The 54065-nt window shown below is 69.9% G+C and carries 59 protein-coding genes and 2 pseudogenes (1 of these 61 cut by a window edge); 31 read left to right on the forward strand and 30 right to left on the reverse strand.

The genetic code is table 11. The features are described from left to right. The 4 genes and pseudogenes from AB0E78_RS21830 to AB0E78_RS21845 all read left to right on the forward strand — a co-directional run. On the forward strand, nt 1–56 hold the 3' end of the coding sequence (locus AB0E78_RS21830) for an SDR family oxidoreductase (protein WP_361834842.1). It extends 685 nt beyond the left edge of the window; the window shows 56 of its 741 coding nt (coding positions 686–741); its start codon lies off the left edge, out of view; it ends in the stop codon at nt 54–56. Nucleotides 57–274: 218 nt separating this feature from the next. Continuing rightward, nucleotides 275–514 (forward strand): annotated as a pseudogene (locus AB0E78_RS21835) (helix-turn-helix domain-containing protein); the annotation flags it as partial. A gap of 375 nt (nt 515–889) precedes the next feature. Further along, nucleotides 890–1399, forward strand: coding sequence for a transglycosylase SLT domain-containing protein (locus AB0E78_RS21840; protein WP_361834845.1), 510 nt, complete (start codon nt 890–892; stop codon nt 1397–1399). A gap of 58 nt (nt 1400–1457) precedes the next feature. After that, nucleotides 1458–2594: an LCP family protein gene (locus AB0E78_RS21845; RefSeq protein ID WP_361834847.1), complete on the forward strand. Its 1137-nt coding sequence runs from the start codon at nt 1458–1460 to the stop codon at nt 2592–2594. A 39-nt stretch (nt 2595–2633) separates the two neighbouring features. Here the strand turns inward: AB0E78_RS21845 and AB0E78_RS21850 are convergent, their stop codons facing one another. Both AB0E78_RS21850 and AB0E78_RS21855 read right to left on the reverse strand, forming a co-directional pair. Next, nucleotides 2634–4787, reverse strand: coding sequence for an MMPL family transporter (locus AB0E78_RS21850; RefSeq protein ID WP_361834851.1), 2154 nt, complete (start codon nt 4785–4787; stop codon nt 2634–2636). Between the two features lie 152 nt (nt 4788–4939). Then, nucleotides 4940–5437: a MarR family winged helix-turn-helix transcriptional regulator gene (locus AB0E78_RS21855; RefSeq protein ID WP_361834854.1), complete on the reverse strand. Its 498-nt coding sequence runs from the start codon at nt 5435–5437 to the stop codon at nt 4940–4942. 160 nt (nt 5438–5597) lie between these two features. Between AB0E78_RS21855 and AB0E78_RS21860 the strand changes: the two genes are divergently transcribed. Further along, nucleotides 5598–5801 (forward strand): hypothetical protein, encoded by a 204-nt coding sequence (locus AB0E78_RS21860; protein WP_361834857.1) that lies wholly within the window; start codon nt 5598–5600, stop codon nt 5799–5801. 36 nt (nt 5802–5837) lie between these two features. Here the strand turns inward: AB0E78_RS21860 and AB0E78_RS21865 are convergent, their stop codons facing one another. Then, on the reverse strand, nt 5838–6440 hold the full coding sequence (locus tag AB0E78_RS21865) for a HutD family protein (RefSeq protein WP_361834860.1): 603 nt from the start codon (nt 6438–6440) through the stop codon (nt 5838–5840). Between the two features lie 142 nt (nt 6441–6582). Here AB0E78_RS21865 and AB0E78_RS21870 point away from each other — a divergent pair, with 142 nt between their 5' ends. Then, nucleotides 6583–7116 (forward strand): GNAT family N-acetyltransferase, encoded by a 534-nt coding sequence (locus AB0E78_RS21870; protein WP_361834863.1) that lies wholly within the window; start codon nt 6583–6585, stop codon nt 7114–7116. A gap of 12 nt (nt 7117–7128) precedes the next feature. On the opposite strand, the gene AB0E78_RS21875 is transcribed toward AB0E78_RS21870, so the two are convergent. Together AB0E78_RS21875 and AB0E78_RS21880 are read right to left on the reverse strand one after the other, a co-directional pair. Further along, complete coding sequence (locus tag AB0E78_RS21875) at nt 7129–7599, reverse strand: DUF6417 family protein (protein WP_361834865.1); 471 nt, start codon at nt 7597–7599, stop codon at nt 7129–7131. 285 nt (nt 7600–7884) lie between these two features. Beyond that, complete coding sequence (locus AB0E78_RS21880; RefSeq protein ID WP_361834868.1) at nt 7885–8715, reverse strand: helix-turn-helix transcriptional regulator; 831 nt, start codon at nt 8713–8715, stop codon at nt 7885–7887. A 102-nt stretch (nt 8716–8817) separates the two neighbouring features. Here AB0E78_RS21880 and AB0E78_RS21885 point away from each other — a divergent pair, with 102 nt between their 5' ends. From AB0E78_RS21885 to AB0E78_RS21895, 3 genes are all read left to right on the forward strand, one after another. Then, nucleotides 8818–9588, forward strand: a complete 771-nt coding sequence (locus AB0E78_RS21885; RefSeq protein ID WP_361834870.1) for an SDR family oxidoreductase — start codon at nt 8818–8820, stop codon at nt 9586–9588. A gap of 76 nt (nt 9589–9664) precedes the next feature. Next, entirely contained in the window at nt 9665–11047 is a 1383-nt protein-coding gene (locus tag AB0E78_RS21890) for an SMI1/KNR4 family protein (RefSeq protein ID WP_361835855.1), read from the forward strand. A 293-nt stretch (nt 11048–11340) separates the two neighbouring features. Further along, a complete protein-coding gene (locus AB0E78_RS21895) occupies nt 11341–11715 on the forward strand; it encodes an ANTAR domain-containing protein (RefSeq protein ID WP_361834873.1) in 375 nt (124 codons plus the stop codon). 71 nt (nt 11716–11786) lie between these two features. Here the strand turns inward: AB0E78_RS21895 and AB0E78_RS21900 are convergent, their stop codons facing one another. Continuing rightward, on the reverse strand, nt 11787–12662 hold the full coding sequence (locus tag AB0E78_RS21900; RefSeq protein WP_361834876.1) for an oxidoreductase: 876 nt from the start codon (nt 12660–12662) through the stop codon (nt 11787–11789). 82 nt (nt 12663–12744) lie between these two features. On the opposite strand from AB0E78_RS21900, the gene AB0E78_RS21905 reads away from it, so the two are divergent. Next, entirely contained in the window at nt 12745–13416 is a 672-nt protein-coding gene (locus AB0E78_RS21905; RefSeq protein WP_361834878.1) for a DNA-binding response regulator, read from the forward strand. A gap of 54 nt (nt 13417–13470) precedes the next feature. Here AB0E78_RS21905 and AB0E78_RS21910 read toward each other — a convergent pair whose 3' ends face one another. After that, a complete protein-coding gene (locus tag AB0E78_RS21910; protein WP_361834881.1) occupies nt 13471–14490 on the reverse strand; it encodes an AsnC family transcriptional regulator in 1020 nt (339 codons plus the stop codon). A gap of 92 nt (nt 14491–14582) precedes the next feature. Here AB0E78_RS21910 and AB0E78_RS21915 point away from each other — a divergent pair, with 92 nt between their 5' ends. The 3 genes from AB0E78_RS21915 (at nt 14583) to AB0E78_RS21925 (ending at nt 18448) form a co-directional block, all read left to right on the forward strand. Then, complete coding sequence (locus AB0E78_RS21915; protein ID WP_361834883.1) at nt 14583–15875, forward strand: amidohydrolase family protein; 1293 nt, start codon at nt 14583–14585, stop codon at nt 15873–15875. Then, entirely contained in the window at nt 15872–17479 is a 1608-nt protein-coding gene (locus AB0E78_RS21920) for an AbgT family transporter (RefSeq protein ID WP_361834886.1), read from the forward strand. Before AB0E78_RS21915 ends, AB0E78_RS21920 begins: the two co-directional genes overlap by 4 nt. 102 nt (nt 17480–17581) lie before the next feature. Continuing rightward, complete coding sequence (locus AB0E78_RS21925) at nt 17582–18448, forward strand: LLM class flavin-dependent oxidoreductase (RefSeq protein WP_361835858.1); 867 nt, start codon at nt 17582–17584, stop codon at nt 18446–18448. An 18-nt stretch (nt 18449–18466) separates the two neighbouring features. On the opposite strand, the gene AB0E78_RS21930 is transcribed toward AB0E78_RS21925, so the two are convergent. Both AB0E78_RS21930 and AB0E78_RS21935 read right to left on the reverse strand, forming a co-directional pair. Beyond that, nucleotides 18467–18703: a hypothetical protein gene (locus AB0E78_RS21930; RefSeq protein WP_361834889.1), complete on the reverse strand. Its 237-nt coding sequence runs from the start codon at nt 18701–18703 to the stop codon at nt 18467–18469. Then, nucleotides 18704–19330, reverse strand: coding sequence for a maleylpyruvate isomerase family mycothiol-dependent enzyme (locus tag AB0E78_RS21935; RefSeq protein WP_361834892.1), 627 nt, complete (start codon nt 19328–19330; stop codon nt 18704–18706). 174 nt (nt 19331–19504) lie between these two features. Between AB0E78_RS21935 and AB0E78_RS21940 the strand changes: the two genes are divergently transcribed. Then, a complete protein-coding gene (locus AB0E78_RS21940; protein WP_361834895.1) occupies nt 19505–20449 on the forward strand; it encodes a TIGR01777 family oxidoreductase in 945 nt (314 codons plus the stop codon). Nucleotides 20450–20568: 119 nt separating this feature from the next. Here the strand turns inward: AB0E78_RS21940 and AB0E78_RS21945 are convergent, their stop codons facing one another. Both AB0E78_RS21945 and AB0E78_RS21950 read right to left on the reverse strand, forming a co-directional pair. After that, nucleotides 20569–21246, reverse strand: coding sequence for a hypothetical protein (locus AB0E78_RS21945; RefSeq protein ID WP_361834897.1), 678 nt, complete (start codon nt 21244–21246; stop codon nt 20569–20571). A 354-nt stretch (nt 21247–21600) separates the two neighbouring features. After that, nucleotides 21601–22785: a MalY/PatB family protein gene (locus AB0E78_RS21950; RefSeq protein ID WP_361834900.1), complete on the reverse strand. Its 1185-nt coding sequence runs from the start codon at nt 22783–22785 to the stop codon at nt 21601–21603. Between the two features lie 192 nt (nt 22786–22977). Here AB0E78_RS21950 and AB0E78_RS21955 point away from each other — a divergent pair, with 192 nt between their 5' ends. Further along, on the forward strand, nt 22978–23565 hold the full coding sequence (locus AB0E78_RS21955; RefSeq protein WP_361834903.1) for an MSMEG_1061 family FMN-dependent PPOX-type flavoprotein: 588 nt from the start codon (nt 22978–22980) through the stop codon (nt 23563–23565). Between the two features lie 142 nt (nt 23566–23707). On the opposite strand, the gene AB0E78_RS21960 is transcribed toward AB0E78_RS21955, so the two are convergent. Then, nucleotides 23708–24133 carry a peptidase inhibitor family I36 protein gene (locus AB0E78_RS21960; protein WP_361834905.1) on the reverse strand — a complete coding sequence of 142 codons (426 nt, stop codon included), beginning with the start codon at nt 24131–24133 and terminating at the stop codon, nt 23708–23710. A gap of 379 nt (nt 24134–24512) precedes the next feature. Between AB0E78_RS21960 and manD the strand changes: the two genes are divergently transcribed. The 3 genes and pseudogenes from manD to AB0E78_RS21975 all read left to right on the forward strand — a co-directional run. Next, a complete protein-coding gene (gene manD / locus AB0E78_RS21965; RefSeq protein ID WP_361834908.1) occupies nt 24513–25727 on the forward strand; it encodes a D-mannonate dehydratase ManD in 1215 nt (404 codons plus the stop codon). A 32-nt stretch (nt 25728–25759) separates the two neighbouring features. Then, complete coding sequence (locus tag AB0E78_RS21970; RefSeq protein WP_361834910.1) at nt 25760–26098, forward strand: hypothetical protein; 339 nt, start codon at nt 25760–25762, stop codon at nt 26096–26098. Nucleotides 26099–26129: 31 nt separating this feature from the next. After that, nucleotides 26130–26627: pseudogene (locus AB0E78_RS21975) on the forward strand (RICIN domain-containing protein); the annotation flags it as partial. A 135-nt stretch (nt 26628–26762) separates the two neighbouring features. Here the strand turns inward: AB0E78_RS21975 and AB0E78_RS21980 are convergent. After that, nucleotides 26763–26936, reverse strand: a complete 174-nt coding sequence (locus AB0E78_RS21980) for a CsbD family protein (RefSeq protein WP_361834912.1) — start codon at nt 26934–26936, stop codon at nt 26763–26765. A 215-nt stretch (nt 26937–27151) separates the two neighbouring features. Here AB0E78_RS21980 and AB0E78_RS21985 point away from each other — a divergent pair, with 215 nt between their 5' ends. Beyond that, complete coding sequence (locus tag AB0E78_RS21985) at nt 27152–27649, forward strand: pyridoxamine 5'-phosphate oxidase family protein (RefSeq protein ID WP_361834915.1); 498 nt, start codon at nt 27152–27154, stop codon at nt 27647–27649. Between the two features lie 73 nt (nt 27650–27722). Then, nucleotides 27723–27893: a hydrophobic protein gene (locus tag AB0E78_RS21990; protein WP_361834918.1), complete on the forward strand. Its 171-nt coding sequence runs from the start codon at nt 27723–27725 to the stop codon at nt 27891–27893. Between the two features lie 191 nt (nt 27894–28084). Here AB0E78_RS21990 and AB0E78_RS21995 read toward each other — a convergent pair whose 3' ends face one another. The 3 genes from AB0E78_RS21995 to AB0E78_RS22005 all read right to left on the reverse strand — a co-directional run bounded on the left by AB0E78_RS21995 (nt 28085) and on the right by AB0E78_RS22005 (nt 30435). Beyond that, nucleotides 28085–28831, reverse strand: coding sequence for a class I SAM-dependent methyltransferase (locus tag AB0E78_RS21995; RefSeq protein ID WP_361834921.1), 747 nt, complete (start codon nt 28829–28831; stop codon nt 28085–28087). Between the two features lie 190 nt (nt 28832–29021). Next, on the reverse strand, nt 29022–29693 hold the full coding sequence (locus AB0E78_RS22000; RefSeq protein WP_361834923.1) for an AIM24 family protein: 672 nt from the start codon (nt 29691–29693) through the stop codon (nt 29022–29024). Nucleotides 29694–29754: 61 nt separating this feature from the next. After that, a complete protein-coding gene (locus tag AB0E78_RS22005) occupies nt 29755–30435 on the reverse strand; it encodes a hypothetical protein (protein ID WP_361834926.1) in 681 nt (226 codons plus the stop codon). Nucleotides 30436–30615: 180 nt separating this feature from the next. On the opposite strand from AB0E78_RS22005, the gene AB0E78_RS22010 reads away from it, so the two are divergent. Beyond that, nucleotides 30616–30876, forward strand: coding sequence for a hypothetical protein (locus AB0E78_RS22010; RefSeq protein WP_361834929.1), 261 nt, complete (start codon nt 30616–30618; stop codon nt 30874–30876). 104 nt (nt 30877–30980) lie between these two features. After that, nucleotides 30981–31226: a hypothetical protein gene (locus AB0E78_RS22015; protein WP_361834931.1), complete on the forward strand. Its 246-nt coding sequence runs from the start codon at nt 30981–30983 to the stop codon at nt 31224–31226. Nucleotides 31227–31313: 87 nt separating this feature from the next. Here the strand turns inward: AB0E78_RS22015 and AB0E78_RS22020 are convergent, their stop codons facing one another. Both AB0E78_RS22020 and AB0E78_RS22025 read right to left on the reverse strand, forming a co-directional pair. Next, nucleotides 31314–31628, reverse strand: a complete 315-nt coding sequence (locus AB0E78_RS22020) for a hypothetical protein (protein ID WP_361834934.1) — start codon at nt 31626–31628, stop codon at nt 31314–31316. A gap of 184 nt (nt 31629–31812) precedes the next feature. Further along, complete coding sequence (locus tag AB0E78_RS22025) at nt 31813–32109, reverse strand: hypothetical protein (RefSeq protein WP_361834937.1); 297 nt, start codon at nt 32107–32109, stop codon at nt 31813–31815. Nucleotides 32110–32246: 137 nt separating this feature from the next. Here AB0E78_RS22025 and AB0E78_RS22030 point away from each other — a divergent pair, with 137 nt between their 5' ends. Next, on the forward strand, nt 32247–33395 hold the full coding sequence (locus tag AB0E78_RS22030) for a cupin domain-containing protein (protein WP_361835860.1): 1149 nt from the start codon (nt 32247–32249) through the stop codon (nt 33393–33395). Nucleotides 33396–33405: 10 nt separating this feature from the next. Beyond that, nucleotides 33406–34308 (forward strand): sucrase ferredoxin, encoded by a 903-nt coding sequence (locus AB0E78_RS22035; protein ID WP_361835863.1) that lies wholly within the window; start codon nt 33406–33408, stop codon nt 34306–34308. A 115-nt stretch (nt 34309–34423) separates the two neighbouring features. On the opposite strand, the gene AB0E78_RS22040 is transcribed toward AB0E78_RS22035, so the two are convergent. Beyond that, nucleotides 34424–34663 carry a chaplin gene (locus AB0E78_RS22040; protein ID WP_361834940.1) on the reverse strand — a complete coding sequence of 80 codons (240 nt, stop codon included), beginning with the start codon at nt 34661–34663 and terminating at the stop codon, nt 34424–34426. Between the two features lie 107 nt (nt 34664–34770). Next, nucleotides 34771–35619: an aminoglycoside phosphotransferase family protein gene (locus AB0E78_RS22045; protein WP_361834943.1), complete on the reverse strand. Its 849-nt coding sequence runs from the start codon at nt 35617–35619 to the stop codon at nt 34771–34773. A gap of 286 nt (nt 35620–35905) precedes the next feature. On the opposite strand from AB0E78_RS22045, the gene AB0E78_RS22050 reads away from it, so the two are divergent. After that, nucleotides 35906–36100, forward strand: coding sequence for a hypothetical protein (locus AB0E78_RS22050; protein ID WP_361834946.1), 195 nt, complete (start codon nt 35906–35908; stop codon nt 36098–36100). A gap of 114 nt (nt 36101–36214) precedes the next feature. On the opposite strand, the gene AB0E78_RS22055 is transcribed toward AB0E78_RS22050, so the two are convergent. Continuing rightward, complete coding sequence (locus AB0E78_RS22055; protein WP_361834948.1) at nt 36215–36940, reverse strand: alpha/beta hydrolase; 726 nt, start codon at nt 36938–36940, stop codon at nt 36215–36217. 172 nt (nt 36941–37112) lie between these two features. Here AB0E78_RS22055 and AB0E78_RS22060 point away from each other — a divergent pair, with 172 nt between their 5' ends. Then, a complete protein-coding gene (locus tag AB0E78_RS22060) occupies nt 37113–37502 on the forward strand; it encodes a helix-turn-helix domain-containing protein (protein WP_361834951.1) in 390 nt (129 codons plus the stop codon). Nucleotides 37503–37529: 27 nt separating this feature from the next. Here the strand turns inward: AB0E78_RS22060 and AB0E78_RS22065 are convergent, their stop codons facing one another. The 4 genes from AB0E78_RS22065 to AB0E78_RS22080 all read right to left on the reverse strand — a co-directional run bounded on the left by AB0E78_RS22065 (nt 37530) and on the right by AB0E78_RS22080 (nt 41065). Then, nucleotides 37530–38570, reverse strand: coding sequence for a sulfotransferase (locus AB0E78_RS22065; RefSeq protein WP_361834953.1), 1041 nt, complete (start codon nt 38568–38570; stop codon nt 37530–37532). Between the two features lie 127 nt (nt 38571–38697). Beyond that, nucleotides 38698–39486 (reverse strand): DUF4239 domain-containing protein, encoded by a 789-nt coding sequence (locus tag AB0E78_RS22070; protein WP_361834956.1) that lies wholly within the window; start codon nt 39484–39486, stop codon nt 38698–38700. Nucleotides 39487–39722: 236 nt separating this feature from the next. Continuing rightward, nucleotides 39723–40481: a hypothetical protein gene (locus AB0E78_RS22075; protein ID WP_361834958.1), complete on the reverse strand. Its 759-nt coding sequence runs from the start codon at nt 40479–40481 to the stop codon at nt 39723–39725. A gap of 128 nt (nt 40482–40609) precedes the next feature. After that, nucleotides 40610–41065 (reverse strand): MarR family transcriptional regulator, encoded by a 456-nt coding sequence (locus tag AB0E78_RS22080; protein ID WP_361834960.1) that lies wholly within the window; start codon nt 41063–41065, stop codon nt 40610–40612. A gap of 164 nt (nt 41066–41229) precedes the next feature. Here AB0E78_RS22080 and AB0E78_RS22085 point away from each other — a divergent pair, with 164 nt between their 5' ends. The 3 genes from AB0E78_RS22085 (at nt 41230) to AB0E78_RS22095 (ending at nt 44323) form a co-directional block, all read left to right on the forward strand. After that, nucleotides 41230–42684 carry an MFS transporter gene (locus AB0E78_RS22085; RefSeq protein WP_361834962.1) on the forward strand — a complete coding sequence of 485 codons (1455 nt, stop codon included), beginning with the start codon at nt 41230–41232 and terminating at the stop codon, nt 42682–42684. Nucleotides 42685–42983: 299 nt separating this feature from the next. Continuing rightward, nucleotides 42984–43166, forward strand: coding sequence for a hypothetical protein (locus AB0E78_RS22090; RefSeq protein WP_361834965.1), 183 nt, complete (start codon nt 42984–42986; stop codon nt 43164–43166). Nucleotides 43167–43642: 476 nt separating this feature from the next. Then, complete coding sequence (locus tag AB0E78_RS22095; protein WP_361834967.1) at nt 43643–44323, forward strand: hypothetical protein; 681 nt, start codon at nt 43643–43645, stop codon at nt 44321–44323. A gap of 87 nt (nt 44324–44410) precedes the next feature. On the opposite strand, the gene AB0E78_RS22100 is transcribed toward AB0E78_RS22095, so the two are convergent. Genes AB0E78_RS22100 through AB0E78_RS22110 form a run of 3 tightly spaced genes read right to left on the reverse strand, consistent with a single transcriptional unit; the run spans nt 44411 to nt 49220 of the window. Beyond that, on the reverse strand, nt 44411–45775 hold the full coding sequence (locus tag AB0E78_RS22100) for an MFS transporter (RefSeq protein ID WP_361834969.1): 1365 nt from the start codon (nt 45773–45775) through the stop codon (nt 44411–44413). Continuing rightward, nucleotides 45772–47790 (reverse strand): PEP/pyruvate-binding domain-containing protein, encoded by a 2019-nt coding sequence (locus AB0E78_RS22105; protein WP_361834972.1) that lies wholly within the window; start codon nt 47788–47790, stop codon nt 45772–45774. The genes AB0E78_RS22100 and AB0E78_RS22105 overlap by 4 nt, the downstream gene beginning before the upstream one ends. Next, on the reverse strand, nt 47787–49220 hold the full coding sequence (locus AB0E78_RS22110; RefSeq protein ID WP_361834975.1) for an ATP-grasp domain-containing protein: 1434 nt from the start codon (nt 49218–49220) through the stop codon (nt 47787–47789). Before AB0E78_RS22110 ends, AB0E78_RS22105 begins: the two co-directional genes overlap by 4 nt. A gap of 377 nt (nt 49221–49597) precedes the next feature. On the opposite strand from AB0E78_RS22110, the gene AB0E78_RS22115 reads away from it, so the two are divergent. Next, on the forward strand, nt 49598–50899 hold the full coding sequence (locus tag AB0E78_RS22115) for a PAS domain-containing protein (protein WP_361834978.1): 1302 nt from the start codon (nt 49598–49600) through the stop codon (nt 50897–50899). A 15-nt stretch (nt 50900–50914) separates the two neighbouring features. On the opposite strand, the gene AB0E78_RS22120 is transcribed toward AB0E78_RS22115, so the two are convergent. Beyond that, nucleotides 50915–52159 (reverse strand): cytochrome P450, encoded by a 1245-nt coding sequence (locus tag AB0E78_RS22120; RefSeq protein ID WP_361834981.1) that lies wholly within the window; start codon nt 52157–52159, stop codon nt 50915–50917. 541 nt (nt 52160–52700) lie between these two features. Between AB0E78_RS22120 and AB0E78_RS22125 the strand changes: the two genes are divergently transcribed. After that, the gene (locus AB0E78_RS22125) at nt 52701–52901 is read left to right on the forward strand and encodes a hypothetical protein (protein ID WP_361834984.1); all 201 of its coding nucleotides are present in this window, start codon (nt 52701–52703) and stop codon (nt 52899–52901) included. A gap of 22 nt (nt 52902–52923) precedes the next feature. Here AB0E78_RS22125 and AB0E78_RS22130 read toward each other — a convergent pair whose 3' ends face one another. Further along, nucleotides 52924–53841, reverse strand: a complete 918-nt coding sequence (locus tag AB0E78_RS22130; protein ID WP_361834987.1) for an NADP-dependent oxidoreductase — start codon at nt 53839–53841, stop codon at nt 52924–52926. Nucleotides 53842–54065 lie beyond the last annotated feature (224 nt).

The following is a 54065-nucleotide window of genomic DNA, read 5'->3' on the forward strand; positions in this document are numbered from 1 at the left end:
CCGGCGCCCGCGTGGCCCCCACCCACTACGAGGACTGGTTCGCCGCCAACCGATAGGCAGCCGACAGGCGGATCGGGCGGCCACCGGTGCCCCGCCTCGGTGGCCGCCTCCAGGCGCACGCCCGGCCAGGTCAGGCCATCAGCCCCATCGGACCCCCGCCACCGCCAGGGACGCCGCGGTGGCGGGGAGCGCGATGGCAAGCATGAGGGGGTGGGCCAGGGCGGTCGTCACCTGCATGCTGTGCCCGGCCCGCCGCATCGCGGGGACTGCCCTGGCCGTGAGCGAGCGTGCCTTCACCCGGTGGTTCCGCTCCGAGACCGGTGGGAGCCCCGCGGTCCGGCGGGGCCGGCCCCGCCTGCTCGCCGCCGTCCCGCTCCTGCGCACCGCCTCGGTCAGCGAGGTCAGCCGACGCGTCGGCTACGCCTCTCCTACGGCATTCACCGCCGCCTTCACCCGCGCCTTCGGCGTGCCCTCGTCCCGCTTCACCCCGAGCCGCCTGGGCAAGGCCGCCTGACCTGCGCCTTTGTAGAGAAAGCCGTCGGCAGCGGCGGGCACCGGTGCCGAGCCCGGTCGACTACCCAGGGGATGCCGATTCCACGCTCCACGTTCCGGCCAAACACCGCTCAGGCTGTGAGCCCACCCATAGGAGCCACGTCACATGCTAACGACGGTAGTAGACCCTTCGGGGCGCCGCCGGAGGGCCGTGGGTCACTTGCGAGGCGCCTGACCAGGGCGTCCTGCGTAGCGGGGTAGTACGTCACATGATTGCGCCCAGCTCCGGCCACCGCTAACCCTTGCTGAAGTTCCGGGGCAACCGGACCGCATCGGGTGAAACCGCCCGCTTCGACCGAGCCCCTCAACACACTTCGCATTGGAGAGTTACCCCCGCATGGCCATTACTCAGACGCAGACCAAGCCCGGCCGCACCATCCGACTGCGCAAGATCTCCGTCGCCGGTATCGCCACCGCAGGTGCCGCTGCCGCCGCCCTCACGCTGGTCCCCTCGCAGGCCCACGCCGCCGAGCCGGCCGCCGCGAGCAAGCAGGTCACCAAGGCCGCCGCGGCCGGCAAGGACTACGGCAACAACCTCGACGGGTGGATCCGCGAGTCCCTGGACATCATGAAGTCCAAGGGCATCCCCGGCTCCTACGAGGGCTTGCACCGCAACATCATGCGTGAGTCCGCCGGTAACCCGAACGCCCAGAACGGCTGGGACGTGAACGCGCAGAACGGCACGCCGTCCAAGGGTCTGCTCCAGGTCATCCAGCCCACCTTCGAGGCGTACCACGTCGCGGGCACCCCCAATAACCTGACCGACCCGGTCGCCAACATCACCGCGGCCGCCAACTACGCCGCCGACAAGTACGGCTCGATCGACAACGTCGACTCCGCCTACTGAGCCATCGGTCGTCCAACCCACTGAGCCACCAGCCACCGGTCGAAGAGAAGGGCAGCGCATGCCGCACGAGAGCAGCAACGAGCAGCAGGCGCACGCGGCCGAAGGCCCCGCAGTGCCCGGCTACGGGCCCCCGCGGGTACGGGGCTCCCGGCGCAAGCCGAAGAGGAAGGCCCTGCGGTACGTCGCGTGGGGCGCGCTGGGAGCAGTCCTGATCGGCGGAGGAGGTGCCGCCTACGCCTGGCAGCACCTCAACGGCAACATCCAGGGCACGGACATGAACGCTGCCCTCGGAAAGGACCGGCCCGGCGAGCAGAAGGACGGTTCGATGAACATCCTCCTGCTCGGGTCCGACTCCCGGGCGGGAACGCACGGCCACTACGGCAGCGGCATCAGCGGAGCCCGCGCCGACACGGCGATGGTCCTGCACGTCGACAAGACCCACAAGAAGGCTTCGGTCGTCAGCATCCCGCGCGACACGATGGTCGAGCGGCCCCAGTGCGCGAAGCCGCACGGCGGCGAGGCGGCCGGCGCGCAGCAGGCCATGTTCAACTCGTCCTACCAGGTGGGCGGACCGGCATGCACGGTGAAGACGGTCGAGAAGATGTCGGGCGTCCGCATGGACCACTACCTCGAGGTCGACTTCAAGGGATTCCAGAAGCTCATCGACGAGCTCGGCGGTGTGGACATCACCACCCGCAAGGCGATCCACGACCCCAACAGCGGTCTCGCTCTGAGCGCGGGCAAGCACACGCTCAAGGGCAAGCAGGCACTGCAGCTCGTCCGCACCCGGCACGGCGTGGGTGACGGAAGTGACCTGGGCCGCATCCAGCTCCAGCAGGCGTTCATCAAGGCCCTGATCCACCGTGCCGACACGGTCGATCCGCTGGGCAGCCCCGCCAAGTCCTACGACCTGGCGGACACCGCGACCAAGACCATCAGCGCCGACTCCGAGCTGGCGTCCGCGGACAAGCTCCTCGGCCTGGCCAAGGAGCTGAAGGGCATCAGTCCCGACCGCACCAACATGGTCACCATGCCGGTCACCTACGACGCCCAGGACGCGGGACGGGTCCTGCCGCTGGAGAAGGCCTCGCACCGGGTGTGGAGCGCCCTGCGGCACGACCGGCCCATCCCGAAGTCCGCGACGCAGGACTCGGTGGGCGACCGGACCGACTCGCCGGTCTCCGCGGGCACCTGACCCGCCCGAGCTCCTCGCCGCACGCCGGGCCGGCCCGGGTCACCGCACCCCGTCGCGCCCCGTGCGGCTGAGGGCTCCCGGCCACCACGCCGTCGGCCCGATGTCGCGGACCAGGGCCGGCACCAGGAGCGACCGTACGACCAGGGTGTCCAGCAGGACGCCGAAGGCGACGATGAACGCGATCTGGACGAGGAAGGCCAGCGGGATGATGCCGAGGGCCGCGAAGGTGGCGGCGAGCACGACGCCGGCCGATGTGATGACGCCGCCGGTCGCGGTCAGACCGCGCAGCACCCCCTCGCGCGCCCCGTGGCGCAGTGATTCCTCGCGGACCCGGGACATCAGGAAGATGTTGTAGTCCACGCCGAGAGCCACCAGGAAGACGAATCCGTAGAGCGGTACGGAGGAGTCGGTGCCGCTGAATCCCAGGACGTGCTGGAAGACGAGGGCCGAAACACCCAGCGTGGCAAGGAAGTTGAGTGCCACCGTCGCCACCAGCAGGACCGGCATGAGCAGCGACCGCAGCAGTCCGATCAGGACGACGAGGATGATCGCGAGGACCACCGGGACGATGAGCAGCCGGTCGTCCTCGGCGGTCTGCTGGGTGTCGTACTGCTGCGCGGTGTAACCCCCGACGAGTCCGTCGGCACCGTTCACCGCGTGGACAGCAGCACGCAGCCGCGCCACCGTGTCCTTCGCCGCGTCGCTGTCGGCGGCGTCCTCCAAGGTCGCGTCGATGCGTACGCGGCCGTCGACGACGAGTACGTCTGCGGCGGCGTCCTGCTTGTCGACCCCCTGCTTCGCAGCTTCCTGCTGTCCCGTGCCCGGCCTACCGGACGCGGTCACGGCGGCGGCCGATGACACCCCTTCGGTGCGTTCGGCCGCCGCCGTGACCTGTTCGACCCTGTCCGCATCCGCGATCACGACGGCCGGATTGCCCGAGCCGCCGGGGAAGTGCTTGGCGAGTGTCTTCTGCGCGGCCACCGAGGGCGCGTCATTGACGAAGATCTCGTCCAGGGGCACGCCCTTGGACTGCAGCGTGGGGGCGAAGGCGGTGCAGACGAGCAGACCGACGAGGGTGCAGGCCCACACCTTGCGCGGTGCCCGGTCGACGAGCGAGGCGATCCGCGTCCACACGCCCTGGCCCGCGGACTTCTCCGAGGCCGACTTCGGCTTGGCGGGCCAGTAGGCCACACGTCCGAGCAGGACCAGGGCCGCGGGCAGGAAGGTCAGCGTGCTGAGCACGGCGCAGGCGATGCCGATGGCCCCGACGGGCCCGAGCGCGCGGTTGTTGGTGAGGTCGCTCAACAGCAGGGCGAGCAGGCCGAGTGCGACGGTCGCCCCGCTCGCGACGATGGGGCCGAGCGACCGCCTCAGCGCCGAGCGCATGGCGGCGGTTCTGTCGCGGCTGACGGCCAGTTCCTCGCGGAAGCGCGCGGTCAGCAGCAGCGCGTAGTCGGTCGCGGCGCCGATGACCAGGATGGAGAGGATGCCCTGGACCTGCCCGTCGACCCGGACGACGTCGTGGTCGGCGAGCACGTAGACGATCCCGCAGGCGAGTCCCAGGGCGAAGACGGCCCCCAGGATGATCACCAGCGGGAGCAGCAGGCTGCGGTAGACGAGCAGCAGGATCACCAGGACGGTGATCAGGGCGACCCCGAGCAGGAGGCCGTCGATGCCCCCGAAGGCGTCGGACAGGTCGGCCTGACTGGCTGCGGGCCCGGCCACCCGGACCTCCGCCCCGGGTACCTGGTCCGCCGCCTTCCTGACCTGCTCCAGGGTGGCTTCCAGGTCCTCGCCGAGGTCGGGCCGCAGGGGCACGACCCCTTGCAGCGCTTGGCCGTCCTTGGACAGGACGGCCGGGGACGCCGGCCCGGCGAGGCCTGAGGCGCCCTTCAGGGAGGCGAGCGCCCGGGTGGCACCGGCCTGCTGAGCCTTGTCGATCCCATCGCCCCGAGCGGCTCCGTCCGCGGTCCAGACGACGATCGCGGGAAGGGTCTCCTCCTGGTGGAACGTCCGCTGGGCGTCGATGACTTGCGTGGACTCGGCGTTCTGCGGCAGGAACGCGGACTGGTCGTTCGTGGCGACCTCCCCGAGCTTTCCGGCGTAGGGCCCGAGCGTCCCGCCGATGCCGAGCCAGGCGACGAGCAGGACGACGGGCACCAGCCAGCGTGCCAGGCGCGTACCTGTGGACATGGGTCTCCTTGTGCACGTGATGCTTCAACGAGAAAGAATCTCAATGATTGAAGCATCTCGTCCGGCAGGGATGCCAGGCGGGTACACCACAGGAGCCGAACCACCCTGCCGCGGGCGCACGACAGCCCAGCGCGGCATGTCCGGCGGAGCGCTCAGCGCTGACGGCCGCGCAGCTCGGAGAGTTCCTCGTTCATCGCGCCCAAGAAGCGCACCACTACGGCGAGTTCGTCCTCGCTGAACCGCACGCGAGCGTTCTGCGTCGCCTCGGCCAGCGGCCGGAAGAAGGTGCGCGCAGCCGCCTTGGCCCCCGGGGCGTAGTGCAGATGGACGACCCGCCGGTCCGCGCTGTCCCGCGACCGGCGGATGTGTCCGGCCCGTTCAAGACGGTCCAGGCATGCGGTGACGGCGCCCGACGTCAGCCCCAGATGGTCTCGCAGCCGCCCCGGAGTGAGCGGTTCACTGGCGTCCAGGATCGCCGCGAGGGCCTGGACGTCCGTCGCGTGCAGATCGTGGCCGGCGGCGAAACCATGGATGAGCCGGTTGAGCTCACCGTTCATGCGCCGCAGCTGCACCGCGAACGACTGCAGATCCGTCGGCACCTGCTCCGATGCCGAACCGCCGCCTGACGCTGAACCCTCTGTACTGACCACGGGTGCAGCCTATAGATCCTGGGGCGGAGCCCGTGCTGTGCCCTGTCGGCCGCCCCCCTGACGGGAGTAACCTGCCGGCATAGTCCGTGGAACGACTGCTCGCCGTCAGCGCGGCAGCAGCGTTTCGGCGACCACTCGGGCCACCACCGCCGACGAGGGCGTGTGTCTCTTCGGAGAGGTCCTGGGTGAGCACGAGGGCGAGCTGGCCATGGCCCTGACCACACAGTGCCGCGGCCCTCCCCAGTATCTGCACATCCGCGCCGCCTCCGAACTGGCGCTGCGCGAAAGGCTCGCCGCACGCGGCTGGGACGGCATCGAAACGCTGCGCCTCACCGAAGGACAGGCACACGGCGATCGCGGGTGATGCCCGAGCCGGCCGACGGCGCGGGCCGGCTCCCTCTCACCGAGCCGCAGTGATCCTGATCTCGGCCACCGTGCCGTCGCCCCGCAGGGACAGGGCCGCCGGGCCTTCGTGACGTACGCAGTCGAGACGGCCGAGCACGGTCTCCCGCCCGCCCGGCCCGCCGACGGTGACGCCCTCGGAGGTGGCCATGACGAGCAGGGTCTCACCCGCGGCGCACGTCAACTCCGCACCCTGTGCGGCGGCGACGGTGACCATCTGGACCTGGCCGGTCGCGCGGCCCCTGCGGGTCATCACATTCATGTCGCGCACCGCTCCGGACTCAAGACGGCAGTCCGTCACCGCGTCACCGGAGAAGGCGAAGGGGTTCAGCGGCTCCACCCGTTGCGGGGTCCCGTCCACGGTCAGCACCATGCCGTCGCCCTCGACCAGGGTGATCACGCGGTCGATCCCGGGAAAGGAGGAGAAGGATCCTCCCGCGTCCACATCCGCGACGCTCACCCGCCAGTCGTAGCCGTCCGCGGGCCCCGCCGAGGCCGGAGGCGCTTGTACGGTGCCCGACGCGACCTCCCGGGTCATGCCGCCGCCGTTCTTCCACGGCATGCTGCGGTATGCGCTCCAGCGCAGAACATCGTCACCCATCCGACGCCGCCTCCTTCCTCTGCTGAATCCGGGGTCAGCCTACGCGCCGACCAGCCGCGGGTTCGCCCCGCTGGGCTGCGACGTGCCCTTGATCGATAGGGTTCGAGAACGTGTGCAGGCCGGTGATCCTGGAGGTGCCTTCATGGCCGTTGAGTGGGTTCGGCTCAAGCTCGACCTCGATGCGTTCGACGATGCCCGGTTCGAGCCGTGCCTCCGAAGCTGCCGGCAGAGCGGCATCGAGTTCACGACGATGGCGGCAGTCGGCGACACGGCCGAACACCGGCGTGCGCTGTACGACTTGAACAAGACGTGCTCCGCGGACATCCCGGGGCGGGGTGTGTTCTACACGTTCGACGAGTACGTGGCCCAGCGCATCGAGACTCCGATTTATGACCCGCACGGCGTCGTTCTGGCCCTGGAGGGCGGGTCGTGGATCGGCATGGCGACCACGTCGATCCGGCCCGAAGGCCATGCCTTCAGCGAGATGACCGGGCTGCTGGCCGGCCACCGGGGCAAGGGGATCTCGCTGGCCATGAAACTGCTGGCCATCGGCTTCGCACGCTCGCACGGCGTGCACTGGCTCCGGACCTTCCACCACCCCGACAACGCGGCGGCCATCGGCATGAACCGCCGACTCGGCTTCGTCGACGACGAGCCACGAGCCACCACCACGTGACGGTCTCGAACGTCACGCCCAGCCGACCTCGCCCCGCTCCGGATCAGGGACACGGAGGCCGGGAGAGGGCGTATGGCGCACGCCGTAGACGCGGGCGAAACGGTTGGCGGGGCCCGTTGATCCGCTGAGGCGCTCGAGGAAGAACGCGCGTGCCATCGACTGCATCTGCTCGCCGCTCACATAGACGACCCACCTGTTGGAGGCGGCGTTGAAGCGCGCCGCCTCCACCGCCGACCGCAGTCCGGACGCGGGCCCCTGGCGCAGTTGCCCGCTCAGATCGAGGAACCGCCTCACGGCGTCCAACTCCGAGCGCCGCAGGCCCACTTGCTGCAGCCCCGGAGCCGGTTCCTCTGCGGGCGGGGGAGTGGCCCGTACCTGCGCGTAGAGGAGTGTGTCCCACCCGTCGGCCGTCAGCTGCACCGCCCACGGGACCGGTCGGCCCGCCTTCGCGGAGAGCTCCGACTGTTCCTCGCGAGGTGCCACCCGAGCCAGTCCCCATTTCACCAGGGGGCCTGTGGTGCGTTCATCGAGTCCGGGCCCTGCAGTGGCCCACCCGTCGGTGGTGCGCTGCACGTCAGCCACCCGTTGCAGCAGCGCGAAATGTCCAGCCGAGCGCCGCATACCTGCCCCTCCCGCCGAACAGTGCGTTGCCGCGACGCTAGCGTGCATCCCGGCCCTAGGGGGCGTTGTTGGGAGGGTCTCCCTCCCAAGGCGGCGTGGGGTACGGAACGGTCGAACGGGCGATCGGGCCGGGCTCGGTGGTGCGGCTCAGGACTCCCGGCGTGCCGTCGCGGCCAGCGAGCCGAGGAGCGCGAGCGCCTCGCTGCTGGGGGAGCCGGCCTCCGCGTGGTAGACGACGAGTTCCTGGCCCGGCACCGCGCGCACGTCGAAGGTCTGCATGGTCAACGTCAGCGGCCCTACGTCGCGATGCTCGAAGTCCTTGCGCTCCAAGGCCTTGCCCCGGGCGTCGTGGCGGGCCCACAGTTCAGTGAACTCCGGGCTCTGCTCCAGAAGTTCGCCGAGCACCTGACGCACCCGCGGATCATCCGGCGCCGCGCCGTGGCCGAGCCGGAAACCGGCCACGGAGTTGCGCGCGACACCGTGCCAGTCGCGGTAGAAGGCGCGGGCGGCGGGGTCGGTGAACACGACGTGCATGAGGTTGCGCGAGTGCGCCCAGCCGTGGAAGAGCGCGTCGGCGATGGTGTTGGAGGCGAGGACGTCGTACGCGCGGTTGTAGACGACGGCCGGGTTGTGCGGCCAGGCGTCCATGAGGGAAAGCAGGCTCGGCTCGACCCGGTCCGCCACGGCGGCGGCCCTGACGCGCGGACCGATGCCGGCGAGGCGGAACAGGTGCAGCCGGCCGTCCTCGTCCAGTCGCAGGGCGGTGGCCAGGGCATCGAGCACCTGCCCGGAGGGCGCCCGCTCCCGGCCCTGCTCCAGGCGTACGTAGTAGTCGGCGCTGACCCCCGCGAGGATGGCCACCTCCTCGCGCCGCAGCCCCGGCACCCGGCGGTATCCCGTGACGGTGAGGTTCGCCTCGGCAGGGGTGACGAGGGCGCGCCGTGCGGTGAGGTAGGCGCCGAGCTCTGTGCGTGCCATGCCCCCATGCTAGGTCGCGGTCCGCCACGCTTCCTGGGTGCGCCGCACCCAGGAGAACGCCGCCTCTCCCACGGACGCTCCGGCCGGTCCAGCCTCAAGGACATGACCACACAGCACAGCGAAACCATCGCGCCGAGCGACCGCAAGGTCGTCCTCATCACCGGCGCCAGCAGCGGTATCGGCGCGGCCGTCGCCACCCGGCTCGTGACCGAGGGACACCTGGTGGTGGCCGGTGCACGCCGCACCGACCGCCTGCGGGAACTGGCGGACAGCACGGCCGATGCGGCAGCCCGCTCCGGTGGCGGCCTGCATCCGGTACGGGTGGACGTGACGGACCGTGCGGATGTAGCCGCCTTCGTCCGGACTGCCCACGACCGCCATGGCCGCGTCGACGTCCTCGTCGGCAATGCGGGTGTCATGCCGCTGTCGAGGCTGGACTCCCTGCTCGTCGACGAGTGGGACCGGATGATCGATGTGAACGTGCGCGGCCTGCTGTACGGGATCGCCGCGGCCCTGCCCGTGTTCGCCGCACAGGGCTCGGGGCACTTCGTCACGGTCGCGAGCATCGGCGCCCATGAGGTCGTTCCCACCGGAGCCGTCTATTGCGGCACGAAGTACGCGGCGTGGGCGATCACTGAGGGTCTGCGCCAGGAGCTGGATCCCTCGATCCGGGTCACGACCATCTCGCCGGGCGTGGTCGACTCCGAGCTCGCCGACACCATCACCGAGGCCGGTGCCGCCGAGGCCATGCGCGCCTACCGGGCTCACGCCATCGGGCCCGACGCCGTCGCGAGCGCTGTCTCCTACGCCCTCGCGCAGCCCTCCGACGTCGACGTCAACGAGATCGTCGTACGGCCCGTCCGCCAGCGCTGAGCCCACCGGGGCTCGGCTGCCTGCCGTTGTCAGAGGTGCCGCGTACGGTCGCCGCATGGTTGATCACAGCTTTCTCGTGCCTGCGGTGTGCCAATTCGCGACCTGGGAGCCCCTGTTGAGGCTCTTTCGGGACGGCGGGGCGCAGGAGCGGGCTGCTGCCCCTGCCATCCGGGTGGCGGGGCGGATCAGCCGGGAGAGCTGGAGTCTGCCCCTGCGGCGACGCCTGCAGGAGTCCGGCCGGGCCGCTCAAGTGGAGGACATGCCGCGGGACGAGACGGAGGCGGCGGAGCGGGTGCAGCGCGCGCTGGCGGATGCCGGTGTCGACACCGTCTCGTTCACGGGGAAGATAGCGCCGGACGGGAAGGCCGTGCTGCGCCTGCTCGGTCCCAGCCCCGCAGTGGAGCCCGGCAGCGGCCAGCCGGGAACGCTCCTCCTGGTCGAGGGCGCTCTTCCGCAGCCCTGGCGCCGTCTTCCCGACCCGATGCCCGCAGCGGTACCGGCCCCTTCGGCGGATGCGGCGTTGCTGGAGCGGACGCTCCGTGAGCGGTTGCCCGATGCCATCGGCGCGACCGAGGCGGAGAACGCCGCCGCCGAAGCGCGCCTCGGCGTTCCCCTGCCGGAGGAGCTCAAGGTGCTCTACCGGGTGGCACGGCCATGGCCGGAGGGCCCGGCCGCCGATGACGAGGCCTCGGAGCGTGCATGCGAGGCGGTCGGCTGTGAACTCTTCGCCTTGGACGACCTGTACGTGGCCGATGCGCCGTCCCGCCCATGCCCCTGGATGTTCGCGGCGAAGGAAGCGGCCGTCACTCCGCCCGACGCGGCTGTGCAGGGTTTGGTCGGTTCGCCGGGCTGGATCGCCTTCGGGGACAACGGGGGTGGCGACCGCCTGGCGGTCGATCTGACACCAGGGCCACGCGGACACGCAGGACAGATCATCCTTCTCAGCCACGAGGAGTACGTCGGGGCGTCCCTGGTCGCCGACTCGCTCACCGACCTCGTGAGGGGCCAGGACAGCACGCAACATCACGACGGGGACGGAGGCCGGCCACCGGCCGTGGCGCACGTCAACATCCGAAGCCTGCCGAGCGTCGAGGCCGCCGCGCACCCCGGCCTGGAGGTCCTGTCCATCGGCCTCTGGGACGCCGAGCCGCTGAGCCTCGCCCCGGTCGCCGCACTGTCCCGCCTGCGGACGCTCGCCGCCCACCCCGGCACGCTCGCCGACCCCCTGGAGATCGGCGAGCTCACCGCGCTGGAGTTCCTGGAGATCGGTCCCGTCGAATGGCGCGTCCTCCTCGACGCGGGAGCCGTCCCCCGCAGCCTGTCGGCCGCCGTCATCAAGGTGCGCGGCGACGAGGACCCGCTGCCCGTCGTGGCCGTCGCCAACGAAATCCTGTCCCTCTGGGACCGTCCCCACATCATCCAGCACCGCCTCGCGGGCACCCTTGGCCCCATGCGTTAGCCGGCGGGAAATTACCGCCTCGTGATGCCCGTGTCTGCCCGGATCTCGCACGATCGGCCGACGAGGCCAGAATTGCGTCCGTTTGAGATCAACGCAGGTGGCTACCCGATCGCTGCGGAAGCACAGCGCTGTGCGACGTAGGCGCCGGTTGGTTGGGACAGACAGCCACCGGCGCTGCCGCATGCGCGGAAACGCAAACTATGGCCATTGATGTGGGGAATCTGCGATGCTCGATTCATCAGCGGTTCTGCTGGCCCGACAGAGGCATTCCGAGTACACGAGAGGCACAGCGGGTGGCTTCCTCACCGGACTCTCTCAACACATCGGCACTGACCCCCCGTTGCGATCCCGAGCAGCAGGCCTCGAACGATGACTGCGCGGATGAGGTCGCCGAGATCAAGGCGCTGCGCACCGAGGTCAACGACCTGCATCGCGCCATGGAGTCCCATCCGTCCATAGACCAGGCCCGGGGCATGCTGATGACACTGGGGCCGTGTACCGCGGATGAGGCGTGGGAGATCCTGGTCGAGGTGTCGCAGCACTCCAACACCAAACTGCGCGCTGTGGCGGACGAGTTGATAGCGACCACCGAGGGCGAGCCGTTGCCCAGCCCGGTCCGCACGGCTCTTGCCAAGGCACTGAGCAAGCGCCAAGCGGCTACGGGCTGACGCGGGCATCACCGAAGGGAAGCTGCTCCTGGCCTGAGGGTCTGCGTGCGCCCTCAGGCCCTCGGACGCCCTCAGGCCCTCAGCTCGGCGAGGTCGGTGGCGTCCAGGTGCAGACCGGCCGCGGCGATGTTCTCGGTGAGGTGGGCGGGGGAGCCGGTGCCGGGGATGGCCAGCATGTTCGGCGAGCTCGCGAGCAGCCAGGCGAGGGCGACCTGCGCGGTCGTCGCCTCGTGCCGCTTGGCGACGTTCTCCAGGCGGCCGTGCTCGATCGGGTCGAAGCCGCCGCCGAGCGGAAAGAAGGGTACGTAGGCCATGCCCTGCTCCACGCAGCGTGCGAGCACGGCGGCGTCATCGGGACGGTGCACGTGATACTGGTTCTGCACCGCGACAACCGGCGCGATGCCCCGTGCCTCGTCGAGCTGCGTCACATCGACATTGCTGACCCCCAGGTGCCGGATCAGCCCCTCCTCCCGCAGCTGCGCCAGCGCCGCGAAGCGGTCGGCCACGCTCTCGCCACCGGGCTCGCGCATGCCGCCGACCCGCAGGTAGACGAGGTCGAAGCGGTCGAGACCCAGGGCGCGCAGGTCCTCGGTCACCAATTCGCGCAGCTGCTCGGGTCCTGCCTGGCCGGTGGGCATGCCGTCCGCTCCCGGCAGCGGTCCCACCTTGGTGGCGATCACCAGATCGGCCGGGTAGGGCGCCAGCGCCTTGCGGATCAGGTCGTTGGCGTACACGTCACCCCGAGCGTAGAAGCCGGCCGTGTCGATGTGGTCCACGCCCGCCTCGACCGCCTGCCGCAGCACCGCGATGCCGGTCTGCGGATCGCGTGCCGGCCCGGTGAACGTGCCGGCCGGAAGCCGCATCGCGCCGAAGCCGAGCCGGTTGACGTGGAGGTCGCCGCCGAGTGTGAACCGGCCGCTCGCAGCGGCCGTAATCTGTGTGGTCATGCCCCCAGCCTCAGGCCTCGAGGACCGTTGACGGACCGAATGGCAACCTGTTGCCACGCTCATCAGTAAGACTGGGAGGGTGATGACGACCGACCAGATGACGCTGACGGTGTACGGCGAGCAGGAGCTGGCCGCGCGGACCGCCCAGTTGTTCGGCGAGACGACGCGGGAGTTCTTCTGCGCCGCCAACGACCTGCACACCTGGTCGCGGCCCGAGGCCAGGGCGGCGATCGCGCGCCGCCTGCGCCCGCGGATCGCCGACGGCACGGTGGTGCGCAAGCTCTACACCCCCGCCGTACTGGCCGACGAGGAACAGCGCCTGCACCTGTTCGCCATCGAGGCGGCGGGCGGGCAGGTGCGGGTGCGCGCTGCGGCGCTGCCGCACGAGACGATCATCATCGACCACAGGGTGATGATCCTGGCCGGTCGCAGCGGCGCCCGCGGCCGTGAGTTCACGATCACCTCCGCGCCGGCTCTCGTCGGGGGTGTACTCGCGCTGATGCGGGCCACCTGGGATGCCGGCACCCCTCTCGCGGACTACCTGCAGAGCGAGACCGAGGGGCTGGATGCCGACTCGCTCGCCGTGTTGCGCGCACTGGCGGCCGGACTCACCGATGCCGTGGGTGCGCGCCGCGTCGGCATGTCGGTGCGGACCTACCGCAGGCGGGTCGCCGAGTTGATGACGGTGCTCGAAGCCGACTCACGCTTCCAGGCAGGCGTCAACGCGAGCCGACTTGGCCTCACCGGCAGCTGAGGGCGCCCGACAGCCGGTGACGCGGCCTCACCGGCAAGGTTTGCGTGCCGCGTCTCAGGTGTCCCAGTAGTTGAGCGGTGCGGAGCCCACGCTGTGTCCTCTGCGGTCCAGTACCCGCCCCACGTGCTTGACCGTGCGCAGCACCACCGCGCGCTCCGTGATGCGCAGATCCAGGTGCGCGAGGCGGCTGTTGAGGAGTGCCTCGGTGGTGTGGACCTCGGACAGGGCAGGCAGCCAGATGTCGAGCACCAGATTGTGCGCGCCCGCGGTGATGCTGCACATGCGCAGGCCGGGCAGGGTCCGCAGCGCGCTCACCGTCTCGTCGAGATGCTGGGCGGGCACCGAGCCGAAGTAGACGACCGAGACCGGGAAGCCGGTCAGCGGTCTGGCCAGCGCGCAGCGCAGTGAGAGCCGCCCGCTGCCGGTCAGGACGCGCAGCCGGCGCCGGACGGTCGCGGCGGAGGCGCCGACCGCTTCGGCAAGGTCCGTCAGGGGCATCCGGCCGTCCGCGCCGAGCGCGAGGGCGATCCTGCGGTCGAGGGGCCGCAGCGGTTCGTCGGGCACCGTGGGCCGTTCCACGGACAGGGCGTTCCGCTGCTGCCGGGTGAGGCTGCGCAGCCGCCAGGATGCCCCCTCGAAGGGCGCCGCGGTGATGACATGGCTGCGTACGGCGCGTACACCGGGCAGGTGCGACAACCGGTCGCCGGAGAGCCGGGCGAGGCCGTCGAGGTCGGCGGCGCCGACGATGGCGAGCAGATCGCGCCCGCCCGAGGTCTGCTTGAGGCTCAACACATGTGGGTCGCGGGCGAGTTGCGTGATGGTGCCCTCGCTCAGCCGTCCGTCCATGTCGATCTCGACCTGTGCGTAGACCCCCTCGTCATGCCCCGGCGAGAGGTAGCCGTCGACCCAGGCCATGCCCGCGCGCACCATGCGCTCCCAGCGGCGGGCGACCGTCACCGCGTCGACCTCCAGGACCTCACCCATTCGCACCCAGGGGATCCGGGGCTGGATCTGGAGCGCATGCACGATCGCCAGGTCCAGTTCGTCCAGGGCGTGCGCTCGCTGCGTGTCCATGGGGTGTGCCGAATCCTGCGTCGAGGGCCTCGTAGTGACGGATTCCGGCGATTTTACACAGCCGTGATCCCTGATACCGAGGATCGTCGGCCATGAGCCACGCACAGTTCTCCTCCTTGCGCATCATCCGAGCCCGCCTCGTCGACGGCACCGGCACGGCTCCCGTCACGGACGCCGTGATCGACATCGACGAGGACGGCACGATCGTCCACGCCGGACCTGCCGCCACGGCACCGGAGGCACCCGCCAGGGCCCGCACCGTGGACGCGGCGGGACGCACGGTCCTGCCGGGCTTCATCGACACCCATGTCCACCTCGCCATCGAATCGCCCCGGCAGATGGTCCGGCGCCACGAGACCGACCCGACCCTGGAGACCTTCCGCACCGCCGAGCGGCTGCGCATCACCCTGGAGGCGGGCATCACCACCGCCCGTGACCTGGGCGGCCTGCCGGCCGGCTACCGGGACGCCGTCGCCGCGGGCCTCACCTCCGGCCCCCGGCTGCACACGGCGGTACGCATCCTCAGCCACACCGGCGGCCACGCCGACTTCCGCTCGGAGTGCGGCTTCGACCCCAGCGCCGGGGTGGGTGAGATCGCCGACACCCCGGACGAGGTACGGGTCGCGGTGCGCCGCCTGCTCCGCTCCGGCGCCGACGTGATCAAGGTTTGTGCGACCGGCGGCATGAGCAGCCCCTACGACCAGCCCGACGACGAGGGCCTGACCGTCGAGGAGATCCGCACGGTCGTCGACGAGGTGACCCGGCACGGCGGCCGGCCCGTGGCGGCCCACGCCCAGGGCACCGCGGGCATCGTGAACGCGATCCGCGGCGGCGTCAGCAGCGTCGAGCACGGCTACGGCCTCACCGCGCAGGCGCGCGAACTGGCGGGCGAGCACGGCACGTTCGTGGTGCCGACCCTGTCGACGGTGTTCGACGGAATCGACCGTTCGACCATGGAGCCCTTCCACTACGAGAAGAAGGTCCGCTGGTCCGGCATCACCCGGGAGAACATCGCGGCGGCCATCTCCGACGGCGTACGGATCGCGATGGGAACCGACGCGGCGATGGTGCCGCACGGCCGCAACCTGCGCGAGCTCTCCCACCTCGTTTCCCTGGGCATGACCCCGGAACGGGCCATCGAGACGGGTACCCGCAGCGCCGCCGAACTCCTGGGCCTCTCCGCGGAGATCGGCACGCTCGAAGCGGGCAAACACGGCGACCTGGTGCTGTGCGACGGCGATCCGCTCGCGGACATCTCGGTGCTGTCCGACCCGGCCGGCATCGTGCTCGTCGCCCAGCGCGGCGCCGTACGCAAGGACACGCTCGGCCTGGCCCGGACCACCCCCGCGGCGAGCGGCACACCAGCGCAGGGAGACGCCGGATGAGCACCTCGGTCACCCCCGCGAAGCCACCGACCGGCGGGTCACCACGGCGGTCCGCACTCGACAAGGTCATGAACGGCATCGAGCGCGCGGGCAACAAACTGCCGCACCCGGTGCTGCTCTTCCTCGGCCTGTTCCTCATCATCGGCACGGTCTCGACGGTCCTGGCGGCCACCGGCACCACCGTCACGGTGCCGGGCGAGGACAAGACGCTCGCGGTCAAGGGCCTGTTCAGCGGCGAGGGCGTGCGCTGGCTGCTCGAGAACTTCATCCCGAACTTCACCGGCTTCCCCTCGCTCGGCACCGTCCTGCTGATGATGGCCGCGGTCGGCGTCGCCGAGAAGACGGGCCTGCTCGAGACCGCCGTACGCGCCTCCATCGCGCGGGCGCCCAAGAGGCTGCTGCCCTACCTGGTCGCCTTCGTGTCCTGCCAGGCGCACCTGATGAGCGACGTGGCGATCCTGGTGATCCCGCCGCTGGCCGCACTCGCCTTCAAGAACGCGGGCCGCAACCCGATCGCGGGCCTCATCGGCGGCTTCGCCTGCGTCTGCGCGGGCTACGCTGCGGGATTCTCCATCGGCGCGCTCGACGCCCTGTACACCGGCATCACCCACCAGGCCGCCGCCGTCGTGCCGGGCGGCGAGAGTGCCCCCACACACATCCTCATCAACTACTTCTTCACCGCAGCGGCCAGTTGCCTGCTCGCCCTGATCGGCGGGTTCCTCATCGCCCGTGTCCTGGAGCCCCGACTGCCCCAGCCGGACCCCGACGCCGACGCGGAGAGCGGCGCCGAGGCCGAGGAGGCATCGGAAGGGCCCACCGCTCCTCCCGCCGTCACGGTCACCGTCACCGCCAGAGAGCGCACCGGCCTGCTGCGCTCGGGCCTCGCCGTCCTGCTGTACGCGGCCGTCGTGGTCACCTGCTGGCTGCTGCCGGGCTCCCCGCTGCGCGGCGAGGGCGGTGCGCTGGTCCCCTCGCCGGTCCTCAACGGCATCGTGCCGCTGCTGTTCGTCGCGTTCGTCCTCGCGGGCGTCGTCTACGGCCGCACCGTCGGCACCCTCAAACGCGCCGATGACGCGCCCCGCATGATGGCCGAGTCCATCACCGGAATGTCCGGCTACATCGTGCTCATCCTGGTGATCTCACAGGTCATCGGCGTCTTCGACTGGTCGAACGTCGGCACCCTGCTCGCCGTGAACGGCGCGAACCTCCTTGAGTCCGCGGGCCTGACCGGCTTCACGGGACTGGTCCTGTTCGTGCTCCTGGTCTGCGTCCTGAACCTGTTCGTCACCTCGGGCTCGGCCCTGTGGTCCCTGGTCGCGCCGGTCTTCGTCCCGGCGTTCATGCTCATCGGCATGGAACCCGCCGTCACCCAGGCGGCGTTCCGGATCGGTGACTCCGCGACCCAGATGATCACGCCGCTCAACCCGTACGTCTTCCTGATGCTGACGATCCTGCGCCGCTACGAACCCGGGGCGCAGCTCGGCACGGTCCTGGCCCGGCTCTCGGTCTTCGTGGTCCCGTTCCTGGTCGCCTGGCTGGCCGTACTCGGTCTCTTCTACGGCCTGGGCCTGCCCCTGGGCCCGGGAGCGGACATCCACCGCTGAAGCTCTGAAGCTCTGTAGCGCTGACGTCGCGCGGTGCGCACGGTGCTGCGCCGAGGCGGAATTGCGGTTGCCGGCCTGGGCGGCATGCAGCAGGATGCGAAGATGCGCTTCTCGGTCAACGTCCCTAACTTCGGTGACTTCGCAGATCCCAGGACTGTGGCGAAGCTTGCCGTGGCGGCGGAACAGGCAGGGTGGGACGGGCTGTTCGTCTGGGATCACGTGCTGCACCGCAAGCATGCGGACAGGCCCTTCGGCGACCCCTGGATGCTGCTGACCGCCGCCGCGCTCGCGACCTCCCGGATCAGGCTGGGCACGCTGGTCACCCCGGTCGCCCGGCGGCGCCCGCAGCAGCTCGCGCGCCAGGTGGCGACCCTGGATGTCCTGAGCGGCGGCCGGGTCACCTTCGGCGCGGGCCTCGGCGGGCCCATCGAGGACGAGTACGGGAGCTTCGGCGACACCACTGATCCCAAGGTGCTGGCCGAGCGGCTGGACGAGGGCCTTGACCTGTTGCAGCGCTACTGGTCGGGCGAGCCGGTGAACCACGACGGACGGCACTACCAGGCACGCGACGTGACGCTGCGGCCGGCGACGGTGCAACAGCCCCGGCCGCCGATCTGGGTCGCGGGCTTCTGGCCGAACCGCCCGCCCATGCGCCGGGCCGCCCGCTGGGACGGCGCGGTCCCGCTCTTCGCGGACGCCAAGCACGGGCATGTGCCACCGATCGGCCAGGTCCACGACCTGGTGGCCTACGTGGAAAAGCAGCGCGAGGGCCGGTCCGGTACCCCCTTCGACATCGTCCTCGGAGGCGCGTCGCCGGGCGACGACGCCGCCAAGGCGCGCGACCTGATCGGCCCGCTGGCCGACGCCGGAGTCACCTGGTGGGACGAGCGACAGATCCAGACCAGCGAAGGACTCGACCAGCTCGAACCGGTCCTGCGCCGCGTCGAGCAGGGCCCGCCGGTGCTGTAGAGGGGGCAACGGCCAAGGTCACCCAGGCGGCTTCACCTGGTGGGCCCGAGCCTCGAGATGGCGCCGCTCGGCAATGCCGGCAGTCGCCTTGGCAGCACGCCGGTAGTGCATGTACGCCCCGGCCGTGTCGCCGGTCTTCGCCAGCAGATGCGCTCGTACGGACAGCAGCCGGTGCTGCCTGGCCATCCGCCCGTCACCGTCCAGGATGGACAGCAGGGCAAGACCGGCCGCCGGGCCCTTGGGCCCCGCGAGCAATTAGGCGGCTGCCCGCAGCGTGGCGACTCCCGGCCCGTCCAGCTCGCCCCACGCGTCGCGTCGACCAGAGATGGCCAGAAGCAGGGAGAGCGCGGTTCCGCGCACTTCCGGTCCGTCGCCGATCGACAGGCCGGCGTCCGTCGGGGCCAGTTGGACTCCGGCGATCTTCTCCTTGGCTCCGCCGAAGGACGCCGAAGTACGAGCCTGCAGGCGGAGCGATCTGACGACAGCCTCAGGGCGGTAGGAGTGGGTGATCCCCAAGGGCCGGCGAATGTCCTCGCCGTGGACGACCTCCTCGACGAGCCGGGTGTCGAGGGGCGCGGGAGGAGCCGACGTCCGCGAAGCCACCTGACGCAGACGCTCCAACGTCTCCTGCGGTGAGGCGCCGCGCTCGCGCCGCATCCCGCGTGCGTTCTGACGGTCGAAGTCGAAACGAGCCCGGATCATGGAGCTTACGAATCCGAGGCGCGTGGTGCGAGCGGTGTTGATCAGATGGGCGACCACGTCGTGCACGGTCCACCCCTCACACAGCGACGGGTGATCCCACTGCTTGTCATCGAGGTGCGCGAGATCCTCGATCAGCGCCGCACGCTCCGCATGGACCAGTGGCCAGACGTCATTCTTCACGGCTGTTCCTTTGCTCGAACCCCAGTGTCTGTCAGGGGAGACTCACGGCACGGCAGGAACTCATCGCGGGGTGACGAGCCATGCTCAAACCCTCCAGGGTGCCGGGCGAATCCCGCGACGGGGGAAGGTCTAGGCTCGGCTGGGGGAGTGCTCACCGACCGAGGGGGAAGCCCGATGAAGGTAGTGCTGGCCGGAGGCACCGGACAGGTCGGAGCCGTGCTGGAGCGGGCGCTGACCGCTGCCGGGCACGATGTCGTCGTCCTGACCAGGAACCCCGTACGCGCCCGCCAAGTGGCTTGGGACGGACGGACCGTGGGCCCCTGGGCCGCGGAGATCGACGGCAGCGATGTCGTGATCAACCTGGCGGGGCGCAGCGTGAGCTGCCGCTATACCGAGGCGAATCTGCGGGACATGATGGACTCGCGGGTCGAGTCGGCCGAGGCCGTCGGTAAGGCCATCGCCGCCTCGGCGAAACCGCCCGAGCTGTGGCTCCAGATGAGCACCGCCACCATTTACGCGCACCGATTCGACGCACCCCACGACGAGGCGACCGGTGTCATCGGCGGCACGGAGACCGGGGTCCCTGACTACTGGGAGTACAGCGTCCGGATCGCCAAGAACTGGGAACGCGCGCAGCAGGAGGCCGCCACCCCGCACACCCGCAAGGTCGCCCTGCGCGCCGCGATGGTGATGAGCCCCGACCGGGGCGGTGTCTTCGACGTCCTGCTGCGGATGGTCCGCCTTGGCCTCGGCGGCCCGGTCGCGGGCGGAGCCCAGTACCTGTCCTGGATTCACGACCGGGACTTCGTGCGCGCGGTGGAGTTCCTCATAGCCCGCGACGACATCGCGGGCCCGGTGAACCTGGCCGCGCCCGCCCCCCTCCCGCACCGCGCGTTCGTGCGCGACCTGCGGGCTGCGGCAGGCGTACGAGTGGGCCTCCCCGCCACCAAGTGGATGGCGGAGATCGGCGCCTTCGTGCTCCGCACCGACACCGAACTGCTCCTCAAGAGCCGCCGAGTCGTCCCGGGACGGCTGCTCGAAGAGGGCTTCGTCTTCGAGCACGGGACCTGGCCGGACGCGGCGACCGACCTCGTACGGCGCGCACGGGACCGCCGCTGAGCGGCCACACCCAAGAGGCTGGCTACACCCAAGAGCCCTTGCGGCGCACGGGAGCTGGGAGGTGGGCTGTCCACCGTGGTTGGTGGACAGCGTCCGGATCCACCTCTGGTGCGGCCGACTCAGCCGGTGGCGTTCTCCGACTGCGGCTCGGCGGCAGTGTCCGCCGGGGCGGCTGCTGCCGTGTAGAAGACCGAGGAACCCTGCTTGGTGCGCTGGGCCCGGCCCTTGGCGACCAAGCCCTCCACCGTGGTGCGCACGACGGTGGTCTTGATAGTGCGGTCCGGTCGGTCCTGCGCGAGCGCGGTGGTGATCTCGGCGGCGGAGCGCGGCTCGCTCTGCTTGCTGAGGTGGCTGTCGATCAGCTCGACGAGCGTCGGCCCCGTCGTCGGCTCGGCGGACTTCTTCGTCGCGGTCTTGGGCGCAGCCTTGACTGCCTTGTTCTTGGCTCCCTCCTTGGCCGCGTCCTTGGCCTTGGCCTTGGTGGCTGTGGGCTTCTTCGTTCGGGCCGCAGTGGAATTGTTCGTACTTGCCCGGGGGGCGGGTACGGCCTTCTTGCCGGTTGACGCGCGGGTCGACGCCTTCTTGGCGGTGGCTGCCGGCGTCCCGGAGGAGCCCAGCGCCTGCTGCATGCTCAGCAGCACCGCGTGGTCACTCTGCAGCGCGTGCAACTGCTCCTGCAGCGCTGTCATTTCCACTCCGAGGCGTTCCTGTTCCTTGCTGTTGGCCTCCAGGTCCGTGGCTACGCGGGCAGCGTATTCGGCCTGAACTCCGGCAGTTTCCGGCTGTACATCTGGCATGGCAGTGACCTTTTCGTGAGCGCACGCTGTCGTGCGGTTGGCGGATCGTGCTCACGACTGAGCACTCCTGATTGCGGGCACAGGTGGTGTGCCCTTGAGTGTTGGCTGCCCAACCTGCAACAGCAGTAACTCATGTGTGGGCAATGAAGGCTACGTTCTGACGTCCGTCGACGAATGCATGAGATGAAAAGTGACCCCCACTTCCATGTTAAGTCGATCTCCCGTTCGAAATTGACGGAGTTGGTGGGCCGAAAGGCAACGGACGGCTATTGAAGGCAGCGGTGGGCAGTGGAAGACATGTGTCATGGGGGAGTTGGGTTGGGAAGTTACTGAAGTCGGTCGTGGCGCCCGCCGTCAGTTGACCGCCGAAGCCATGCGTCGGACCGCCTCGGCGACTACCTCCGGGGAGGCGGCCAGGTTGAGGCGGACGAACCCCTCGCCGCCGGTTCCAAAGGTGCTCCCGGAGTTCAGGGCGACGCGACCGCGCCGCAGGAAGACCTCGGCCGGGTCGTCGCCCAGTCCCAGTTCCCGGCAGTCGAGCCAGGCCAAGAATGTTCCCTGCGCGGGTGTATAGCCGACGGCGGGCAACTGCTCGGCCAGCAGCGAGGCCAGTAGCCGGCGGTTGGCGTCGAGGCCTGAGAGCAGCGCGTCGAGCCAGTCACCGCCGTCACGCAGGGCGGCGGTGTGGGCGATGATGCCCAGATGGCTGGGTCCGTGGCTGACCTCTTCGGGGAGGCGGGCGAGGTCGGCGGCGGCGTCGGGTCCCGCGATGGCGAGGGCGGCTTTGATTCCTGCCAGGTTCCAGGCCTTGGACGCCGATATGAGCGACAGCCCGTTCTCCGCCCCTGGCACGCTCAGGAAGGGTACGAACGTCACGCCCGCCGCCACGATGGGGGCGTGGATCTCGTCCACCACGACGCGTACGCCGTGCTCCCGCGCCAAGCGCGCGACCTGCGTCAACTCGGCGGCGGTGTGCACGGTCCCGGTCGGGTTGTGCGGGCTGCACAGCAGATACACCGGCCTGCTCGTGTCCCGGGCCGCACGGCGGAACACGTCCTCCAGTACGGCGAAGTCGATCCGCAGGTCGGCTCCGAGCGGCGCCTCGACGACGGGGCGGTCCAGATTCCCGACGAACTGGTAGAAGGGCGGGTACACGGGCGAGTTGACGATGACGGGGTCGCCGGGCGCGGAGACCAGCTTGAGCATCTCCACGATGCCGAGCATCACATCGGGCACGATCGCCGTGCGCTCGACGGCAAAGCCGTCCCAGTCCCACCGTTCGTGGGCGAACCCGGCCAGCGCCTCGGCGTAGGCCGTCCCGGCGGGATAGCCGGTGTCACCGAGCGCCACGGCATCGGTGATCGCCTCGGCGACCGGCTCGGCCAGCGGGACGTCCATCTCCGCCACCCACAAGGGCAGCACGTCGTGCGGATACGTCCGCCACTTCATGCTCGTACGCCGACGCAGCTGCTCCAGCGTGAGCTGACACAGCGGATTCGTGCCGTTCGGCACGACGAGATCACGCGACACATTGTCCATACGTCAAAAGTAGGCAGACTCGCGCAGATGCCTGCCCCCTTCGACGGGATCAGACGTCGGCCCGGGGCGAATCCACTGACTCACGGTTCAAGAGGGGGGCACAGGCGGCTGCGCCTTTTCGGTCCAGTAAGGTGAGCCTAACTTGCCTGCTCGCCCGTATGGCCGCCTGCCTGCCGACCTTCGAGGAACACTGTGCCCGACGCCGCGACATCCGTAACCGTTCCGCCGTCGAGCGGTAGCGCCACGGCGCCGCACACCTGGCAGGAGCTCCACTCGGACGACGAGCTGACCGCGCTGCTCGGCGAGCCGCACCCGATCGTCATCGACAAGGTCCACGACGAACTGACCGCCGACGACCTGGGAATACTCTCTCGTTCCTCGTTCTGCCTCCTCTCCACCTCGGACGCGGAAGGCAACTGCGACACCTCCCCGCGAGGCGACGCGCCAGGCTTCATCCACATACTCGACGCACGCACCATCGCCCTTCCTGACCGCCCGGGCAACCGGCGTGGCGACAGCTTCCGCAACATCCTCGGAAACCCGCACGTAGGTCTGCTCCACTTGGTGCCGGGCAGCTCCGAGATCCTGCGCATCAACGGTCGGGCCCGTATCCTGACGGACGCGCCGTTCTTCGACGCGATGACCGTCAAGGGGCAGCGGCCCCGACTGGCCGTCCTCGTCGAGATAGATGAGATCTACCTGCACTGCTCACAGTCACTACGACGTGCCGGCCTCTGGCGCCCGGAGACCTGGCTGCGGCAGGAAGCTTCCCTTTCGTGAGGGTGTCAGTTCCCCGTCCGCGGCATGGAAGGCCGCATCGCGATCCACGAGGTAGGCCGCCGACCGTCCGGGCGGCGGCCTACCTCGTGCCGTCAGCCTCTGTCGAGACCCGGCAGGCGCTCAGTCGCGCTGATCCCCACGCTCAGTCACCCTCGCCGGGTGGCGTGCCGCAGCTCTGGCCGCCCGGCCCGTCGAATTGCACCGAACTCAAGAAGTCCCGATAGGCAGGGAAGAAGTTCCCCTTGCCCGTGGGCCCGGAAGACGTCACGACCGTACAGCCGGAGTAGTTCGCATCGGACCAGAGATAGATCGTAGAGGGCGTCCGGTTCCAGTCCGATTTGCCTCGGTCGTTCATGCCCAGCGCCGCGAGATCCGGGGTGCTTCCCTTGAGGGCGATCATGTCGCCGGTTCCGTCGAGGCCCGAGAACATGCAGTAGGAGCCGACGGGACACCGGTCGTACCCGTCGGCTGCGTGCGCCGTGGAGACCGGGAGACCGGTGGCGGCCGCCGCGGCCACCGTCACGAACAGCACGGCGAGCTTCTTCCTCATGGTGTTTGCCCTGCGCATACGGATCCGCCTTCGTCATCAGGCCCGCCTGTCCGCGAGATGCGGGCACCGCCACAGCGGTGCGCGGGCTGTTGCCACCCCAGGCTCACTGCCCTCTTCGGCGCTCGGCTATCCCCCGCAGGAGTGACACACGGGGGAGGGGAGCGGCGACGGCCCGGTAGGCGAGAGCAGCGGGGATGAAGTGTGAACAGGCTGCCCCGGGGCGGGAGTTCATGGTTGGTTGATCCGGTGACCAGGATGACGCCGCAGCAGGAGTTCGCCTCATCAAGGGCCCGCAGCCACGGGCGAGTTCACCCGACGCCTGAAACCTGACGGCCACTCCGGCCTCGGGCGCAACCACACGCCGAGCAAGCCCCACCGCACCGGAAAGAGCACACGCATGAAGATCGTCGACGCGAAGGTCGTCGTCACCAGCCCGGGCCGCAACTTCGTCACCCTGAAGCTGACGACCGACGACGGCCTCACCGGACTCGGTGACGCCACCCTCAACGGCAGGGAACTCGCCGTCGTCAGCTATCTCACCGCCCACGTCCTGCCCCTCCTGACCGGACGCGACCCGCACCGGATCGAGGACACGTGGCAGTACCTGTACCGCGGGGCGTACTGGCGGCGCGGTCCCGTCACCATGGCCGCGATCGCCGCCGTCGACGTCGCCCTGTGGGACATCAAGGCGAAGGCCGCGGGGCTGCCGCTCTACCAGCTCCTGGGCGGCGCGAGCCGGGAGCACATCCGCACCTACGGGCACGCGAACGGCCGTGACATCCCCGAACTCATCGACTCGGTACGCGCCCGGCTCGCCGAGGGCTACCCCGCGGTGCGCATCCAGTCGGGCATCCCCGGTCTGAAGGCCGTGTACGGAGTGCACAGCACCGACGACGACGGCGACCCCATCCCGCACCAGCAGGCCCGGCCCCTCGTGGAGGACTGGGACACCGACGCCTACTTGCGCCACACGCCCACCGTCTTCGAGGCGGTCCGCGCGGAGTTCGGCGCCGAGCTTCCGCTGCTCCACGACGCGCATCACCGGCTCACCCCGGTCCAGGCGGCCAGGCTCGGCAAGGACCTCGAACCGTATCGGCCGTTCTGGCTGGAGGACTGCACGCCGGCCGAGAACCAGGAGGCCCTGCGCCTGGTGCGCCGACGCACCTCGACACCGCTGGCCATCGGTGAGGTCTTCAACACCGTGTACGACTACCAGGCTTTGATCACCGAGCAGTTGATCGACTACGTGCGGTCCGCGGTCACCCACTTCGGGGGCGTCACGCCGCTGCGCAAGCTCTTCGACTTCGCCGCGCAGTATCAGATCAAGAGCGCGGTGCACGGACCCGAGGACATCTCCCCGGTGGGGATGGCGGCCGCCCTGCACCTGGACCTCGCCGTGCACAACTTCGGGATCCAGGAGTACTCGGGCCACACCCGTCTCACCGATGAGGTCTTCCGGCACGCCTACACGTTCAGGGACGGTCACCTGCATCCGGGTGAGGTCCCGGGCATCGGTGTGGAACTGGACGAGGAGCTGGCCGCCGCCCACCCCTACGAAGCGGCCTGTCTGCCGGTCAACCGACTGCGGGACGGGACTGTGCACGACTGGTGAGCCATTGGCGGCCAACGAACGGGACGGTACTCATGACGCAGCTCGACCGACGCCACCTCCTCCTGTACTCGGGCGCGATCACCCTCGGCGCGGCCGGCGGGGCGGTCGCCGTCACCGGCCCTGCCGCGCAGGCGGCGACCCCGGCGCGCGGCGGTCTGTACGGCCCGAACGCCGCGCCCCTGGCCCCCACCGCGTTCCAGAAGCTTCCGGTGGGCAGCGTCACCGCCCGCGGCTGGCTGCGCGGATACGTCGACCTCGCCGCCCTCACCGGAGCCGGCACCGCCCTGGCGGAGAGCCGCCGATGGATCGACGCGATGATCGCCACCCAGGAAGCGGACGGGTTCAGCGGCCCGAGAAAGCTGCGCACTTAGCTGAACGGCGGACCGGACTTCTGGCCCTAGCATCGGCGAGTCATACGAGCGGTATGCGGGCACGGACGCCTTCCCGTACAAGGCGGTGCACGCGACCACCCCGTGGAACTACGCGCTCGCCCCCCACCCGGCGGACGACCTCTCCTTCACCGCCGATCCCGGACCGCTGAAGGGCGACCCGTTCACGCACGAGGGTGTCCCGGTGCGGATCAGCACCCGCGCCCGGCGGCTGGAGGAGTGGGTCGCGGACGACGAGCACGTGGAGGCACCCCTCCAGCGAGGCCCGGCCCGCGCCACCGGAGCGCGGGAGAAGGTGACGCTCATTCCCATGGGCGCGGCCCGGCTGCGCGTCACCGCAGTCCCCACGGCGACCCCCGACGGCAGCCCCTGGACACCCGAACCGCCCTACCGCAGGATCCAGAACCAGCACAGCGGCAAGGTCCTCGGAGTGGACGGCATGTCGACGGCCAACAGCGCGCAGGTCGTGCGGTTCGAGGACAACGGCACGGCCGACCATAGGTGGCGGCTGACCTGATCCCATCCATGTCACGCGTCACCCGGGACGACGCATGCCGATGGGGCGGCCCCTGCAGGGAGGGGCCGCCCCACCGGCAACTGACGCGTGTATCGAGATCGTCAGTGCTCAGCGCGATGTGCTGAGCTCTCAGTGCTTGCCGACGTCCTTGGCCTTTTCCTTGGTCTCGCGCGCGTCGCCCTTCATCTGCTGGGCGCGGCCCTTGGCAGCCAGGCTCTCGTTGCCCACGGCGCGTCCGGCAGCTGCCGCGGCGGCGCCGGTCGCCTGCTCGAACTTTGCCTTGGCCTTCTCGTTGGCGGTCATGGTCCGCTCACGCTCCTTGGCATCGACGTCATGTGCTGTCAGTGCGCCTGGCCACTCAGCCGCCCGGCAAACATCATCACCACAGGAGATCGACCCCAGAAGATTCCCGAGAAATTCCGCGCCGCGGATGTCGAGAACGTCCGGGCGGCTCCGTCCCAGGGGCATGAGCGGCTACGGACAGGTCGCTCGACGACGCCGACGAAGGAGCGATCACCATGCAGCCGACGGAGATCACCGAGATCCTGAACCGACCGATCAGCCAGGAGCTGCTGGCCCGCGACCTGACCCGCCTGGCCTACGTCGCCAAGGACGGCACTCCCCGCAGCATCCCGATCGCGTTCGCCTGGAACGGCTCGGAGATCGTCCTGTGCACCGCGACGAACGCCCCGAAACTGCCCGCACTGCGTGAGAACCCGATGGTCGCCCTGACCATCGACACCGAGGTCCACCCGCCGAAGATCCTGCTCATCCGCGGGCGGGCCGAGCTGGACGTCGTCGACGGCATCCCGCACGAGTACCTCCAGATGAACGGCAGCTACCAGATGACACCCGAGCAGCGCGTCGAGTGGGAGGCCGAGGTCCGCTCGCTCTACGACGGCATGGTCCGGATCGTCGTCACCCCGACCTGGGCCAAACTCATCGACTTCGAGACCACCCTGCCCACCGCGGTCGAGGAGCTGATCCGGCAGAGGGCCGAGCGCCGGCAGACCTGAGATCACCCGGCCGGATCTTCGTGTGTTTGTGGGGCGGATCTGCGAGCACTTGGTGGTCTGGAGGTTGATAACAATGGTTCCCCTGATTCTGGTGCTTCTTCTGGCTCTGCTCCTCTTCGGCGCGGGTTTCGCCCTGAAGGCGTTGTGGTGGATCGCCGTCATCGTGCTGGTCGTGTGGCTGCTCGGCTTCGTGGTCCGACCCGCGGCGAGTGGCGGTCGCAAGGGCCGCTGGTACCGATGGTGATGCACACCGCGCGTACTTGAGAGCCGCACAGAGCGGCACGGAGCAGCACAGAGCGGCACGGCGCCACCGGCGGTGGCGAGCGTGCCTGAAGGGTGGGCCCGGCCTGGGACGGCCGGGCCCACCCTTCTCCGTCCCAGCCGGGCGTAACGGCCCTCAGGACGGGTGAAGCCGCCGGAATGTCCCGTCAGCCATCAGGCGCGGCAGCGCAGCATCTCCAGCGGCAGGTTGGCGTTGAAGTCGGCCCAGTGCTCCGCACCGAACTCGCGCACACCGGCTTCCGACACCGTCAGCGGCACCCAGGCCAGATCACTGAACCCGGCCGCCCCGAGGCACTTCTCGTAGACATCACGGCGCGGCAAGTTGGCGATGAACGACACAGGTGCCGGATCGAGAAATGCCGTGGTCCTCACCTGCGGCCCCGTCTCACCTTCCTTGCCGGTCAGCTCGCTGCGGAAGCCGTACTTGTCCGGGCCGGGACCGTCGAACCGGAAGTCGGGCGACTGATTCAGCATGAACAGTTCGCCGCCCGGCTTCATGTGCCGGCGGATGTTGCGACACATGCGCTCCGTCGTGGCGATGTCGGGTGCGTAGTTGAGCAACTGGACGGCCAGTACGACGTCGAAGCGCTCGCCGAGCGGCCGCAGTTCGGCCACGTCACCGACCTCGTAGCGCACACCCAGCGGATCTTTCCCCTCCAACTGCTGTGCCACGGCCACCATCTCACCGGAGATGTCGATGCCGAGGACATCGGCGGCGCCCCGCCGCTTGAACTCCCTGCTGTAGAAGCCGGTGCCGGATGCCAGGTCAAGGACAGACTTGCCGCGCACGTCCCCGACCATCGCCAGGAAGCTGGGCACTACCGCGTACTGCTCCAACGGCAGCGCCTTGAAGCCCTCGTACGCCTCACCGATCTCGTCGTACTGTTGCTGCGCGCTCATGGTGCTGTCCTCCTCGGCTTGCACTTGGCCAGGGCCCCCGTCGCCGGGGCACGCCGCGGCTCTTGGCTGGCAGTCTCTACGAGGCCCGGCGGGCGTCCGTATGGGCGGAAGACACGAAGATCCGGGCATCGTCCTGGCTCAGCGCACAAGGCCGTGGAGGCAGAGGGGCGTACGACACGTGCTCAGGGCGTCAGGATGCCGGGGCGGGCTTGGGTTCGCCGGGGTTGACGACCACGACGCCCTCTCCCTCGAGCTTCAGCTGCACTGCCTCGCCGGAGCCGCCCTTCACCATCGATCCGACGCTCTGGGAACGGTGCAGCGACGTGCGCAGCTGCGGGGTCCAGGCGACGACGGCGTCGGTGTCCACGTGGACGGGCGCGTCCGGGGTCACCGGCAGTACCAGCGGGATGCCCGCGCTGGTCAGCGCCAGCCGGCCGGTGCCGGTGAACGTGCAGTTGAAGAGGCCGCCGCCCGCCATTCCCGCGCCCTTGACGGTGGTGATGTCGTAGTCCAGCAAGGCGTCGAAGCACAGGATGTTCTTGCCGTTGACCGTGAGGCCGCGGTTCTCGTCCACGTCGACGAGGAAGCAGTGCGCCGCGTCCGACGCGAACCATGCCTCGCCCTCACCGCTGACCGTCATCAGGGCCAGGCCCTCACCGGTCACCGCCCGCTTCAGGAAGTTGCCCACGCCCTGACCCTGCCGCTCGAACTCCAGGGAGCCTCGCCAGGCGACCATTGTCCCCTGCCGTGCCCGTGCCTCGCCCTTGACGGTGTAGCGCACCGCCATGGCGTGTTCCTGCGTGAGCCCGGGGGCCGACGAGGGTTGGATGAGATTCTCGGGATCGAAGAGATTTCGCATCATGCATCTCCCAGTACCCCTTCAATTGGCCCTCAGGCAAGGCGAGTTGAGCCAGCCTGCGCTGCTAGGTCTCGAGCCCGGCCTTCGTGGCGTCCTCGATCCGCGTTCTACGGCCCCACCTCGTGAACGGTGGCCGCGCGTACAGCAGTTCGTGCCCGTCGGGACGTACGAGGACGCCCCGGCCTTTGGGCCCCGGACACCACCACAGCGTGCCCTCAGGCCCTTCGACGGCGCCCTGCTGGCGCTGCCGGGTCGCCAGGACGATCAGCGGGCACAGTGCGCCGGACGGGTCACGCAGGACGATGCCGACGCCCTTGAGGCGGTGGGGCGGGAACTGATGGGCGCGCCGGGTCAGCCACGGACCTGCCTTCAGGATCTGACGCATCCGCGCATTCGCGTACAGGCCGCACGCCCCAAGTCCCAGGGACACGACACCGGCAGCGGTCAGCCGAGCGCCCACGCCTTCCATCCACTCGATGCCTCTCACCGATCCCGTCCAGGTCGCGACGGCGAATACCGTGGTCGCGACGGCGCTGATCACCAGCCACCGCAGGGAGCGGTTGTGATGGCGGGCCAGGGCGCGGGCAGTACGCGGTGTGTGCAGAGCGGGTGGGCCCGAGCCGTCCTCCGGGGGGTCGGGAGCACGGTCGCTGTCGACGGCGTCCGGGGCACCAGTGACCGCTTTCGGCGAGTCGGGCGCCGGCCCCACATGCGATCTCGTCAGACCATCGTCGCGCTCGCTCATGGCTCTCCCAGCCTGTGACAGTGCGGGGGTGTTCGCGTGGCTCCCGGTTACCCGGGTGCGGGGGAGCTAGACACGGCAACGGTGACGACAACACGCACGTGGCCGCCGTCGTGACGTGTCGTCGCGCTGTTCACGGGTACCTGGTCGGGCCAAGAACCGAAGGACCAAGGAGGAGACATCGTGGGCGAGGAATGGATACCGTCTTCACCCGGCGAGGACGGCAGCACGCCCGTTCCCAGGGATCTCCCCGACCAGCAGGCGACGGGCGAACCGGACGCCTGGGATCTGGACGTGGGCAAGGCTGACGACGACAGCGGCGGCGACAGCGAGAAGGCGGCCGAGGTCCCCGCCACGGACGAGGGAGGCACCGCAAGGCGCGGTGAATCCCGGGCCATGGAAAGCCACCCGGAGAAGCCGGTTCCGGACGAGCCCTCAGGGTGAGTACAGGTGCCACCGCATTCTCTTCCGCTGCCAAAGGCAATCCGCCCCGGTCGCAGCTCCGAACTCCCTCTGATCGACAGCCCATCGACAGCAGGGAGTTGGCCATGCAGCGGAACAACAACAACAACACCACCACCACCACGCCGCGCCGCAGGCGGGTCAAGAGGCTCGCCATGGCCGCCGCGACCGTCGGTGTCCTCGTGGGCGGCGGGGTCGCCCTGGCGGGTCCGGCCAGCGCCTCCACCTTTTGCGGAGAGACAGGGGACGGCGGGTACGGGTGCGTGATCGACCAGGGGGACGGCACGTTCAAGATGGTCAACAGCTACGGGGACATCGTCTACGACTGGTGACGCCACCCACCTGAAACCTGGCGCCCGACCTGACGACGGGCGGACCGCGACCGACTTCCGTCGGCGTGCGTCCGCCCGTCTGTGTGGTCAGGAGTGGCCGCCCGCCTCCAGTTGCCGCAAGCAGTCCTCCCAGCGCTCGCGTCGTTCGGCCGGTGTCTGGTCCCACCAGGCCGTTCCGCGTTCCCCGAGCCCCGTCTTGGCGAGCTGCACGCGCGCCCGGGCCGCTTTCCGTGCGTCCTCGTCGTCGCCCGCGGCGGCGACGGCCCGGCGAGCCGCCATGAGGTGATGCGTCAGGCGCTTCGCCTCATCGTCGGGTACGAGGGGGTCGGTGGCCCTCCAGCGTCGGCCCTTGATGACGATGAAATGGCCGTCCTCGGTGTACTGCGAGTCATCTGTCGCCACGAAGCCATCATCACCGGCAATGACCCGCAGCCGGGTGACCGCGGACGTCATCGGTCACGTCATGCCCCCCGACCGGGCGCCCCGTCATTTTTTCAGGTTGCCGACCGGAATCGCGTGAGCGAGCTTGGTGACAGCGGAGAGGGCTCTGAAGAGCGCGCCCTGCCCCATCCCAGCCGTTCGATTCTCAGGAGGAACGATGAGCAACCCCGAGCAGGATCCGAACCAGCACGACGGCCCTGCGGACGGCGGTGCGGCGGGCACGCCGGGCGTGCATGACGGTGGCGCGGACGGTGGTGCCGAGGGTCCCGCGGACGGCGGTGCGGCCGGTACGCCGGGCGTGCATGACGGTGGCGCGGACGGTGGTGCCGAGGGTCCCGCGGACGGCGGTGCGGCCGGTACGCCGGGCGTTCACGACGGTGGCGCGGACGGTGGTGCCGAGGGTCCCGCGGACGGTGGCGCGGCCGGTACGCCGGGCGTGCATGACGGAGGTGCCGACGGCGGAGCCGGCGCGTCCGACAGCGGCTCTTGAGCATCCCCGCGACTGAGCTCCAGGACGTCGGCGCCGCCCAAGGCACCCGAGGCGCGAAAGGCACTGCGGGCGCCACGGATGCCGGCGTCCTGGAGACACGGCTGACCGGCCTGAGCCGGGACGAGTTCGCCCGCGACATCTGGGCGCGCACCGCGCTGCTCACGCGCCGCGCGAGCGACTTCTCCGACCTGTTCTCCGCCGACGCCGTGGACGAACTGACCTCGCGTCGCGGGCTGCGTACGCCCTTCCTCCGCGTGGCCAAGGACGGCTCCACCCTCCCCGAGTCGTCCTTCACCTCGCCCGCCGGTGTCGGTGCCACCATCGGCGACCAGTTGGACGACACCGCTCTGTGGCGTGCGTTCGCCGACGGTGCCACCCTGGTCCTGCAAGCCTTGCAGCGCACGTGGGGGCCGGTCGCGGACTTCACCGCCCGGCTGAGCACAGAGCTGGGGCATCCGGTGCAGGCCAACGCCTACGTCACTCCGCCGCAGAACCGCGGATTCGACGACCACTACGACGTCCACGACGTCTTCGTGCTCCAGATCGACGGCGCCAAGCGCTGGCTCGTCCACCAGCCCGTCCATCCCGATCCCCTGCGCGACCAGCCCTGGACCGACCGCCGCGGCGCCGTCGCCGAGGCCGCGAAGGGCGAGGCGTACATCGACACCGTTCTCGAGCCCGGTGACGTCCTCTACCTGCCGCGGGGCTGGCTGCACGCCGCCCAGGCGCAGGGCGAGGTCTCGATCCACCTGACGCTGGGAATCCACACCTGGACGCGCTACACACTGGCCGAACAGCTCACCCAGGCCGCACTCGCCGTGCTGCGCGACGACCCCCAGATGCGCGGCACCTTGCCCCTGGGCGTGGACGGACCGGACGGCGAGCTCGACCTCGTGCGCGAACGCCTCGTCGCCGCCCTCACCCAGGCCGATTCGGCGCCGCTCTTCCACCGCGCCCGGCGAAGCCAGGCACGCCCGGCGCCGCTGGGACCGCTGGCCCAGCTCAAGACCGTCGACGGTCTCGGCCCCCACTCACGGGTGCGCCTGCGCGGGCAGCTGGAAGCGCGCCTGGAGGGCGCGCGCCTGTCCACGCGCGTGGGCTGGCTCGACTTCCCCGAGACCGAACTGCCGTCGGTGACCAGCGTGCTCGACGGCGCGGTCCGCACCGCAGGCGAACTCGGCGTCGACCTCGCCGCGAGACTGCTGCGCGCGGGCGTACTGGTGCCCGCAGAACAGTGACGTGCCCACGGTGACCGCGGCAGAACGCTTCTTCTGCGCCGACGCCGCGCGGACACGCGGCGACTCGCTCGCGGGCACGGCACCGTACGGCTCCGTCTGGGTACTCATCGAGCACCGAGGAGGCTGGCCGCCCAACGGCTTCGACGGCCTCGACCTTGAACCACACACCAAGGGACTCGTGTTCGCCGCCGCCCACGCGGTGCGGGCCCGCGTACTGCTGATCAGGAGACACGGACGCCGCAGCCCCGAAGGTCCGAGCAGCTGGGCCGTGCTGCGCCACGAGAACTCCGGTGCCCACCGCCAGCAATGGGGCACATGGAACCGTGATCAGGACCTGGCGGAGATCGCCGGCGCCCTTGATGACTCCGCCCCCGGAGAGCTGGGCGGCCCACCCGTCGTCCTGGTCTGCGCCCACGGCCAGCACGACACCTGCTGCGCCGTGCGCGGCCGGCCCGTGGGGCGTGCCCTCAGCGAGCGGTGGCCGAACCTGGTGTGGGAATGCACGCACGTCGGCGGTGACCGGTTCGCCGCCAACGTCGTCATCGCACCCGACGGCGTCTACTACGGCAATCTCGACGCCACGTCGGCGGTGACAGCAGTCGAAGAGCACCTGGCCGACCGGATTCACGCGGAGCATCTGCGCGGATACACCGATCTCTTCCCACCGCAGCAGACCGCTCTCGCAGCCGTGCTCAGACGCTTCGGCCCGGCAGGCAGGCACGATTACGCGGTCGTCGACACCTACCGCGAAGACAACTGCTGGCGCATCCGCATCACCGGCCGCCCGCCCCATCCGACGGCCCTCGACGTCGTGGTGCGGTCCCACCGCACACCGCCGAGTCAGCTGACCTGCCGAGGACTGTCGATGAGCTCCGCCGCCGTGTACGAGGTCACCGCGATCAGCGTCGGCTGAAGGCACCTGTACGAGCACACAACTGAGCGAGCGTGCCACCGAAAAGGAGGGTCGGCGGCACGCTCGCTCAGACCGTTTCGAGCCGACAGGCTCTTCTACGGTGTGATACGGCTGATCAGCGGTTGACGCAGGTGTTGCCGAAGGCCGGGTTGAGCAGGCCGATGACGTCGACGGTGTTGCCGCAGACGTTCACCGGGATGTGGACCGGGACCTGGGCCTGGTTGCCCGAGAGCACGCCCGGCGAGCCCACGGCAGCACCCTGGGCGCCGGCGTCGGCGGATGCGAGACCAGCTGCGCCCATCACGAGGCCACCGGTCGCCAGCACCACGCTCATCGTCTTCTTCATGGCAGACATACTTCTTTCTCCTTGGGTTCGTTCAGCCGGAAGGCGCCAAGCCAGCCTCAACAGACCTCGCGAGGCCGGAGCACCCCGCTTCGTTGGCGCCTGGGCTGATCAACGCCCTATCTGGTCTCCGGACACGCTGATTCCCCCAAATGCCGACCTCGGGGCTGAACAGGTCCCCCAGCGAGCAGCGCCATCAGCCGATCGGCCTGCCGCTCCACGGTGCCGGGCGGGTTCCTGACGTGCTCGTGATCGAAGGCCAGGAGGAACAGCCACACCAGGGCGAGGAGCCGACGGCACTCCCACAGCCGGGCCTCCTCGGCCGCTGTGAGCTCGAAGTGGCCCAGAAACGCAGGGACATCGAGCGGGTGCTCCACCCAACTGCCCACATGCTCCGTGATCTCCGCGAGTTCGAAGGCCCGATCGCTGCGGCCCGACTCCTCGAAGTCGACCACGCGGACCCGGGAGCCGTCCCACAGGTAGTTGGCGAGATTGCCGTCCCCCGGGCCGAAGACCGGCCCGACCTGCGACGCACCTTCAGTGCCAAGGCCCGCCTTGGCAAGCCATCGCAGCCCACGGCCCATGGCTCGACCCACCGGTCCACCGACCCGGGGATGGACGGCCACAGCCCACTTTTCGAGCTGGGCCACGAGATCGCCTTGCTGCCCGGGCCGGACGGGGAGGTGCCGCAGCGCGTCGGCGGGCACAGCGGCATGCAGCTCATTCACCGCTGCCGCCAGCGCCATGACCTGCTCATCGTCCAGGGAACAGCCCCGCAGGGGAGCACCGGCAAGACGGGACATCACCACCGTCGGCGCCCCGGCTGCAAGGTCCAGGCTCCTCGGATCGGGCGCCAGTCCGGGTGCGTGCTCGGCCAGCAGGGTCAGAGCGCGCCATTCACGCGCCGCACGCTCTTCGTCCCCGCGCGGAAACCGCTTGACCACTTGGTCAGCAGTTACCTCGACCACATGCGTGCCCCATACGCCCGACCCCATAAGCACCGATCATCGCAGGCAACTCTGTCGCCGACACCGGGCGCGCGCTGACCGGCCGCTGTGGCGTCGGGTTGCTCGAAGACCTCGCCGCCTCCCAGCTTCCGCAGGCTCTCGCCGACCTGGCCCGGGTGCACCCCGGTGCGACGCTGGAGGTGCTGAGCTGTTCCACCGCCGAGATGCGCGAGGCGTACGACGCGGGGCGCATCCAGCTCGTGCTCGACGAGGTGCCGGTGGCCCACGGAGCAACAGCCTGGTCGGCGTGCTCGCCGCGCTACGGGCCGGGCTCGGCGTCGCGGCGCTCATGCCCACCAACCTCGAACCCGCCATGGTCTGCCACGACGCGGACGCCCTGCCCGCCCTGCCGGACGTCGAGCTCGGCCTCGCACGGCACCCGCGCACCGAAGGCGATCCACTGATCGACGCGGTGGAGACGGTGCTACGACGCACCATCTGAGCAAACGCACCAACCTCAGCCCCTCCAGAGTCGCCTTGTTGGTCGACGCGTCCATGAGCCGCAGTTCCCACGGCCCTGAGTTGCCGCTCATCCACAGGGGCGACAGCCCCCTGGTTAGGAGAGTTTGAGAAGCAGTTCGCTGAGTTCGCCCGGCATGGTGATCATGCAGTCGTGTCCGGTCGGCAGCTCCCAGACCTGGGCGGCAGTGCCGTTGGGTTGGGTCGAGGGGACGGGGCGGCGGGTGATGCCCGCCGGCATGGCGCCGATATTGTGAATGTGCGTGCGCGGGATCGCGTCGAGGGCTGGGTTGCTCAGTCGCACCGGCTGCTGCAGACAGCGCACCGGCTGGTCCGAGAGCATCCCGCGCAGCCAGGCGACGTCGGCCGGGTCGGTGACGCCGAACAGGCCGAAGGGCGCTGGCTGCTCGGGCATCGGCGGCACGCGCCAGCCGCTCTCGGACTTTTCAGCGAGCTCGATCAGTTGCCGTGTCACGGGTTGGACGTCAACCGCGGACTCGCCGTCCTCCGGGACCATCGCATCGAGGTAGACCAGGTGCGCGATGCGTTCCGGAATCCTGTTGGCCGCGGAGGAGATCACCAGCCCTGCGTAGCTGTGGCCGACGAGTACGACGTCGCTGAGGTTCTCCTCGGTGATCAGTCCGACCACGTCGTCGACGTGCGTATCGAGACCCACCTCCGGCCCGAGCAGGTGCGCCTTGTCGCCATAGCCGGTCAGGGACGGCGCGAACACCCGGTGCCCGGCGGCCTCCAGCAGCGGTACCACCCGCTCCCAGCACCGTCCGTTGTGCCAAGCCCCGTGTACCAGCAGAAGTGTGGACATCGATCTTCCTTCGCGGGAGCGGAAGGGCACGGTCACGCGCATGCCGCTGGTTCGCGGCTAGCGGTTACCTTTCGTGCCTCGGTACTGTTTGAGTACCAAGAGCATGCTGGTGCACAGAACGCGCCGCAGGCAATAAGGCACTTTTCGGTGCCCCGGTTCTCTGGAGGTAACCATGGACGTGGCACAGGGCGCTCCTCAGTCGGCGGCGCGGCCCAGCGATGAGTGCCGGACCCGGGTGGTGCTCGACATCGTCGGAGACAAGTGGTCGCTGCTGGTCGTGCGCAATCTCAGGGACGGACCGCGCCGTTTCACCGAGCTCAAGAGGGCCATCGAGGGAATCAGCCAGCGCATGCTCACCGTGACGCTGCGCAGCCTGGAGCGCGACGGAATCCTGACCCGCACCGTCCAGGAGGTGATGCCGCCTCATGTCAGCTATGAGCTCACCGAGATGGGCATCACCCTGCGCGAGGCCACCGCGCCCCTGCTCGAATGGAGCGTCGCGCACCTCGCCCGGATCGACGATGCCCGCGCCGCCTACGACGCCCGCAAGGATCCCCGATGACCTGATTCGACCCGTGGGACTCCGTCGTCAGGCCGGCTCGCCCTCCAGCGCGCTGGTCCCAGGTGCGCAACTCCTGCGCAGCTCGTCGAACTCGGCGGCCGTCAGCTGTTTTCCGGCGGAGCCGCGGCGGCTGTCGTCGAGGTGGGCGCAGGCCCTGTCCAGCCACTTTGGGGATGGCTCGACCCCGACGAATGCCGCGAGGGAGGTGAGTTCCTCGCGAGGGGCGTCGAGGAGGTCCTCGTAGCCGAGTGTCATGCGCTGATCGGCAGGCAGGCCGTCGAGGAATTCTGTTCCCTGGATGACGAGTTCGGACCACAACGCGCCGAACCGCGACAGGGGAAAGTCTCGATCCCGGACGAGGGCGGGATCGAAACGCTCGGCGAGCAACGGCGCCAAGTCCGGTGGCAGGGAGCGCACCTGTTCCTCCGTCAGGTCGCTGAAGCTGCCGATGCCCGTTCGCTCCTTGATCTCGCGGATCAGGGTGATCGTGCGGTAGCCGGTGTGGCGGCTCATGGACAGGGCACAGTCCGGCCCGTCACGATAGAGGTGCACGAACTTCGCGTACGGGAAGGCAGCCCGCAGCCCGGGTGCCCAGCCCGTCGAATAACCGGAGCGTTCCACGACGGCGGTGCGCCCCAAGCGTGCGCCGAGGAACTCGAAGAGCGCTTCGTGGTGTGCGGCGGCGGGACGGTCGGGCCAGTCGACGACCGCTGCGCGGATCTCGTCGAGAAGACCGTCGGGGTCGTCGGTGAGGTGGGGCAACACCATGAGGGACAGTGCGGGGACGCCGGTGGTCTCCGCCGTGTAGCGCCCGGGACTGCGTGTGTAGAGGAACTCGGGCATCAGCAGTCCGCTGCGGATCATGTTCGCGAAGTACGGGGTGGGCCGGAAGAGGGCCTCCCAGAACCCCGGGCCTGACATGAGGCCTTCGGGGAAGGCCGCGTCACCGACCGAAGCCAGGTACTCGTTGAGGCTGAGCACGTCCGGGTGGGTGTTGAGGATGCGGGACAGCGCGGTGGAGCCGCTGCGGCCCGTGCCGATGACGAAGGTCAGGCTGCGCAAGGTCACTCTCCGGGGCACAGGACGTGTGTTCCAGGGCTTTGTGCACCTCAGCACACTCACGCCGAGGGCACCAGATGGCAGCGGCGCAGGGGGTGGGGCGCGCGGCGTCGTGCCGCGACCCACGCCATGGAGATCATCGCCAGAACTGCGCGAGTACGCCCTCCTTGAAGGGGGCCGGAGAAACGGCGAGGTCGCCGGCGAAGGGGTGATCCAACGTCAGGCACAGCAGCAGACTCACGCCGATCAGCGCGGCGACCGACACGACGAACATCAAGTTCGCGCGCAGGCTCTTGATGCCGTAGAGGAAGGTCAGGGGCAGCATGATGAGCGCGCCGCCGTAGACGAGGATGTTGAGGAGCGAGGGGAGGGACTGCTGGGCGTCGGAGAGCCGAGTACGGCGTGCGCCGGCGATCTCGCCCAGCGTCGAGACCGACTGCTCGTAGTAGGTCGTCTCGGCCTCGGTCTGCGGCTCGTAGTCCTGGAACACCTGGTACAGCTGGGTCACTTCGTGGTTGGTGACGCCGGGGTCGGGTCGTCCGTCGCGCATCAGCGGCCATTGCTTGTCGACGACGACATGGACGTACTCCTCAACGGCGCTGGTCACGCGGTGTTCCTGCGCGGGTGGGAACGCGGCGGCATCACGCACTACCTCCGCGGTCTGGCTGGCCTCGAGCGCGACGTTGGTCTCCGCCGCATTGAGGCCCTCCCATTCGGCCACGACGACGAAGGCCAGGATGATGCCGTAGATCGCGGCATACATGCCGAGCACAACGCCGATCATGTCGTTGTGCGTGCCGTTCGCGTGGTGGGGGAATCTGCGCCGCAGCAGCAGTATGCCGGCCGCGGCAGCCAGTACGGCGCCGCCGCCGAGCAGCCCGGCAAGCGCGAGAGTGCTGAAGTTGTTGAGCAGCCAGATACCCACGGCCTCATAACGCGGGAGGGCCGTCCGGGTTACACCTTTGCTGGGCCCTGGGCCCGCAGCCGCGCGCTCTCCGCGTGGTGGTCCTGCCCCGGGGGATCGAGACGGAAGAGGGGAGTGGTGCCCGGGCTCGTGCCGCTCACCGTAGTGCGGGTGGCGCGCCGGTCGTCGGGTCGGGCGAAGGCCGGCGCGGGGGCGGGTCGTTGAGCGTATGACGAGGGCAGTCCGCGGTCATGGATTCAACGTGAAACCGATTCGATGTCACCCATGGCGATCACGGGGTGCATTCGGGGATCGAGCCATTTCAAGAGATCAGACATCTTCTTGCGGGGGAGTGCGACGCATGCCTGAGTCGGGCCACCGTGGTCGATGTGGATGAAGATGCCTCCACCGCGTTCGGACCCCATGGGCCGAACGAGGTTTCTCGGCGGGGTGCCAGGATTTCGGTTGTAGTTGATGGCCACCACGTGGTCGAAGGCCCCTCTGAGGGATTGCCCCAGGGAGCCGACGCCGTCCTCCTCGTAGACGGGGGACTGGTCGTAGGGCAATTTGGAACCCGGGTCGGGCAAAAGCCCCCCGGCGTCGCTGAGCCCGAATACCCCTACGGGAGAACTCAAGTCGCCTGCAGTGTGCTGCGTGGTCCAGCCGCGTTGGCCGTTGCGGGCCGGCCATGGCTCGAAGGCTCTGCGCCACTCGCCCTTGGCCCCGCGCTCGTACAAGTGAACCGTGGAATAACTGGAGTCGGGTGCGTCTCCCGACACCAGGACGACTTGCTCGGCGCCGAGCCGCTCCACGGACCTTTGCATCCGTTGGCCGAGCTGGGGGATTGCGCTGCTTCGATTTCTGAAAGAAAGGCTGCCATGGGCCTTGGGTGCCGCCGCTTCGGCATGGTTGCCCGACCGGCTGTCGTCCCGGCCGCTTTCGTTGCCGCACGCGCTGAGGGAAACCGTGCAGAGGAGCAACGGAACGATCAGCCGGGGCAGCTTGATATTGAGCACTCCCGCATTATCTTCGGGTTCTACGATTTAGCGCGGAAGTGGACAGCGTGTCGACGCGAATGGCCACGGATCATTCATCCGTCCGACGGTCCCGAATGACATGGCGGAGGAGAGCGCGGAGGGCTGCCTCACGGGCGCGGCCACGGGCGTCCGTCGATACGTTCGAGGTCGGTGTTGAAGCGCCGTAGGTAGTGGGCGAACGCGGAGATGTCTTCCTTCGGCCAGTCGGTCATGACCCTGCCCAGAGAACGGATCATGCCCTCGCGCTCCTCGTCGAGCAGGCGGGCGCCCTCGTCCGTGATGCGGAATTTGCGGGCCATGCCCCCCGCCGGATCGGGAATCCGCTCCACGAGACCCGCGCGCGTCGCTGCGGAGGTCTGCCGCTGAAGGGTCGAGGCGTCGAGGTCGAAGGCGTCGCTCAGCTCGCCGATGGACATGGGGCCCTGGACGCGGATGCGGCTGAGGAGGACGTAGGCGCTGCGTTCCATCACGCCGTCCACACGGCGACCCTTTCTGCGGGTCAACAGCCCGTGACGGCTGAGCAGCATCTGCTCGTACTCGACCTCGCTCGTGGCCTTGTCCATGTGGTGGTGCCTCTCCTTGTAGCCGGGCCACCGCCCCGTCCCCGGGCCTGTTGCTCCGCCCTCACCCCCCACGGGACATGTATCGACCATAGCGTATGCATGATGCAAAAGGCATGTACGATGCACATTTGTCAGCCCCAACCAACCCCCTGAGGACTCGCGTCATGAACGCCTCTCAGCCTGCCGTCAGAACCGGCGGCGTGGTCACCACGCTGGCACTCGCCGGCACGGTGGCCGCAGTCATGCAGACCCTGGTCACCCCGCTCATCGCGGAACTGCCGCAGATCCTGGACACGTCGTCCTCCAATGCGGCCTGGGTGGTGACCGTCACGCTGCTCGTCGCGGGTGTCTGCGTACCCGTATCGGGCCGTCTGGGCGACCTGATCGGTAAACGCCGGATGCTGCTGATCTGCGCGCTGCCCCTCGTTGTCGGCTCGGTGGTGTGCGCCCTCTCCTCCACGATCGTGCCGATGATCGTCGGACGAGGGCTGCAGGGCATGGGCATGGGCATGGTGCCCCTGGGAATCGCCCTTCTGCGGGACGTGGTGCCCGCCGCGAAGCTCAGCGGCTCGATCGCGTTGGTCAGTGCTTCCATGGGTATCGGCGGAGCGCTCGGCCTGCCGATCTCCGCAGCGGTCGCCGAGTACGCCAGCTGGCGCGTGCTGTTCTGGGGCTCCGCGGTCCTCGCGCTGATGATCGCAGCCCTGATCTGGTGCTTCGTCCCGGATGTGCCGGCCGGGGCCAAGGGTCAGCGGTTCGACGCCCCTGGCGCGATCGGCCTCGCGATAGGCCTCGTGTCCCTCCTGCTCGCCATCTCCAAGGGCGCCGACTGGGGTTGGGGATCGGGCACCACGCTCGGCCTGTTCGCCGTCGCGGTCGTGGCGCTCGGCGTCTGGGGGTTCTACGAACTGCGTACCCGTGAACCGCTGGTCGACCTGCGGACCACCGCCCGTCCGCGCGTGCTGTTCACCAACATCGCCTCGATCCTGGTGGGCGTCGGCATGTACGCCTTCATGCTGATCGCCCCGCAGCTCCTGCAGTTCCCCGAGACCACCGGCTACGGCCTGGGACAGTCGATGCTGGCTGCCGGCCTCTGGATGGCGCCCGGTGGCGTCATGATGATGATCGTGTCCCCGCTGGGCGGAAAGCTCATCAACGCCCGTGGCCCGAAGCTCGCCCTGGTCCTCGGCGCACTCGTGATCGCCGCCGGATACGGCCTGTCGCTGATGCTGATGGGCACCGCCTGGGGCCTGATGATCGTCGGACTCGTCATCAACAGCGGTGTGGGCCTCGCCTACGGCGCGATGCCCGCCCTGATCATGAGTTCGGTCCCGCTCTCCGAGACCGCCGCCGCCAACGGGTTCAACACCCTCATGCGGTCGCTGGGCACGACCATCGGCTCGGCCGTGATCGGCGTGGTCCTCGCACAGATGACCATCAACCTCGGCGGTGGCCACACCATCGCCTCCGAAGACGGTTTCCGGGTCGGACTCGCGATCGGCTGCGGGGTCGCACTCCTTGCCGCCGCGGTCGCCGCCGTCATCCCGGGCCTCGCCCGGCCCACGGAGGACGAGACCGACCGTTCGACCGCGGTGGAAGAGGCCACCGCCCGGAGCTGAGTGCCACACGGCGAGGAGAGGCAACTGAGCGCCGCAGCAGACCCGTTCGGCCTGGCGCGGCGCTCAGCCTCCGCAGCGCGTTGAGTGGCGTGGCAGCCGCGTGAACAGTGCGGAGACCGCAGTCCGTTGGGCCAGTTGGTGCGCGCGCCGGGGATGAAGCCGACCAGGCCCACGGCCAGACGGAAAAGGGCTTGCGCGGCGTACGGCCGCCGTTGGATGGACGTTGCGGCTGGACCCCTCTCCGGCAGGGTGCGGGGTCCACGACAGCCAGAGGACGGGAGCCTTCAACGGAGCGTGCCGTGACCGTGAAACAGACCGACCCGACCGTGCGGCCGATCAGCGGGCGCGAAGAACTCGACCTGTTCTCCCGATTTCCGTACGTCCTCAACGACGAGTTGGCCGACGATCTCACCGTCGGCCGCCTGGTGGGGTCGGCCCGGGGACGACACGCCCAGCCACCTGGACACCCTCGATATCGGTGACGGTTCGACGGATCCCGATGGCGTGGACCACGCCGTGCGGTTGCTGAACACGGCCATGGCCGAGATCTTCCCCTCGGGTGCCCGCCCGCCTGAGTACAGCCGCTTCCCGGATGTCCGTGCGCGAAACAGCGGTCAGGCATGACGAGGACGAACTCGCTCGCTACACGAGCCCGAAGAGCTGGTGGCGCATGGCAACCCTCGCCTCCGGAGAGCCGGTGGGGTTCGTGATCCCGGCTCGCAACGACTACAACGCCATCATCGCCTGCCGGATACGTCAACTTCGGGCGCGAGATCAACATGACCTGGAACTGACCCACGCACGGATCTCCCCGGACGGTGGCAGCGGGACCGGAGTGGCGCGTGGTGTTCGGGGGTAGAGCGCGTTAGACCGGCGACAGTGACGAGACGACTGCCGGACACCTTGGCACCGCACGACCGCGGGGACCCTGGGGGCGGCCGTGTGTCATGAACTGGACATGCGCATCCTTGAGATGCGCCTGGAGAAGGGCGACGACGCCATGAACAGATCCGCCTTCAAGGGCTCGTTACGAATGAGCCTCGCGCTCGGTGCGGCCCTGGCGTCGACCGTGCTCTGCACCCCCGCGAGCGCCAGCGTGCCTCGGGAGGTGAGCGACGGTACGGCAACGGCCTCCGCCGCCCGCGTGAGCACCGAACGCGACTGCCCCGTCGTGTACTTCGACCTGGGTGAGACCCTTGTGCACACCGCCGACGACGGCAGCACCACCTATCAGCCCGGCGCGGCCCAGTACTTGCGCGCCCTGCGCGAACGCCACATCAGAATCGGCCTGATCACCAACGTTCCGCCCGCCTGGGGCGCGACGGATGCCGAGCGCGCCGCCAGGCTGAAGAAGGAGGTCGACGCCACGTGGCGGGGCGCCCGGCCTTTCGCCTGGAAGGACTTCGGCGACCGGATTCTCACTCCCCGCACGGAGGCGGAACGTAAACCGGCCCCCGCTCTCTGGGAGCGCGCGAAGGCGGGCTCGGGCGGCTGCCGGCTCGTCTACCAGGCGGAGACGGCCGAGGAGGTCCAGGTCGCGGCCTCGCTCGGTTATGTGCCGTACCACGTGGGCCAGCCGCACCGGCCCACGTTCCTCCCGGTCGGGCTGATCGAACTCCTCGGCCGCCGGTCCGGCTGATCGACGTCCGCGCGCATCACGCCGCCCGCTGAGGTGTGCTCCCTTTCCGGATGCGCACCTCAGCGGGTGGTAACCACTCCCCAGCTGTTACCTGTTGGCCCGCTGCCCGTCGCGCCCGCCTTCGGTCAGTCGGCCCGCGTCGTCGGTGTCCGCCGTGTCCGGAGCCGGCACCTCGGCCCGCTTGACCATCCCGCTGCGCAGGAGCAGTTGGAAGACCCCGAGCAGCACCGCCGTCGCGAGCGCGCTGTGCCACAGCAGGGCGTCCAGGTGCCCGGCGGAGAGGTAGGCGCCCGCGGCGACCGCGGCCAGTGCGCACACCCCACGGTCCACGATGCTCTCGATCGACAGGAGTGTGGCGCGCGGGGCGTGCGCGGGCACCGCGTCGTTCACCAGCTTGCGCTGGATGGGGTACGCGAAGCCGGTCGCGGCGGCGAACAGGCAGAGCAGGGCGACCACCGCCCACGGCCCGCCCAGCGTCATGGCCGCCAGGGTGCCCGCGAGCGCCAGGCTCAGGATCGAGACCCAGGCGACCGGTGGCAGGCGGCGGCTCAGCCACTGGGGGCGGGCCGAGGCCACTGCCTCCGCCACCGTCATCGCGGCCAGCACTCCGCCGTGCGAGGCCTCCGCGATGCCGTGGTCGAGCAGGATCGGCTGGAAGAGATTGACCTGGCAGATACGGGACAGCGTGAAGACCGCCACGCCCTGCACCATCACCAAGGTCAGCCACCGCGAGGAAGCGACACAGCGCAGCGCATAACCCGCGTCACGCAGGAACGCGCCGCCTCTGCGCCCGCCGCCGGCCTTCTTCGTCCCGCTGCCGCTCTCGCCGCCGCTGCCCGCACCCGCCAGCCGGGGCAGCGCGATGGCGCAGGCGAGGGAGCCCGCCGCGCTCGCGGCACTGAGCACGTAGGGCGCCGCGTGGGCGAGGGACATCAGGGGGCCGACCAGCGGCCAGCACACGACCTTCGCCGCGAGCCCCAGGGCCCGCGCGGTGCCCTCCGCCTTCAGGTAGTGCTCGTCGCACTTCTCGGCCCGCAGCCCGTCGTACAGATAGGCGCTCGCGGCACCCGACGTGAGGGAGCGGCCCGCGGCAATGGCGAGGAAGTGGACCAGGAAGCCGGTGTACGAGGCGCTGAGGACCGGCGCCAGATTCGCCGCCGTCATGACCACCGCCCCGGCACGCAGACAGTTGCGGGTGCCGATCCGGTCGGCGATCAGGCCGGTCGGGATCTCGAACAGGCAGAAGGCCACGTAGTAGATGCTCTGGATGCCGAAGATCTGCCCGTCCGTCAGCCCGGCCGCCTTCTGGTAGGCGTAGAACACCGGCATCCACCACAGCAGGTTGAACAGCAGCTGGAAGCCGTAGTTGAGCCGGATGATGCGGCGTGCGGTGTCCGTCAGGCCATGGCCCGGCTCGCTGCCGATGCGCGGTCGGCCCAGTCGCGGGCTCACAGCGCGTACGGGCGGATCTGGACCAGCCGGAAGTCGCCCTGCTCGGTCATCAGCCACTCGATGTCCAGCGGCTTGTCCACCTCGGCACCGCCGAGCACCGACCCGCTGAAGTGGGACTGCAGGAGCCGCCCGGCCAGGGAGAGGTCGGCGAGCCGGGCGCGGGTGGCGGCGGACAGCGCCTCGCCAAAGGAGCCCAGGGCCACGGTGCGGCCGCCGCCCTCCACCGTGTTGTAGAGGTATTGCTGCGGCAGGACCGATCCGTCGACCACCTGCTCCGGAGAGCCGGGGGAGCAGTTGAGGTAGACGTTGCGGAAGTCCTCGCGCCGGGTCGGGTTGCAGGTGACCAGGACACCGCCGAGGGAGGCGGGCACGTACTCCTGAATGATCACGCCCATGTAGGTGTCGTCCAGGGAGATGCCGACCTGGTGGCGCAGTCGCACGCTGCGGGGCGACACCAGGGAGGCCCACACCTGGCGTACCGCGTCCAGGAGTTCACCGGTGCCGTGCACGGTGGTCACGGAATCGTAGACGCCCGCGGCCGAGAACCCGGGCAGGTCCTCGGCGTTGGACGAGGAGCGCACCACCAGGCGTCCGCCCGGGGCGGCGGGGAAGGCCTGGCTGATCTGCCGGGTGACGGACTCGGGCAGGGGCGTGTGCCGGATCAGGTGCTGGAGCTGCAGGCACAGGGAGTCCAGGACGTCGGTGGCGTCGAGTTCGAGTGCCATCTTGAGCTTGCCGATGCCCTGCTGGAGGGCGGGGGAGGAGGCGAGGAAGTGCTGCTGGAGCGCGAAGGGGAGGGCCACGCCTTCGGGGGCGCCGACCGTCGTGGCCACGAAGTCGGCCGCACGGGAGCGTAGTTCGGCCGTGGAGGGCGCGTCGAGGCCGAGGCGTGCCGCGAGGTGGCCGTGGAGGTCCTCGCGCGGGGGGCGGGGCCGCCCGTAGAAGGCGATCAGGTCGGCGCTGCGGCTGTCGAGTACGTGGTGCAGTTCGCCGAGGTTGGCCGCCTTGGTGCCGTAGCGGTCCCGGTCGGCGCTGCGCAGCCGGTGCAGGGCCAGCACCGGGGTGTCCTCGAGCAGGGGCGGCTCAAGGCGTATGCGCTGCTGGTGCCAGGCCGGAGCCCGCAGGTCGGGCTCGTGGTCGAGTCGCTCGAGGAGGATCTCGTCCTCGCGCACCCGGTAGCGGACCCACGCGTCGTCCAGCTGGTCCCTGTCGACGAGCTGGTCCAGGTCGCGCACGATGGCGTTGGGTATGCCCCAGCCGGAGGCCAGCACGTTGGTGTGCGAAAGCGGCGTGATCGGGGCGGTGTTGAGGAATCCGGCCACCCGGGGCACGTCGTCCGGCAGGCACGGCATGGCCACGATGTCCGCCCAGCCGAGAGCGGCCTCGGCCACCGCGTACTCCTCATGCGTACGGAAGTACCGCAGGCGCCCGGTGGCGTCGCCGGGGTTCAGCGGTGTCCGGGTCCGGGAGCCGAAGAGCTCGTGGCTCAGGATGCGCGGCACGCGCAGTTCGCTGATCGCCGCCAGCTCCTCCTCCTGCCCGTGGTTGGCGGGCTTGAGGAGTACCGGCAGCCTGCTGTCGACCCGTTCGCGCGTGAACTCGTAGAAGAACGCGAGCAGCTCGCCGTGCATGGTGTCGGCCTCGGTCGTCTCCAGGACGAGGAAGGTGCGTTCGCGGCCCTCCGTGTCCTGTTCGGTGTGCAGGGAGAGCACGCCGAGCAGGAAGCGGCGCCCGGGGTCCATGTAGACGGAGGCGTTGAACGCGTCCAGGTCCGCGTCCAGGGCGGCGAGTTCCATGCCCAGGACACGGGTGGCGATGTAGTTGACGTGGAAGGGGTGCGCGGTCGTGTCGAGCAGGTGCCAGGTGTGCTCGGCGCGGTCGACGACGACCTTGAGGTACGGGTGCCCGGCCAGGACACCGGAGAGGGTGCGGAAGAGCGGCAGGGAGAGGTGCTCGCCGATGACGGTGCGGTCCGTGCCCGGTTCGGCGGCGCCGGTGAACAGCTGGGTGGTCATGGGGAAGCCTCCTCGGACGGTGCGGACTGCGTGGTCGTGGTTTGTTCGGATGGCGTGGCGTGTGCGGCCTGGGTGGACGATGCGGCGGGCAGGACCTGCGGCAGTGCGTCCACCAGCGTCCTGAAGTCGCGGAGCACCGTGCGCGGGTCGGTGGCGGACAGCAGGCACAGGGCCGCCATGGTGTTGGCGCCCGCGGCCGGGTCGTAGACCGGCACGACGCTGCCGTCGGCCAGTGAACTCTCCGCGACCACCGACAGCTCGCTGCCCCCGCTCAGGGGCACCTCCGCCTCGACCGCGGGAAAGTCCCAGAGCCTGCGGTCCGGCCAGGCCTCGCCCTTGCCGTCGACCGCGAGGACGACGAGGGAGCCCGCGGCGCCGTCGGCCTGTGCCGGGGTCAGGGCCTGCTCGGGCCACGCGACCGTGCGGCCCAGGAGGTGGTCGACGAGCATGCCGACGAGGTCGAGTCCGAAGACCTCCTCGACCTGCGGGACCGTCATCGCGCCGCCGAACCGGGCGGCCGTCTCGATCAGCCACATGCCGCCGTCCGCACCGAGCTTGATCTCGGTATGGATTCCGCAGTCGCGGAGGCCGAGGGCATCCACGGCCTCCCGGGCGAGGGCCACGATGCGGTCCTGGGCGTCCTGGGGCAACAGGGCGGGGGTGATGCCCGCGCGCTCGGTGAACGGCTCGACCGTGGGCATCCGGCCACTGAGGCAGACCGGGCGGAACACACCGTCCGCCACGACGCCCTCGACGCTGACGTAGTCACCCCAGCCGGGCTCGTCGAACCAGTGCGCGGCGGAACCGGTCACGATCTGCTCGACCACGAAGTCCGCGTCGGCCTCGGCGACATGCAGCTCGGAGTACCCCAACTGGGCGGATTCGGCCATGACTTCGCGCGAGCGTCGCCAGGCGGTAGACACCTCGTGCGGGGAGCGGATGATCTGGTGCGCGGTGGAGCCCGCGCTCCAGGCCGCCTTGAGGAGGAGCGGGAAGGGCAGGCGGTCGGCTGCCGCGTGCAGCTCGTCCTCCGTGGCGACGGGGCTGAACTCGGGCTGCGGCAGGCCGTTTTCCTGCCATGCGCGCCGCATCAGCCGCTTGTCCCGGGCGAGCGCGGCGGCGCTGCCCGCCCCGGCGAGACCGAGCTCCTCGCACGCCTCGGCGACGGCCACCACCGCGTACTCGGAGAAGGTGAGCACCGCTTCCGCGCCCACGGCCTTGGCCTGCGAGACGATCAGGGACACCAGGTCGGAGCGCTGCGCGTCGGTGGGCGTGACCATCGAGGCGCACAGTTGCCGGGCGGTGTTCGCCACGGCTGGAGGAAGAGCGCTGAGCGCCAGCAGGTGTATCTCCGCCCTCACGGCCGCCCTGGAGAGGACGTGACCGAGCGGCGGACCACCCTTGGCATGCACTAACAGCACCTTGCTCACTGAAGTTCGTCTCCATTCGTCCGGTTGGTACGGGTCCTCATACGGGTTGTCGTACGGGCTGGTGACGCGCGTAGAAGACGGGAGGTCACCAGGGGTACGTTGCGGGGCGTGTTCACCCGCACACTCAAGGGGACCAGGTGACAGGTGCCCGTGGGGCCACCGTGGGCACTCGCCGCTCAGGCAAATGCCTGAGTCGCAGGCCTTGTTGGGATGTCTGTGCGCTCCGTCGGGGTGCGCCGGCTTGCCGACGGGCGCGCGCGAGTGCGTCCCGGGCCGACCGCCACTTCGGCCGAGAACCGAGCATGCGCGAGATCGGGACGGGATACGCATCGCGGGTGACTGCGCGTCAAAACCCGAATACGGACGGAGAGAACCCTGTGGACGATTCCAGCCTCAAGGCACTGCTCGAGCACCTTCCCGTGTTCTGGTGGGAGGTCGAGGAGCCGTGGCAGGTGCTGGAGAGGGGAGGCGGCGCCTTCGCCGACACGGGGACGGCGCAGCGCTTCCTGGACCGCATGCACCAGGAACTCCCCGCCCCGGGAAGCCCGTTGGAGGACGGCCGCCACCAGGCCCGGTTCGACGGCCGCATCTTCGACGTGAGCTGGACCCTGGACGAGAACGTCGCCCACAGCCGTACGCGCGGCCTCGCGGTGGAGGTCGACGCGCACCCCGAGGCCCCGCGCCGGTATGCCGCCTTCGCCGACCTCGTGGACCTGGCCCCGGCCGCGGCCTTCATCCGCGACCGGCACGGACGCTACCTATGGGCCAACCACGCCTACGCGCACCTCTACGGCACCACGGTGGAGGAACTCGTCGGCAAGTACATCGAGGACTTCGACGCCCCCGCCGAGGCCGACCAGTTCCGCGCCCTCGACCAGGAGATCCTCACCCGGGGCACGCCGGTGCGCCACACCCTCGGCTACCGGCGCCCCGACGGCAGCGCGGGACAGGCGGTGGGCCACCGCTTCCCGGTGCGGGAGAACGCGCAGACCTGCGTCGCCGGAATCTACGTGGACATCACCGACCACCTCCGCACCATGGTCCAGCGGCAGGAGGCCGAGGAGAGCCTGCAGGCGCTGCGCGACCACAGCGGCCTGCCCTGCGCCCTGCTCTCGGCCGACGGACGCGTGATCGAGGCGAGCGCGGCGGCCGCCGAGCTGTTCCACCTCGGCCTGCCCGACCTGGTCGGCCGCCGCGCCCACACCCTGCTCGCCCCTGCTCCCGCCCGCGACCTGGATCGACTGCACCACAGATGGAACGGTCTGATAGCCCGCCGCACCAGACGGGTGGAGACCTCCGCCGTGCTCGTCGACACCCAGGGGCAGCATCGCCGCGCGCAGCTGCACCTCACGACGGTCGGCCACTCCGCTGCCCGCGCCCGGCACGTGTGGGCCGTGGTCACCCACCAGAGCCTGGCCCACGAGGCCCACCCCTCACTCACCGCCGCGCAGATCCGCATCCTCTCCCTCCTGGCGGAGGGCAGCAGCAACAGCGACATCGCCACCTCGATGAAGCTCTCCCGCCAGACGGTCGACTACCACCTCAGCCGCCTGCGGCAACACCTGGACGCCGCCACCCGCCCCGCCCTGGTTGCCCGCGCCTACGTCCTTGGCATCCTCGCCCCCCGTGCCTGGCCGCCGCGCTCCGCCACGGCGGCCCATCCGCTCAGCGCCGTCTGACGGGCCCGGGCTGTATCAGCTCCCGGTGCGCGGGCGCAGGACGACCGGCAGCTCCCGGTGTCCGTTGGAGATGAAGGACTCCCCGGGGCGCAGCGCGGAGGCGGGGACGGCGAGGGCGAGGTCCGGGAAGCGGGTGAACAGCCCCCGGAGCGCGATCTCGCCCTCCATCCGGGCCAGGGCGGCGCCCAGGCAGACGTGGACGCCGTGACCGAAGGCGAGGTGTGTCTTGCTGACGCGGGTCACATCGAAGGTCTCGGCGGTCGCGCCGTGGAGGTCGGGGTGACGGCCCGCTGCCGCGTAGGAGGCCAGGATCGCGTCGCCCTGACGGATCGTGAGCCCCTGCGCCAGCGGAATGTCCTCGATCGCGAACCGCATCGGCAGGTGCGCGACGGGCGCCTCGTAGCGCAGCGTCTCTTCGACGACATCGGTCCACGCGCTCTTGCCCTCGCGCACCAGAGCGAGCTGATCGGGGTGGGTGAGCAGCGCCGCGATGGCCTGGTCCAGCAGGTTGACGGTCGTCTCGTAGCCCGCGCTGATCACGAGGAGGAGCGTGTCGAGGAGCTCCTGCTCGGTCAGCGCGGAGCCGTCACCGCCCTCGTCGTCGTCCCGGGTGGCGATGAGTACGGAGGTCATGTCCTCGCCGGGCCGGGCGCGCTTGGCGGCGACCATGTCGGCCAGGATCGCGTACAGCTCCTTGGTGTTCGCGGCCGCCTGATCGGGGCTGAGCGTGGTGTCGAAGACCCCGTCGACGGTACGGCGGAAGTCCGCCTGGGAGTGCTCGGGAAGCCCCATGAGCTCGGTGATGACCCGGATGGGCAGCGGATAGGCGAACCGCTCACGCAGGTCGGCGGATTCCCCGGCGGGGGTGGCGGCGAGTTCGTCCAGGAGCGTCTCGGTTATCTCCTCGATGCGCGGCTGCAGGGCGGCCATGCGGCGCGCGGTGAAGGCGGGGCTGACCAGTCGCCGCAGGCGCCGGTGGTCGCCTCCGAAGGCGGTGAACATGTTGTCGACGGCCACCCACAGCGCGAGAGGCCAGGTGCCGAGGATCTGGTCGGGGTAAAGCGGCCAGTGCTGCCGGGGGTCCTTGGAGACCCGCGGGTCGGTGAGGAGCTGTTTGAGCAGGGCCGGATCGGTCACCGCCCACGCCTCGACCCCCAGGACATCGACGCGTGCGGCCGGTCCGCGCGAGCGCAGTTCGGCATCCTCGGCGTGCCGGTCGCTGCCGGCGGCGTCCAGGACAAGGATCTGCGGCTGGTCCATGGGAGAGCTCCTCAAGGGGGGTGCGGGCCTGGTGTGGAAAAGATGGGCAGAGCCGAGATCAGCTGACTGACCGATCGACCGTCCGGACCTGGCGTGGCAGGCAGCATGACACCGTTCAAGTCGTCCGATCGAGACGGGCAGGAGACACAGTAGTTGTCCATCTGAGCCTGGGTGAAGGGAACTTCGGGGCGCCGCGCGGGCAGGGGGAGCGGCTGCGGCCTGCGTTGTCCGACGTCTCGCGGGCGGTCGGGCTGCGCGGTGCACCCGGCCGCCCGGAGTGTTGGCGTAGGCCTGACGCTCTGTCACATCCCTGTCGGGCGTGAGCTGCGTCCGCGGCACGGCCCGGGCAACGAGATCGGATTCCTGCGGCGCGTTGACCGTCAAGCGAAAGCAATATCGGTGGATCATCACAAGGTACGGCGCGGGCTCGAGCCCCCCGGTGACCTGGGAGGCGCTGCTCGAAGAGCGCCGCGAGAGGGACACGAAGAGAGCTGCGAGGGCGCCGAGCGCGACCGTCGCCGCGTGGAGGAAAGAGAATGAAATGACCGACGCCATCGTCGTGCTCGGAGTGGTCATCGGACTGTCTGTGCAGATCCAGGCGGTGTGGGACCTGAGTCGTGCTCCTTTGGAGGGGGAGGACACCGATGCGGTGCAAGCTCAGGCCATCCTCCTGGCGGTGGCGGGAGGCCTGTTCGCCGTCGTCGCCCTGGCCGTGGCGCTCTTCGCCCCCACCGGGTCCTAGAGCCGCAGCTACCGGCTACCGGCTACGGGTGGAGCACGATCTTGCCGTGGGTTCGGCGCTGTTCCAGGTCGTGGAACGCCTCCCGCACCTGGTCCAGTGGGTAGGTGCGGGCGATCGGCACCTCCAGCTTCCCGCGCGCGGCGAGCCGGGCCAGCTGCCCGATCACGACCGCGCACGCCGCCGCGCCTTCGCCGTGGGTGCGCGCACCGAACTTGGCCGCGGCCCGCCAATCGCGGATCGTATTGATCCGCTCCGGGCGCACACCCAACGCCACCGCCAGCTCCACATAGCCGTCGCCGAACGTGTCGATGAACGCGTCGACCTTCCCGACGGAAGCCTGTCGGATCCGCTCGGCCATGCCCTCCCCGTACGTGACCGGGATGACGCCGTGCTCCTTCAGCCAGGCATGGTTCCGCTCGCCGGCCAGTCCGATCACCGTGGCGCCGGACCGCCGCGCGAGCTGCACGGCGATCGAACCGACGCCGCCCGCCGCACCGGAGACGACGACCGTGTCTTCCGCGTCGAGGTCCACCGCGAACACGCTGGCGTAGGCGGTCGTGCCGGCCACGTACAGCGACCCGGCCACGTCCCAGGACAGCCCCGCCGGACGGGCGACCAGGTTCACGTCGTCGACCACCACGAACTGCGCATGGCTGGCCCGCCGGTGGGTGAAGCCCAAGACCTCGTCGCCGACCGCGAAGCCGCGTACCTGCGAACCGAGTTCCACCACCACACCGGCCAGATCGCTGCCCTGCCCGGAAGGGAATACCGCCGGCCAGCGTTCGTGCAGCGCGCCTGTACGGATGTTCGCCTCGCCGGGCTGGATCCCGGCCGCCCGGACTTCGACCAGCACCTGCCCAGGGCCCGGCACCGGCCGCTCCACGTCCTCGACCCGGAGGACGTCGATCCCGCCGTACGCGTGGAATCGCACTGCCTTCATCGCGTGATCACCGCACTTCGTCGTTCGGACAGGGCCTGGACGGTCACGTGCCGGATGGCCGGCAGCGACCGTACCTTCGCATTCAAGTGCGCGGCAGCGGAACGGTATTCCCGCTCGGTGACAGTCGGTGAGAGGTCGGCCTCGCGTACGGAGCGCACGCAACTGTTACCCGTGGGTAACTTGACGTAGGGTCTCCAGTCGCGGGCCGTCGGCCCGCCGGGCTG

It is taken from the genome of Streptomyces sp. NPDC032198, assembly GCF_040636975.1.
GTDB lineage: Bacteria > Actinomycetota > Actinomycetes > Streptomycetales > Streptomycetaceae > Streptomyces.

Bases quoted from the DNA above. Each gene is read 5' to 3' on its own strand.
- AB0E78_RS22080 (WP_361834960.1), bottom strand. From the start codon at position 41,065: ATGGACAAGGCCACGAGCGAGGTCGAGTACGAGCAGATGCTGCTCAGC.
- AB0E78_RS21905 (WP_361834878.1), top strand. From the start codon at position 12,745: ATGACGACCGACCAGATGACGCTGACGGTGTACGGCGAGCAGGAGCTG.
- AB0E78_RS22015 (WP_361834931.1), top strand. From the start codon at position 30,981: ATGCAGCGGAACAACAACAACAACACCACCACCACCACGCCGCGCCGC.
- AB0E78_RS21925 (WP_361835858.1), top strand. From the start codon at position 17,582: ATGCGCTTCTCGGTCAACGTCCCTAACTTCGGTGACTTCGCAGATCCC.
- AB0E78_RS21990 (WP_361834918.1), top strand. From the start codon at position 27,723: ATGGTTCCCCTGATTCTGGTGCTTCTTCTGGCTCTGCTCCTCTTCGGC.
- AB0E78_RS21970 (WP_361834910.1), top strand. From the start codon at position 25,760: ATGACGCAGCTCGACCGACGCCACCTCCTCCTGTACTCGGGCGCGATC.
- AB0E78_RS22130 (WP_361834987.1), bottom strand. From the start codon at position 53,841: ATGAAGGCAGTGCGATTCCACGCGTACGGCGGGATCGACGTCCTCCGG.
- AB0E78_RS22125 (WP_361834984.1), top strand. From the start codon at position 52,701: ATGACCGACGCCATCGTCGTGCTCGGAGTGGTCATCGGACTGTCTGTG.
- AB0E78_RS22095 (WP_361834967.1), top strand. From the start codon at position 43,643: ATGCGCATCCTTGAGATGCGCCTGGAGAAGGGCGACGACGCCATGAAC.
- AB0E78_RS21885 (WP_361834870.1), top strand. From the start codon at position 8,818: ATGACCACACAGCACAGCGAAACCATCGCGCCGAGCGACCGCAAGGTC.
- AB0E78_RS22105 (WP_361834972.1), bottom strand. From the start codon at position 47,790: ATGACCACCCAGCTGTTCACCGGCGCCGCCGAACCGGGCACGGACCGC.
- AB0E78_RS21980 (WP_361834912.1), bottom strand. From the start codon at position 26,936: ATGACCGCCAACGAGAAGGCCAAGGCAAAGTTCGAGCAGGCGACCGGC.
- AB0E78_RS21845 (WP_361834847.1), top strand. From the start codon at position 1,458: ATGCCGCACGAGAGCAGCAACGAGCAGCAGGCGCACGCGGCCGAAGGC.
- AB0E78_RS22025 (WP_361834937.1), bottom strand. From the start codon at position 32,109: ATGCACGCCCGGCGTACCGGCCGCGCCACCGTCCGCGGGACCCTCGGC.
- AB0E78_RS21985 (WP_361834915.1), top strand. From the start codon at position 27,152: ATGCAGCCGACGGAGATCACCGAGATCCTGAACCGACCGATCAGCCAG.
- AB0E78_RS22120 (WP_361834981.1), bottom strand. From the start codon at position 52,159: ATGGACCAGCCGCAGATCCTTGTCCTGGACGCCGCCGGCAGCGACCGG.
- AB0E78_RS21865 (WP_361834860.1), bottom strand. From the start codon at position 6,440: ATGGGTGACGATGTTCTGCGCTGGAGCGCATACCGCAGCATGCCGTGG.
- AB0E78_RS21880 (WP_361834868.1), bottom strand. From the start codon at position 8,715: ATGGCACGCACAGAGCTCGGCGCCTACCTCACCGCACGGCGCGCCCTC.
- AB0E78_RS21900 (WP_361834876.1), bottom strand. From the start codon at position 12,662: ATGACCACACAGATTACGGCCGCTGCGAGCGGCCGGTTCACACTCGGC.
- AB0E78_RS21995 (WP_361834921.1), bottom strand. From the start codon at position 28,831: ATGAGCGCGCAGCAACAGTACGACGAGATCGGTGAGGCGTACGAGGGC.
- AB0E78_RS22055 (WP_361834948.1), bottom strand. From the start codon at position 36,940: ATGTCCACACTTCTGCTGGTACACGGGGCTTGGCACAACGGACGGTGC.
- AB0E78_RS22000 (WP_361834923.1), bottom strand. From the start codon at position 29,693: ATGATGCGAAATCTCTTCGATCCCGAGAATCTCATCCAACCCTCGTCG.
- AB0E78_RS21910 (WP_361834881.1), bottom strand. From the start codon at position 14,490: ATGGACACGCAGCGAGCGCACGCCCTGGACGAACTGGACCTGGCGATC.
- AB0E78_RS21840 (WP_361834845.1), top strand. From the start codon at position 890: ATGGCCATTACTCAGACGCAGACCAAGCCCGGCCGCACCATCCGACTG.
- AB0E78_RS21870 (WP_361834863.1), top strand. From the start codon at position 6,583: ATGGCCGTTGAGTGGGTTCGGCTCAAGCTCGACCTCGATGCGTTCGAC.
- AB0E78_RS22005 (WP_361834926.1), bottom strand. From the start codon at position 30,435: ATGAGCGAGCGCGACGATGGTCTGACGAGATCGCATGTGGGGCCGGCG.
- AB0E78_RS21950 (WP_361834900.1), bottom strand. From the start codon at position 22,785: ATGGACAATGTGTCGCGTGATCTCGTCGTGCCGAACGGCACGAATCCG.
- AB0E78_RS22085 (WP_361834962.1), top strand. From the start codon at position 41,230: ATGAACGCCTCTCAGCCTGCCGTCAGAACCGGCGGCGTGGTCACCACG.
- AB0E78_RS22060 (WP_361834951.1), top strand. From the start codon at position 37,113: ATGGACGTGGCACAGGGCGCTCCTCAGTCGGCGGCGCGGCCCAGCGAT.
- AB0E78_RS21960 (WP_361834905.1), bottom strand. From the start codon at position 24,133: ATGCGCAGGGCAAACACCATGAGGAAGAAGCTCGCCGTGCTGTTCGTG.
- AB0E78_RS21940 (WP_361834895.1), top strand. From the start codon at position 19,505: ATGAAGGTAGTGCTGGCCGGAGGCACCGGACAGGTCGGAGCCGTGCTG.
- AB0E78_RS21915 (WP_361834883.1), top strand. From the start codon at position 14,583: ATGAGCCACGCACAGTTCTCCTCCTTGCGCATCATCCGAGCCCGCCTC.
- AB0E78_RS21920 (WP_361834886.1), top strand. From the start codon at position 15,872: ATGAGCACCTCGGTCACCCCCGCGAAGCCACCGACCGGCGGGTCACCA.
- AB0E78_RS21850 (WP_361834851.1), bottom strand. From the start codon at position 4,787: ATGTCCACAGGTACGCGCCTGGCACGCTGGCTGGTGCCCGTCGTCCTG.
- manD (WP_361834908.1), top strand. From the start codon at position 24,513: ATGAAGATCGTCGACGCGAAGGTCGTCGTCACCAGCCCGGGCCGCAAC.
- AB0E78_RS21945 (WP_361834897.1), bottom strand. From the start codon at position 21,246: ATGCCAGATGTACAGCCGGAAACTGCCGGAGTTCAGGCCGAATACGCT.
- AB0E78_RS22040 (WP_361834940.1), bottom strand. From the start codon at position 34,663: ATGTCTGCCATGAAGAAGACGATGAGCGTGGTGCTGGCGACCGGTGGC.